This is a genomic window from Rhodoflexus sp. (assembly GCF_053489755.1).
Genome location: NZ_JBRCHD010000010.1, coordinates 1 through 56,721, shown reverse-complemented (window position 1 = coordinate 56,721; position 56,721 = coordinate 1). Strand labels below are relative to the sequence as shown.

Annotated in this window: 36 protein-coding genes and 1 tRNA gene; 15 read left to right on the top strand and 22 right to left on the bottom strand. The window is 47.6% G+C overall.

Going from position 1 to position 56,721, the window contains the following annotated elements; all coding sequences use genetic code 11:
* A partial coding sequence (locus ACWIP2_RS02000) for a hypothetical protein (protein WP_448518220.1) occupies positions 1–317 on the top strand: 317 nt, incomplete at its 5' end.
* Between the two features lie 11 nt (positions 318–328).
* On the opposite strand, the gene ACWIP2_RS01995 is transcribed toward ACWIP2_RS02000, so the two are convergent.
* From ACWIP2_RS01995 to ACWIP2_RS01980, 4 genes are all read right to left on the bottom strand, one after another.
* Entirely contained in the window at positions 329–1,291 is a 963-nt protein-coding gene (locus tag ACWIP2_RS01995) for an alpha/beta fold hydrolase (RefSeq protein ID WP_448518219.1), read from the bottom strand.
* 8 nt (positions 1,292–1,299) lie between these two features.
* On the bottom strand, positions 1,300–2,181 hold the full coding sequence (locus tag ACWIP2_RS01990) for an alpha/beta fold hydrolase (RefSeq protein ID WP_448518218.1): 882 nt from the start codon (positions 2,179–2,181) through the stop codon (positions 1,300–1,302).
* A 90-nt stretch (positions 2,182–2,271) separates the two neighbouring features.
* The gene (locus tag ACWIP2_RS01985) at positions 2,272–3,084 is read right to left on the bottom strand and encodes an energy transducer TonB (RefSeq protein WP_448518217.1); all 813 of its coding nucleotides are present in this window, start codon (positions 3,082–3,084) and stop codon (positions 2,272–2,274) included.
* Between the two features lie 82 nt (positions 3,085–3,166).
* Entirely contained in the window at positions 3,167–5,074 is a 1,908-nt protein-coding gene (locus ACWIP2_RS01980) for a T9SS type B sorting domain-containing protein (protein WP_448518216.1), read from the bottom strand.
* Positions 5,075–5,212: 138 nt separating this feature from the next.
* On the opposite strand from ACWIP2_RS01980, the gene gcvP reads away from it, so the two are divergent.
* Positions 5,213–8,101: an aminomethyl-transferring glycine dehydrogenase gene (gcvP, locus tag ACWIP2_RS01975; protein ID WP_448518215.1), complete on the top strand. Its 2,889-nt coding sequence runs from the start codon at positions 5,213–5,215 to the stop codon at positions 8,099–8,101.
* A gap of 490 nt (positions 8,102–8,591) precedes the next feature.
* Positions 8,592–18,677, top strand: coding sequence for a hypothetical protein (locus tag ACWIP2_RS01970; RefSeq protein ID WP_448518214.1), 10,086 nt, complete (start codon positions 8,592–8,594; stop codon positions 18,675–18,677).
* 72 nt (positions 18,678–18,749) lie between these two features.
* Here ACWIP2_RS01970 and ACWIP2_RS01965 read toward each other — a convergent pair whose 3' ends face one another.
* The 3 genes from ACWIP2_RS01965 to ACWIP2_RS01955 all read right to left on the bottom strand — a co-directional run bounded on the left by ACWIP2_RS01965 (position 18,750) and on the right by ACWIP2_RS01955 (position 23,453).
* Positions 18,750–20,093: a tetratricopeptide repeat protein gene (locus ACWIP2_RS01965; RefSeq protein WP_448518213.1), complete on the bottom strand. Its 1,344-nt coding sequence runs from the start codon at positions 20,091–20,093 to the stop codon at positions 18,750–18,752.
* A 185-nt stretch (positions 20,094–20,278) separates the two neighbouring features.
* Complete coding sequence (gene uvrA, locus ACWIP2_RS01960; protein WP_448518212.1) at positions 20,279–23,089, bottom strand: excinuclease ABC subunit UvrA; 2,811 nt, start codon at positions 23,087–23,089, stop codon at positions 20,279–20,281.
* A 61-nt stretch (positions 23,090–23,150) separates the two neighbouring features.
* On the bottom strand, positions 23,151–23,453 hold the full coding sequence (locus ACWIP2_RS01955; RefSeq protein ID WP_448518211.1) for a T9SS type A sorting domain-containing protein: 303 nt from the start codon (positions 23,451–23,453) through the stop codon (positions 23,151–23,153).
* A 304-nt stretch (positions 23,454–23,757) separates the two neighbouring features.
* Here ACWIP2_RS01955 and ACWIP2_RS01950 point away from each other — a divergent pair, with 304 nt between their 5' ends.
* Both ACWIP2_RS01950 and ACWIP2_RS01945 read left to right on the top strand, forming a co-directional pair.
* Positions 23,758–25,260: a peptide MFS transporter gene (locus tag ACWIP2_RS01950; protein WP_448518210.1), complete on the top strand. Its 1,503-nt coding sequence runs from the start codon at positions 23,758–23,760 to the stop codon at positions 25,258–25,260.
* A 9-nt stretch (positions 25,261–25,269) separates the two neighbouring features.
* Positions 25,270–26,565, top strand: a complete 1,296-nt coding sequence (locus ACWIP2_RS01945) for a C40 family peptidase (RefSeq protein ID WP_448518209.1) — start codon at positions 25,270–25,272, stop codon at positions 26,563–26,565.
* Between the two features lie 7 nt (positions 26,566–26,572).
* Here ACWIP2_RS01945 and ACWIP2_RS01940 read toward each other — a convergent pair whose 3' ends face one another.
* Together ACWIP2_RS01940 and ACWIP2_RS01935 are read right to left on the bottom strand one after the other, a co-directional pair.
* Positions 26,573–28,060 (bottom strand): tetratricopeptide repeat protein, encoded by a 1,488-nt coding sequence (locus ACWIP2_RS01940; protein ID WP_448518208.1) that lies wholly within the window; start codon positions 28,058–28,060, stop codon positions 26,573–26,575.
* Between the two features lie 51 nt (positions 28,061–28,111).
* Entirely contained in the window at positions 28,112–28,774 is a 663-nt protein-coding gene (locus ACWIP2_RS01935) for a ParA family protein (protein ID WP_448518207.1), read from the bottom strand.
* Positions 28,775–28,870: 96 nt separating this feature from the next.
* On the opposite strand from ACWIP2_RS01935, the gene ACWIP2_RS01930 reads away from it, so the two are divergent.
* A complete protein-coding gene (locus tag ACWIP2_RS01930) occupies positions 28,871–30,265 on the top strand; it encodes a transglutaminase domain-containing protein (protein ID WP_448518206.1) in 1,395 nt (464 codons plus the stop codon).
* A 60-nt stretch (positions 30,266–30,325) separates the two neighbouring features.
* On the opposite strand, the gene ACWIP2_RS01925 is transcribed toward ACWIP2_RS01930, so the two are convergent.
* Positions 30,326–30,408 (bottom strand) — tRNA-Leu (locus ACWIP2_RS01925).
* 243 nt (positions 30,409–30,651) lie between these two features.
* Here ACWIP2_RS01925 and ACWIP2_RS01920 point away from each other — a divergent pair.
* From ACWIP2_RS01920 to ACWIP2_RS01910, 3 genes are read left to right on the top strand one after another with little or no spacing between them, the layout of a single operon-like run.
* Positions 30,652–31,584 (top strand): phosphoglycerate dehydrogenase, encoded by a 933-nt coding sequence (locus tag ACWIP2_RS01920; protein ID WP_448518205.1) that lies wholly within the window; start codon positions 30,652–30,654, stop codon positions 31,582–31,584.
* Positions 31,585–31,591: 7 nt separating this feature from the next.
* Positions 31,592–32,413: an FkbM family methyltransferase gene (locus ACWIP2_RS01915; RefSeq protein ID WP_448518204.1), complete on the top strand. Its 822-nt coding sequence runs from the start codon at positions 31,592–31,594 to the stop codon at positions 32,411–32,413.
* A gap of 27 nt (positions 32,414–32,440) precedes the next feature.
* Entirely contained in the window at positions 32,441–33,511 is a 1,071-nt protein-coding gene (locus ACWIP2_RS01910) for a M20/M25/M40 family metallo-hydrolase (protein WP_448518203.1), read from the top strand.
* Positions 33,512–33,659: 148 nt separating this feature from the next.
* On the opposite strand, the gene ACWIP2_RS01905 is transcribed toward ACWIP2_RS01910, so the two are convergent.
* From ACWIP2_RS01905 to bioB, 10 genes are all read right to left on the bottom strand, one after another.
* On the bottom strand, positions 33,660–34,091 hold the full coding sequence (locus ACWIP2_RS01905) for a hypothetical protein (RefSeq protein ID WP_448518202.1): 432 nt from the start codon (positions 34,089–34,091) through the stop codon (positions 33,660–33,662).
* Positions 34,092–34,114: 23 nt separating this feature from the next.
* A complete protein-coding gene (locus ACWIP2_RS01900; protein ID WP_448518201.1) occupies positions 34,115–35,020 on the bottom strand; it encodes a hypothetical protein in 906 nt (301 codons plus the stop codon).
* Between the two features lie 93 nt (positions 35,021–35,113).
* Positions 35,114–38,218 carry an ATP-binding cassette domain-containing protein gene (locus ACWIP2_RS01895; protein ID WP_448518200.1) on the bottom strand — a complete coding sequence of 1,035 codons (3,105 nt, stop codon included), beginning with the start codon at positions 38,216–38,218 and terminating at the stop codon, positions 35,114–35,116.
* A 97-nt stretch (positions 38,219–38,315) separates the two neighbouring features.
* Entirely contained in the window at positions 38,316–38,681 is a 366-nt protein-coding gene (locus ACWIP2_RS01890) for a DUF1987 domain-containing protein (protein WP_448518199.1), read from the bottom strand.
* 11 nt (positions 38,682–38,692) lie between these two features.
* Positions 38,693–39,241: a SiaB family protein kinase gene (locus ACWIP2_RS01885; protein ID WP_448518198.1), complete on the bottom strand. Its 549-nt coding sequence runs from the start codon at positions 39,239–39,241 to the stop codon at positions 38,693–38,695.
* A gap of 120 nt (positions 39,242–39,361) precedes the next feature.
* Entirely contained in the window at positions 39,362–42,796 is a 3,435-nt protein-coding gene (locus ACWIP2_RS01880) for a PAS domain S-box protein (RefSeq protein ID WP_448518197.1), read from the bottom strand.
* A gap of 27 nt (positions 42,797–42,823) precedes the next feature.
* Entirely contained in the window at positions 42,824–43,672 is an 849-nt protein-coding gene (locus ACWIP2_RS01875; protein ID WP_448518196.1) for a GAF domain-containing protein, read from the bottom strand.
* A gap of 12 nt (positions 43,673–43,684) precedes the next feature.
* The gene (locus ACWIP2_RS01870) at positions 43,685–44,293 is read right to left on the bottom strand and encodes a chemotaxis protein CheB (protein WP_448518195.1); all 609 of its coding nucleotides are present in this window, start codon (positions 44,291–44,293) and stop codon (positions 43,685–43,687) included.
* 26 nt (positions 44,294–44,319) lie between these two features.
* Complete coding sequence (locus ACWIP2_RS01865; protein ID WP_448518194.1) at positions 44,320–45,168, bottom strand: CheR family methyltransferase; 849 nt, start codon at positions 45,166–45,168, stop codon at positions 44,320–44,322.
* 52 nt (positions 45,169–45,220) lie between these two features.
* The gene (gene bioB, locus ACWIP2_RS01860) at positions 45,221–46,255 is read right to left on the bottom strand and encodes a biotin synthase BioB (RefSeq protein ID WP_448518193.1); all 1,035 of its coding nucleotides are present in this window, start codon (positions 46,253–46,255) and stop codon (positions 45,221–45,223) included.
* Between the two features lie 183 nt (positions 46,256–46,438).
* On the opposite strand from bioB, the gene ACWIP2_RS01855 reads away from it, so the two are divergent.
* From ACWIP2_RS01855 to ACWIP2_RS01835, 5 genes are read left to right on the top strand one after another with little or no spacing between them, the layout of a single operon-like run.
* Positions 46,439–47,707: a GAF domain-containing protein gene (locus ACWIP2_RS01855; RefSeq protein ID WP_448518192.1), complete on the top strand. Its 1,269-nt coding sequence runs from the start codon at positions 46,439–46,441 to the stop codon at positions 47,705–47,707.
* A gap of 9 nt (positions 47,708–47,716) precedes the next feature.
* On the top strand, positions 47,717–47,968 hold the full coding sequence (locus tag ACWIP2_RS01850) for a CcmD family protein (RefSeq protein WP_448518191.1): 252 nt from the start codon (positions 47,717–47,719) through the stop codon (positions 47,966–47,968).
* On the top strand, positions 47,965–48,381 hold the full coding sequence (locus ACWIP2_RS01845; protein WP_448518190.1) for a cytochrome c maturation protein CcmE domain-containing protein: 417 nt from the start codon (positions 47,965–47,967) through the stop codon (positions 48,379–48,381). The genes ACWIP2_RS01850 and ACWIP2_RS01845 overlap by 4 nt, the downstream gene beginning before the upstream one ends.
* 17 nt (positions 48,382–48,398) lie before the next feature.
* The gene (gene mutL, locus ACWIP2_RS01840; protein WP_448518189.1) at positions 48,399–50,249 is read left to right on the top strand and encodes a DNA mismatch repair endonuclease MutL; all 1,851 of its coding nucleotides are present in this window, start codon (positions 48,399–48,401) and stop codon (positions 50,247–50,249) included.
* Complete coding sequence (locus tag ACWIP2_RS01835) at positions 50,246–51,388, top strand: carboxypeptidase regulatory-like domain-containing protein (RefSeq protein ID WP_448518188.1); 1,143 nt, start codon at positions 50,246–50,248, stop codon at positions 51,386–51,388. Before mutL ends, ACWIP2_RS01835 begins: the two co-directional genes overlap by 4 nt.
* A gap of 192 nt (positions 51,389–51,580) precedes the next feature.
* On the opposite strand, the gene ACWIP2_RS01830 is transcribed toward ACWIP2_RS01835, so the two are convergent.
* Positions 51,581–53,041: a SusD/RagB family nutrient-binding outer membrane lipoprotein gene (locus tag ACWIP2_RS01830; protein WP_448518187.1), complete on the bottom strand. Its 1,461-nt coding sequence runs from the start codon at positions 53,039–53,041 to the stop codon at positions 51,581–51,583.
* Between the two features lie 32 nt (positions 53,042–53,073).
* Positions 53,074–56,298 (bottom strand): SusC/RagA family TonB-linked outer membrane protein, encoded by a 3,225-nt coding sequence (locus ACWIP2_RS01825; RefSeq protein WP_448518186.1) that lies wholly within the window; start codon positions 56,296–56,298, stop codon positions 53,074–53,076.
* Positions 56,299–56,445: 147 nt separating this feature from the next.
* Between ACWIP2_RS01825 and ACWIP2_RS01820 the strand changes: the two genes are divergently transcribed.
* Positions 56,446–56,721: AAA family ATPase (locus ACWIP2_RS01820; protein ID WP_448518185.1), on the top strand; the 276-nt coding region annotated here is incomplete at its 3' end.

Sequence of the window (56,721 nt, the reverse complement as noted above, 5' to 3'; positions counted from 1 at the left end):
TTCTTTCGTGCAGCATTTTGGAAGATACCGCTTCGGAAGCTGTGATTACAGGCGAAAAAGGCAAAATTCACATGGCCAAACCTTGGCACAGTTGGGGAACAGCAACGCTTCAACTTGCTGATAGAGAGGCTGTTGTATTTTCACCTGAAAAAATCGGCAATGGGCTTTGGTTAGAAACGCGCGCCGCAGGAAATGCTTTATTGTCAGGTAAGACAGAAGAACCGCTGATGCCACATCAGGTCAGCCTGCAAATTGCGCGGACATTAGATGCCGTCCGCCGCATCATTGGTCTGACTTATCCACAAGATGTGGCATAAGAATTAATTACCTACTCGATTTGTCGCAGAAATTGCTGTACTGCCTGCACTGTCAGTGCGGGATTTTCTTCCATCGGCATATGCCCCAATCCTTCAAATATAGCGAGCGTACTGTTAGGTAAGTCTCGCTGAAACTTATACGCGCACTCCACAGGTATAAGTAGATCCCGATCGCCCCACATAACCAATGTTGGCATTTGCAGGGTCTTGATGAGTAGTGTATCGGTTGGCTTGTTTCGCGCCCCCATGCGGTCTATAAATGCGCGTCGGTTGCCGGGATGCAAACTCAGTTCATAATAACGGTCAATCAACTCATCAGTAACCAGCGAAGGATCGCCATATACATTGGTAACGCTTCTTTCAATTACCGAGCGCGGCAAGACATAGCGAAATAAATCTTTGATCACAGGCATTGTTGCAAGCCTGAAAGCCACAGGCGATTCGCGGCGGGTTGTACTACTTGCAGGATAACCGCCTGCATCTACAAGCACTAGCCCTGCCACGCGATCGGGATGTTGCAGCGCGTAGTTCCAAGCAATACTGCCACCAAGCGAGTTACCTCCCAACACACAGCGCTGAATATTCAGTTTGTCCAGAAACTCGTTTACAAAAGACACATAAGCCGCAATGGAGTAGTCGCCGCTTGGGTGCGGCCCTGTGAGTCCGTAGGCAGGCAGATCCATACGCACTACGCGGCGCGCAGGTATGAGGGCCGATGTCCAGCCATCCCATGTGTGCAGACTCGCACCTGTGCCATGTAGCAACACAATCGGCAGGCTATCCGAAATTTCGCCTTCGGAGCGATAGTGCACTTCCATTCCCTGTACGTCTATAAAAGCAGAAGGCGCTTGTGAATATTTTTTGCGCAGTTGTTCCTGTGGTAAATCATTTTTCCAAAATACAACCACCAGCGTTACCACGAACGTTAGTAAGCCGCCTATCAAAAAAAGCAGGTATCTGAAGATCTTACTCATCGCCATTATCAAAACATAAAAGATTGTGCACGGAAGAAGCTCGCCATGTGCAAACCAATTTCCATGGGCAGCTCTTCGTGTATAAAATGTCCCGCATCGAGGCTGACGCATTCAAAAGATTGGAAACACTGCTCCGCTCCTTTCAGGTAGTCTGCAATGATGACAATATCGCGGCTGCCGTGGATGTAAAGGCAATCCACAGGGCTGACCACGCGATCCTGCATCAGTTGTTGCCAGCGCGGCAGGTCATATTGGTACATTGCGCGGTAGTAGTTTGAGCTGGTGGCCGCTGTTCCCTGTATCTTAAAAGTGCGTACATACTCCTGTAAAACTTCTTCGGGAAAAGGCTTGCGGCGCGCTAACCGAAGGAAATGTCGCAGCCAGATCTCCTCGTTACCCGTGATCATTGCTTCGGGCAAATCGGGCTGCTGCATAAAGCTCTGGTACCAGTAGAAGGTCATTCCCTTTTCCTTGATAGTCTCGCGTGCAGCCGCATTGCCAATAGAATTATTGATCATGTTAATATTCATCAGGCAGAGTGCCTCCACACGATCGGGGGCTGCAAAAACCATCTCCTGCGCTACTACTCCGCCCCAGTCGTGTCCGGCAAGGTAAAAATTGCCGATATCCATTGTATCTGCTATGCAAAGAATATCCTGTGCAAGATTTTGTTTGGCATAAGGTTCTATGCCGGGCGTGCGTTCGGAATCGCCCATGCCGCGCAGATCGGGGCGCACTACGCGGTAGCTGCTCAGCCATGGCAAAACTGCCTCCCAGGTGTAAGATGTTTCAGGCCAGCCGTGCAGCAATACCAGCACCGGCTTATTTGTCTCGGCGGTATCGCGTACAAAGAAACTGCCTCTGGCAGTGTGTAAAATTTGGTTGTTCATTGTTTGCGCTCATTTTCACAGATAGCAAGGATACAAAAAAGCGCCGATGAGACCACATCATCGGCGCTTTTCTTTAAGGAAGGCTTTAGCTTATCCCAATTTGAAAGAGATCGGGAGAACAATACGCTGCTTTACAGGACGACCGCGCTGCTTACCCGGCTTCCATTTAGGTGCATTTTCGATTACGCGAACAGCTTCTTCGTCGCAACCTGCACCGATGCCTTTTACAACTTTTACGTCGGTGATGCTACCGTCTCTATCAACAACGAATTGTACGAATACTTTGCCCTCTACACCCATGCGACGTGCTTGCGCAGGGTATTTCAGGTTTTTAGATACATACTTCAGGAAGGCTTCCATACCACCAATAGGTTCTGCACCTTCTTCTACGATTGTGAAGATTTCCTCTACTTCTTCCTCTTTCACAGGCGGGGCTTCAACTTTCACCACCTCCTGCTTCTGAACAACCGTATTTTGGTTCACTTCTACGCTCAGATCTACTTCTAAATCTTGCTTGATGTCTTCTTCATCGGGAACTTCTACGATTTCAGGTGCAATAATTTTGGGCGGTGGGGGTGGCTTTTGTTCGGTTGGAGGAATTTCCATTACTTCTTCTGCTACGTCCTGTAGAGATCCAAGGCTGGTAACTTTGCCTTCGTCATAGGTTTTCCACTCAAAGGCGGTCAGAACAATGCCAAGGCTGATTGCCAGGCCAATGGAAAAAATAGGACCTGCGTAAGATTTGTGGATATCCACATCTTCGTACTTTTTGGTGATGCCATCATGCACAACATTGGAAGTGAGCAAACGCTTCCGATTGTTTTCCATGATCTTGTCGAACGCGAAGATTAGCCCTACAATAAGTAAAACGACTAATCCACCGATAATAAATAATACGGACATGTTTTTTGGTGTTAAACAGTAAATAATAGCCTTCGATTTCAAAACTAAGGATGCGAAAAAGAAGTTCCAAATTTTCGGGCGACTATTTTGCAATTAATAGCATGGCTTTTCGCTCTATCTTCCGTCCTGAATTGTCTTCTGCCTGAATTACAAGGGCATAAGTTCCCGTTGGCACGGTTGTGCCCTTAAAGTTGCCGTCCCAGCGATCGTTGGGATTTTCCGAAAAGTAAACCAATTCGCCCCAGCGATTGAATATTTGCAGCACAAAACGATTGACAAAACGCGCCTGCACGCCGAAAGTATCGTTCAGTCCATCGCCATTGGGACTAAATGCGGTTGGAAAGGTCAGTGTTGCTTCAACGCGCAGCCTGATCAGGTTGCTGTACAGGGCAACTGTTCCGCCGCTACCGATATTAACAAGTGCCATGAGGCGAAGGCGAAGCACCTGCTCAGTCAGGTCTCCGACAGGTATGAACATTGACGTCCGCTGGCTGGGGCGTAAAACATTTATTGTTCTGCCCTGACTGTCCAACTGCTCTACCACGTAACCTGCAACCCTATAACCTACAAGTTCCTGCCAGTTGAGCAGCACACTGTCGCCACTGACGCTACCACTAAGTACGGTGGTACAAAAAGGCGCCGTCCATGGAGATTGGTTGCCGCAATTATCTATGTAAGCCAACTGGTAGCAGTACGCATCTCCCGAAGTGAACACATTGCTGTCTATAAAAGGCGGACGGGTATTGGGAAGGGTCATTTGCTGTACCGACTGACCGGGCGCAGTTTTGCGCAGCAATACACGGGCTATTTGTGTGCGCTCGGGCTGCCGCCATGTAATTTGTACCTGCTCGTTGATAACGGTTGCAAGCGTTTCGGTCAGCGGCTGCGGGTCTGAGTCGCGGCTGGTAGTGATGCAGACTTCCTGTGCGGTTGAAACAGCAGCGCCGTTGTAGTAACGCACCTCCAACCTGTAGCAATACTGCTGCCTACAGGTAATATCGCGATCTTCAAATTGCAATATATTCTGGCTTGTCCACTCTCCTATTCGCGTACCGTTGCGGAAAAGTGTGTACGATGTAAATCCGATATGCAGCGGTGCGTTCCAGTTGATCCGAATAAATTCGCGAAAAGGCAGCACGCGCAACGTGTGCGTTCCTAACTGATTAAAATAGGTTACGGGTACATTGGGCGTACAAGGATTAAGCGCTTCGATGCTGTACACATAGCGATCAAAAACTGACGTAACATCGGGTGAGGTAAAAGAAGAACTACCCGCAGCAAGATCAAATAATCGGGTAGTATTATTTGAGGTATTCACTTGCCGTAGCCGATAGTTGAAGCCCGTAGGTAGCGTATAACTAAGGCGTGCGCGTCCATCAGTGCCAATGTTCACGGCTCGCAATGCAGGCGCAGGGATTTGCGCAACTGCATTTATGCGCTGCGACGTACTTCCACATACTGTATTTTGTCCGGTGATACCACTAACGGTAATTGTAAACTCACCGGCTGCGCTGTATGTATGGGCGATGTTACCTCCGCTTTGGGCGCGCGCCGTTGTACCGTCGCCCCATGCTATTTCATAGGCAGGAAAGCCCGTATCGGTAATTTCTACGGACACCCGAAGATCGTTGCAAGTTTGTACGCGAAAAGTAGGATTTCGCGGAGCAATAACCGTCAGCTCGATCGGCTGGGAAAGGTTGCCACCCGCGCCGAGTGTATTAATGCCTTGCCGGATCAGGTATCTGCCCGGACGGGTGAAGGTAAAACTCTTGTCGAGCCGAAGTTGTCCGTCGCCATAATCATACACGACCAGATTGGGTGGTGCGCCCGAGCAGTCGGTCGGAGTAATAGTTGCCGGCGCACAGACTACCTCAGCCGGCAGTCTGAAACAGGGCTGCACAGGGCTTTGCGCATGTGCAACTACAACCAACAGGCACAAATACGCTGCTGTCCATAGTGAAAGCGAACAAAAATAATTTCTTAAGGACATAATAGGTTAATCAACTGGTATAGTTTCCGCAAAAATAATGCGGACGGTCAGGCTTTGTGAAAACAAAATACCTGCATAGCAAATTATTAGATGTACTATAATTTTGTGTGTACTCCTCCTTTTTCCATACGTTTTTCAATGAAACTCAATTTACAACACAAAGAGTCGTTCAGGAGCCGCCACATTGGTCCTGATGCGGCACAGATTGACCGTATGCTTCGCACCATCAAGGCTTCGTCTTTAGAAGCGCTGATTGCAGAAACGATACCCAGCGCGATTCGAAGTCTGAAAGCGATGAATCTACCACAACCACAAAGCGAAGCAGAGTTTCTTGCTTCATTTAAAAGTATCGCCTCCAAAAATCAGATTTTCAAATCTTACATTGGGCTTGGTTATCATCCTTGCACCACACCTCATGTGATTTTGCGGAATATCCTTGAAAATCCGGCATGGTACACTGCCTACACTCCCTATCAAGCAGAAATTGCACAAGGACGCTTAGAGATGCTGATCAATTACCAGACGATGGTTATTGATCTGACCGGAATGGAGATTGCTAATGCTTCACTGCTGGATGAAGCTACCGCCGCTGCTGAGGCAATGAGCCTGCTGTACGCCGTTCGTCCGAAGGAAAAGAAAGATGCCAATAAATTTTTTGTGTCGGACAATTGTCTGCCGCAAACCATTGACGTACTGAAAACACGCGCTTATCCGCAAGGCATCGAGTTGGTGATAGGCGACCACAACAGCTACGATATTACTGACCCGCAACTTTTCGGCGTACTTTTGCAGTATCCGGGCGCTAACGGCAAGGTAGAAGACTACACCCACCTGATTGCTGCCCTGCGCGAACAACATGTAAGCACAGCAGTAGCCTGCGACCTGATGGCGCTGACGCTGCTCAAGCCGCCCGGCGAAATGGGTGCAGACGTAGTAGTAGGTTCGGCGCAGCGCTTTGGCGTTCCTATGGGCTATGGCGGCCCTCACGCAGCCTTCTTCGCTACCAGAGAAGCCTATAAACGACAGATTCCGGGGCGCATTATTGGTATTTCTAAGGATGCGCAGGGCAAAGTCGCTTACCGCATGGCTTTGCAAACCCGCGAGCAGCATATTCGCCGCGAAAAGGCAACATCTAACATTTGTACCGCACAGGTATTGCTGGCGGTAATGTCGGCGGCCTATGCGATCTATCACGGCCCTGAAGGACTTAAAGCTATTGCAGGACGCATCCATGGTCTGACCGTATCACTTGCCGATGCCCTGCGCAAACTCGGCTTTACCCTTGTGCATGAGCAGTTCTTCGATACGCTACAGATTAGCAGCACTGCCGAAATGACGCAGCAAATCCGTCAGGCTGCCGAGCAAATGCACATTAACTTGCAATACGATCTTACACCGCCACACATCGGCATTGCCCTCAACGAAAATACCACACTGGCAGATGTTGCCGAACTGGTACAACTCTTCGCAGATGTTAAGGGCACGGAGGCAGTAAATCTCACAACTGAAGATGTTTACTCGCCTGTGCAAGAATCGCTACACCGCACTTCGCCTTACATGACACATCCTGTGTTCAATACCCATCATTCCGAACACGAAATGCTGCGCTATTTGAAGATGCTGGAGAACAAGGACTTGTCGTTGGTGCATGCTATGATTCCGCTCGGCTCGTGTACCATGAAGCTAAACGCGACCGCAGAAATGATTCCAGTAACTTGGCCGGAACTTAGTCAATTACATCCTTTCGCACCTCTCAATCAGGCGCAGGGATATGCACAAATCTTCAGCGACTTAGAGCAGTGGCTATGTGAAATAACAGGCTTCGACGCTGTTTCGCTGCAACCCAATTCAGGCGCACAAGGCGAATATGCGGGCCTGATGGTGATCCGTGCCTACCACCACGATCGCGGCGACTTCCATCGCAACATTGCACTTATTCCTACTTCGGCACACGGAACCAACCCCGCCAGCGCTGTTATGGCAGGTATGAAAGTAGTACTGGTAAAATGCGACCAAGACGGCAATATTGACCTGGCAGATCTGAAAGAAAAAGCTGAGACACATAGCAAAAATCTGTCCTGCCTGATGGTAACTTATCCTTCTACACACGGAGTATTTGAGGAAGCCATTACAGAGATCTGTGATATTATCCACCAAAACGGCGGGCAGGTGTACATGGACGGCGCAAACATGAATGCACAGGTAGGTCTGACAAGTCCTGCCAATATTGGTGCAGATGTTTGCCACCTGAACCTGCACAAAACTTTCTGCATCCCACACGGCGGCGGCGGCCCCGGCATGGGCCCAATCGGCGTAGCTAAACACCTTGCGCCTTACCTGCCCGGTCATGTCTTTGTAAAAACGGGCGGCGACAAAGCAATCACTGCTATTTCGGCAGCGCCCTATGGCAGCGCCAGCATCTTAGCAATTTCCTATGCCTATATTGCAATGATGGGAGCAGCAGGCATTACCCATTCTACTCAAATAGCTATTCTGAATGCAAACTACATTAAAGAGCGCCTCGAAGGGCATTATCCAATCTTGTATCTGGGCAAAAACGGTCGCTGCGCTCACGAAATGATCATTGACTGCCGTCCGTTCAAGCAGGTGGGCATAGAAGTAGAGGACATCGCCAAGCGCCTGATGGACTACGGTTTCCATGCACCGACAGTATCCTTCCCTGTGGCAGGCACCATGATGATAGAGCCAACAGAAAGCGAAACGCAGGAAGAATTAGACCGCTTCTGCGATGCAATGATAGCTATCCGTGCTGAAATCGCAGAAATAGAGCAAGGCAAAGCAGACCGCGATAATAACGTGTTGCACCATGCCCCGCATACTGCAGATGTAATCATGGCAAATAACTGGGATAGACCCTACTCGCGCGAAAAAGCAGCTTATCCGCTGCCCTATGTGCGGGCGGCTAAGTTCTGGCCAACTGTCAGCAGAATTGACAATGCCTTTGGCGACCGCAACTTAGTGTGCAGCTGCCAACCTGTAGAAATGTACGAAACGCAGGAAGCATAAGAAACATAATAAAATTAAAAAAACTCATATTTAGCACCGGCCGTATGTAAAAATCGTATGGTCGATGCTTTTTTATGGGATATTCATCCAATTTAAAAGCTGTACAATGTAATGAAAAGTGCTTGTAAACGGCATATCTTAAAGATTTTACGAACCGTAAAAATACTTCAATCTTTCACGTAAGTTTATGTCATAAAATAAAACTTAACAACGTGCAAATGCTTTTTTAGTTACTTATAAGCAGATTAGATACTTACCATCAGCAATTACAAATCATCCAAGATTTCAACTTTTTGCCTGAAAAATGATTTATCACTTTTTAAGTTACACGCGTACTTTTAATGGCTTTATTAGCGTTAAATGTATGTATCTAATTGCATATTTTTACGTTAGTCTTGTACAGTGTGCTACTGTGATGATAACTCTGCGGTAATGATGTTTGACTTCATATTTCACTTTGCATTTGATTACATTTTTACTACTTGATACCATGAAACGTACAGCGTTTGCAAGTATGCTGTTATCTGCTTTATTACTATTTGCAGACAGTCTTTCAGCAGCAAATTATTATTGGGTTCATCCCGGCACAGCCTTGGCTAACTGGTCTGACGCGGCTAACTGGCGCACGACCTCCGGCGGTGCAACCGCGCACGCAACGCCACCCACATCGGCGGATAACGTATTCTTTGACGCCAACTCTTTTGCTACAACAGGTAGAACGGTTGTTGTGGACGTATCGGCGGTTTGCGCCAACATGGTTTGGACAGGGGCAACCAACGCGCCCACTTTTGCCATCAATAACTCGCTGACCATTCACGGTAACCTGACCTTTATTGCAGGGATGACCGTTAGCGGCGCTGGAACGGTAACGTTTGCGGGCGGAAGCAATGTCAATATTACTTCGGCAGGCAAAGTCTTCGGCGGGAATGTTAGTTGGGAAAAAGACCCTGGCGCTTCGGCTGCTCTTGTAGATGCTTTTGCAACTTCTGGCGCATTTATTCTTAACCAAGACGGAGATTTTAACTCTGCCAACCAAAACATCACCTGTCAGCGTTTTGAAATGGTCAATGTGGGTACCGCCAATATGGGCGCAAGTACCATCGACATTACAGGGGCTTCCAATACGCCGCCGAGTCTTGACTTATCAGGCGGCGGCACAATTAATCTGGCTACCGCTACTTTGAATTTCTCTAACACGGCTGCCAGCGCTACTACGCGCCTTGTGCTTGGCGACAATTCACGTAACAACGGTAATATTACTGTTGCGGGCGCCGCTGCCTTGAAAAACGTACTCATGGAAGGCTCTGTCGATCATCAGATAGGCGCATTAACTATCGGAGGCAACGTCAATTTTTCCCAAAGCACAGGCGGATTTGATTATACGTATGGCAGCGTTACTGTTGCGGCTTCTACCGTCGCCGGCGCTGGCGTTAATTTTGAATCCACAACTATCGTAACGGGAACAACTACCATCGGCGCGCTGAACGCCGTTACTTTCAAAGGCGTTAATACGCAACTGACAGGGGCGGTTTCTTTTGGCAACGGCAATACGGTATCTTTTCAAAACACGGGTACGGTAACTTTTGGCAACACCTTAACGCTGACCGCTACGGCGGCAACCACGCCTGTTTCCTCAATAACTTTTACTAACAGCGTTACCAACGTAACCCATACGGGAGGCGTAACGCTTGGCGGCGTGGCGGGAAGCAATGTCAATTACAACAATACGGGAACGGTAACTTTTAGCAACACAATGAGCGTCAGCGCCGCTAATGCGCCTAACTTTAACACCGTTACGTTTGGCAATACCGTTACTAACGTATCGCACAATCATAACGTTACGCTCAACGGCAGAGCTGTTCTCAATTACAACAATACGGGTTTTGTACATATTGGCAACTCGCCAACTAACAGAAACCTTACCATCAACGGTTCTAACAACACTTTAACCTTAGGAGCGACGGTTACTACCTTTTCGGTAACAGGCAATACCAATTTGGGCGCAAGCAACAACATTACTTTAAACAACAGCGGCAATATCAACTTTGGGGATGCGGCGGGCGATACTTTTACGGCGGGTAACAATACCGTTCTCAACGTCGGCGCGGGCGGCGCAGGCAAGAACTTTACTATCAGCGGCAGCGCTACGTTTGGTACAGGCAATAGCGTTTCTATCAACAACAGCGGCAACACGTCTATCAATGGCGCTGTAACCTACAACGGCGGCGGCAATTTCCAATACGGCAACGGCGGAACGGCAACGTTTGGCAGTACAATAACCGCTAACAACATCAGCGGCGCATTGGCGATTAATTTTACCAATGGAGGCGCAACCACCTACAACGGCGCGGTAAGCCTAACCACCGCCGCCGGGCCGACCAACAACATCACGTATAACTTCGCCGGCGGTCAAACCGCTAACATCAATGCCAACTTTGCCGTAGCAGGCGCTTGCAACAACCTGATTACCATTGGAAGAACAGGCTCCGGCAGCGCAACGCTCAACCTTTCGGCTACGCCTGCCAACCGCAACTGGGTGCGCGTCAATGTGTCAAACATAGACGCTTCCTCATTGGCCAACAACATCCGCGCCTATGCCTATACTGACGGCGGCGGCAACAGCGGCATTGATTTTAGAAACAACAGCACATCAGCCAACCGCACGCTCTACTGGGTGGCAGGCGGACCTCAAACAGGGACTAATACCCTCTGGAGCAATCCTAACAACTGGTCGTTTGAGCCGGATGAATTTGTTCCGGCAGTTTGTATTCCTACCGTAGCCGATTCGGTCGTATTTGGTCATCACGATATTTCCTTTTCTGCTACCAACGCTACTGTTGATGTAAACGGCAACTACGCCGTAGCAGGCATGCGCTGGTCGGCTACCGATGTTACGCCTGTTAACCCTATCCTCCGCAGTGTGGGCGGAGCAACCCGCACATTGACCATAGCCGGCGCGTTTGATTGTTACCGCGCGGCAGGTGAAATTACCTTTGCCAATGAAAACGCCGCCAACCGCCTGAATTTTACCTTTACAGGGGCAAGACGTACGCCTGCCAACGGCTGGAACGATATCCGCAGCGGCGGGGTAAACTTCCCGCGTGAGGTTATTTTCAACGGCAACGCCAACAATACCCGCTGGCGGCTGTTAGACGCTTTCAGCGCCCGTATAGATGCCGGCGCCAATCCAATTAACAACGGTTCGGTTTATTTGCAACGCGGCGTGTTTGACACCAACGGTCAAAACGCGATTATGGGCAGGTTTAATGCCCATCGCTACGCTAACGCCAATTTTACCTCTCCACGCGAACTGATTATCAGCGGCGCTTCCCACTGGACTATTCAGGGGCGCACGGGTAATTTAACAGCCGGTTCTGTACCCGATACCGAAGCGATGGACCTGCGCGGAACGGATTTTACATTTAATATGCCTAGCGCGGCGTCTTATTGGTATTTTTCAGGCGCTAATATAGATAGCACCGCCAATACGGAAGGCGTTTGGGTAGGCATCAATTTAGGACGAAGCGCGAATGTGCCGCGCGAAGTGCCAAGCATAGGCATAGGTTATCGGCATACGGATATAGATATCAGCGTAGATGCGTGGGGAACGCCTTTCCACTTCCGAGAACTTCGCCTGACCAACCTCCCCGCGCCTCTGGCGAATCGTCAGATATATATTCAAACATGGAATAACGCCGCTTCTCAACTCATATTTAAAGGTTTGGTGGATTTTGGAAACCGTACCAATGTAAACCCCAACAATGGCGCCGGCACGGTTATTAGAGGACCGCACGCAGCGCCGGCTGATGCTGCATGGAGCAACATCAGCCGCTTTGAAAAGCAAGTGATTATCGGCAATAATTCCCAAGTTCCTTTTTGGGGCAATTTTCGCTTCGATGCGCCTATCACCGTAGGCGACCTTTCGCGCGTATGGTTTTCCAGAGAGGGCGGTAGCGAACTTACCGCTCCAATCGGCAATCGCTATCGTTTCAACGACAACGTTACGCTCGGAAAAGCCTCTATCGCTTACTTCTACGGACAAGTAGAGTGGCCAGTAAGCGGAAAAACGCTCTTATTAGGCGATGAATCGGTCGCTTATGTGGGCGACGTACCTTCTACGATTAATCCTCCCTCAGAATTTGGCGCCAATACATGGCAAAATATTGTTTTGGGCAGTCAAGCTCGCCTGATTTTGAACAACGGAGAGGGAACAGGCACATCAGACAGAAACACCATCGTCAATTTGACCTTTGGCGAATTCTCGGTAGTGGAACTCAACACGGAAATTAATACGCTCAACGCAAGCGCAACTCCTCAAACGCGCATTACTGGAAATATGACCGCCAGTTTTTCAGGTACATGCACCTCTTGGGCTACCTTGCGCTCTATTTTAGATGGCAAGCAAGCCGATTTAAACCTCAACATCGCCCAAACAATCAATGCGCTGGTGGTCAAAGATGTAAATGTGATTGACAATTTGCCCGGTTTTGACTTAACCGTCAATGTAGGCGCCGACGCGGGCAACAATTCTAATCCTGCCAATAGCCTAACCTTTACTAATGTACGCCAAGGGCGCAATTTCTACTGGGTAGGCGGCACGAATAAAGACAAGACGCTCAATCCGTTTCGCAAGGCGGCAGACACCAATTACGACGGCATACCCGATGACAACGGCGATAACATATTGTGGAGCAATCCGGTGAACTGGTATTCGGAAGACGCTTCGCTGCCGCTGAAAACCTCTTTGACAGCCGCCGAAATTACAGCGCATAACCAATGCGTTCCCACTATTGTAGATAATGTTTACTTTTTGAACGACTCGTTCAGGGGGGGCAATAATTCAGGCAACATTTTTACCAATCGGCGCAATGTGCTGGTAGATATTCCGCAAGGGCAAGCGCGCAATTTTGAGTGGCATATTACCGCCGCCGCTTTTTCCACCTCGCCGCATACGGGAACAGGCTTTATTGCTAATTGTACCAATTGCAACGGCCCGGCGCGTTTTACTAACGAACAACAGCCCATACTGCCTACCACCGAGATGCAAATTGCCGGCAACTTGCGCTGGGCGCCTCCCGGAGGCACAGGACTTAGCACATCACACTTGCCTGTAACCGAAGCTATCCTGCGCAACGATTTTATCGCTCGATTCAGTTTTATCGGTACAGGTACGCCACAAACCGGACCCGGTACAGGCCCTACTGTACATACTATCGAGTCTAACGGACAGCGCTTTGCAGGTGAGGTAATGTTCGATAACCGCTACAGCACATGGATGCCAATTGATTCGCTCACGTTGAGAAGTCATAGACATGCGACTTCTTACCCAATTCCCCCTGCAATGACGCCTGGAGGCGTTACCGCTTGGTCGCGGGCAAGCATTAACATCAGTCAGGGTGCATTGGATATGAGCAGCGCTTCTTACAAGGCCGGTCAGCCTCGCCGCATTAGCTTAGAAGGCGATTGGACCATCAGCGGCTTGTTTGACTGGGCGCACTTTGACGCTTCTACCAGTGAAGTTATTTTCAGCGGCTCGGCGGACGGCAGCGCTAACGCCAACAACGCCAACATCGTTATGAACGAAAATTTAATCGTTCCGGCTCCTGCGCAGCCCGTCGCTCAACCTGCCAACGACCCTAACGGCAACTATGACCCCGCTCGCCGTCGCTTTTATGATTTAATCATCAATAAACGCCAAAATACGTGGGATGTGCGCGTGTTGAACTCGCCGGTCTCCGCCCTGCGGAACATTCATATCCAAAGAGGGCGTTTGTGGGATAATGATGAAGTGGGCGCCGTTCCCATGCAAATTAAGGGCAACTTAAACGGCAATGGAACGTTTGTCATGAACAACGGAACAAGCCTGTTTTTAGGAACCAACGCTGTTCCTATTACCGACAACGCCAATGCGGACGTGAACCGCTACATGAACGGCGGCAATCCCGTTTATAATTTAGGTACAGATTTTCCCGCTGCGCTGAACGGTTATCCCACAACTTTCCCGATGGGCTACGCGCGCAATCAAATTACTTTGCATGAAAACAGCACGGTCGTTTATTGGGCGCGCGCCCAGCAAAATGTTTCCGCAACGCCTGTTTACGGCAATTTGCGTTTGGAAAACCCTAACCGCGCACATCTCATTTTTAATGATGCCCAACTGACCGTTGTTCGCAAACGACATGTCATTAATGAAGATGTAACCGGCGGAGTAACTTACAACTTAACCACGCTTAACCATAGTTTAGCGCTGCCGACCAACATGTCCGGCACACAGCAACTTCGCGTTGCCGGCATACTGGATTTGTGCTATAACGGCTACGCATCAGATATGGTAAACAATGGTCTGAATGCGTCGCCACGCACCAACGGCGGAGTGGATTTGTTAGACCATGGCAACCAGATTGCGTTTGTCGGCAGCCGAACCGACAAGACCCTATTTATTGGTCCGGGCAGCTACTTAACGCTGGGCGCGGCGCGCGATATTAACCTCCGGGATGCCTACAACCGCACTTTTAACCTTACCAACGTGGCTACCTCTTTCCCAACGGGATACGACGCGGTAACGCTACATCCTTTGAGCGTTGTTAATTACAATGCGGGCGTGGCTCAAACCGTGCGCGGCTTGAACGGCGCAGGCAATGCGTCCTACGGGCATCTGATGATAGCCAACCGCGACAGAGGCACAGCCTCTAGCCCTGCTCCGCTTAACTCCAATCCTGTGTTGGCAACTAAGACCTTAGATGGTGCGGCTACTATTCGTGGACGCTTGCGCATCTACCCCAACGCCCATTTGATGGATAATGGCTACCAAATCACCATGACAGATACAAGCTATCTGCACATGACTTCTACCTTGCCTGCCATAGGCGGACTGGCGACAAGCGGCGGCAGAACGCAAAACGCCAACGATTTGCACGACTTACGCCTGACTTGGACCAATATGCCTAATATCGCTGCTCCTAACCCGCCTTTCAACGGCGAGAGCCGGCTCACGCTGGGCAGCGCTACCACGGCAACCCTGTTCCCTACCAACATTCCCAATGATCGCGTGCTGTTGCAAAGTAGAACGACCATCGTCTATAACGCAGGAGTGCCGCAGGATGTGCGCACCTTTACCAATGCGACCGATACTACGCAGATATACGCCAACTTGGCTTTTGTCAATCCTTCGGCTTCCGCTACCGCGCCGGTGAACAAAACCGCCATTAATCAGGCGGGCTCGGGTGCGGCGGCGCAGGCTGCCAACGCAGCAGGCGATGCTACCAGCAACAATACACTTGGCTTCCAAATCAAGGGAGACCTTATCATTGCTCCCAACAACAGTTTTGTAGATAATGGCTACCAAGTGCGCAATCCGAACAATAACAGCGGCGATGGTTATTTTCACATGCCGGTATTGAAAACAACCGCCGATGCGATTACTCCAACAGGCGGACGCGCTACGCTCGCAGGCGGCGACAACCCCACAGGCGCTAACGGGGTCAGCCGAATTGTGCTTGGCACGGCAGCCATCGCTACGGATTTTCCCGTGAGTTTTAGCGGAAATAATGATTTGGAAATTAACTTTGAGGTTTCCTCTGCCGATAATTTATACGGCAATGTGGTCTATAACAGCGGGCGGCGACAAACCATCAGAGCTTTAAACAATACCTCAGGTGGCGGCGTTCGCACATATGCTAATTTGACGCTGACCAATCCAAGTGCCACGCCTAATGGGCCTGTGCCTAAACGCTCTAACGGTGATTTTCGTGTGAGAGGCACGGTTACCATTAATCCAAATAACAATTTGCGCTTGCGAGGCGGGCATACGCTAACGCCTTATGTCGTTTCGGGGAGCGTGCCGCGCTTGCACATGTTTTCCAATGTCGCAACGGCTACCAGCCCTACGGCGATAGCTCACAACGACCAAAACATCGGGGGGGCGGGAGCCGTCAATGGACCGGCTATCATGACCATCGGCACACGCGACAACGGCAACAACTCCTTCCCTGCATTTGCCAACTTCAATGCTACACATCTGTTCTTAGAATTGGGAACTACCGTAGTTTACAACTTTGGCGATAACACAAGTACGGTAGCTACGCCCAGTAACCAGAATGTCCAAGCGCTTGGACATGCGACCGACGCGCAAGCTACTTATGCCAACTTGTGGTTTACCGCTCCGCAGGCAACCGCCAATCGCCCCGATGAGGTGATTCATAAAACGATTACAGCCGGCACATCAGGCTTTACACAAAATCGGGTACGCGGCTCATTGCTTATTGGCCCTATTGTCAATTTGGTAGATAACGGCATTCAAATTGTAGGCGCAGGGGCAACTCCACAAGATTTCCGCATGTTTGCCGAAATTGCCCCTATGCAAGCCTACATGAACACACCCGCCGCTCATGGGCTTCCTTCGCTTCCCGGCAGCTATGCGACAAACGCCGTTTTTGAGTCTATCGCTTATGGACAAAACAGTACCTTGTACGGCGCAGGCAGCGCCCCCCCAGCGGCAACCAATGGCGCATCGGCGCTGACGTTAGGCAACGCGACAACAGCCACGCAATTTCCAACCTTTACAGGCGCCAACGGCTTTGTGGATGCCAATATCCAAATGGATGCCGATACTTACGTGCGCTACAATGCCGGCGTTAATCAAACCATCAGGGGCTTGTTTGGCGCAACGCTAACGGCTTTGAATAACTACGCCAACGTAGAACTGGTAAATCCTGCCGGCGCAGGAACGGCGGTTAAAACCTTAAACGGCAATGCACGCATTCGCGGCAACCTGATGATAGGCGGCAGAGTGGCCGGCAACCGCTTCTTGGCTACCATCAATTACGCCTCTTTTGGACAAGCTAATGAGTTGAGCGCCAGCAATCACAACATCCATATTCAAGGCAACTGGATAGCGTTTAGCAGCGGCAACCGCAACACGCTGAACAGCGCGTTTGCTTTTTCAGGCGCTGCCAACACCATTAACAATTTGTTCAATGCAGGAACAGGCGGCGTAACTTTTGAAGGCAACGGCAAGGCGCAAATTCTCGCTTCGGGCAGCGTGGTTAGCGGCACGGGAGCCGGATTTACCCAAACGGTTTCCAACCGATTCTACAACGTAACTATTGACAAAGGAACGGCAGGAACCGTACACGGACGCACCGTCTATCTTCGCGAAGACCCTATGCTCATTCAGCAGTCGGTTACATTCACCAACGGTTATTTTTGGAGCAATGCTGATGGTTCGGAAAATAACGGCACAGTAAACCGCCAAGATGATGACAATCAAATGACTTTCCTCAATAATCCGGGCGTTACGCAAGTGTTGGGCGCAGGTACGTTTCCCGGCGCGCCTGGTCCGCACAACAACAGCTATGTGGTAGGCGCGGTGCGCAAAATCGGCACATCGGCAACTCCTGCCAGCGCCGTAGGCGGAGCTAATACCTTTGACTTCCCCATCGGTCATACGCCTTTTGTGGCAGGCAATCTGCCCGATACGTGGATTGGCAGAGGCTATTATTATGCGCCCTCAGGCGTATTAGACCTTACTGCTAATCACGACTTTGTGGCGCGCTATTACGGCACTAACGCCAACTTAGCGGGAACTACTATTCCCGCAGGCATTCGTCCACAGGATATTACCACACCCGGCGCAGGTTCGCACTATCCGACCAACGTCAAGCAGGCTTCCCTTCGCTTCATCAATGAAAGCGAGTTCTGGACAATTGATTACAGCAACAAGATAGGGCCTACTACCACCAGCGGGCTTGCTTTCCGCGCCAAACTAAGCTGGGACAGCAACCCTAACCGAACAGCAATTAATACATCTTTCTCAACGCCGCCGCTTAAAGTCGCTCACTGGACGAACAAAGGCAGCGGGCTGATGTGGTATGATGAAGGAAAAAGCGCTTCTCTCGGCACAAGTTTTTCCGGCGTGCAAGTCTCCAACTCAACTTCTCACAACGGACCGTTCAACAACGCCGACGACGCTATTTCAATCCTGCCTATTGAACTCGTACAATTCAACGCTCGCGCTGTAGAAGGCGACCGCGAAAAGGTAGAAATCACTTGGCAGACCGCTTGGGAACGCGATAACGACTACTTCGAGGTTGAAAAGAGCCGCGATGGTATCAATTTCCAAAGCATTGCCCGCGTGGAACCTAAAGGCAGAAACGGCTTCAGCAATAGCATCCAGAACTATGTTCACTACGACGAGCAACCTTGGTTAGGCAAAAACTACTACCGCCTCAAGCAGGTGGACTTCGACGGAACAACAACCTTCTCAAAAATAGAAGTGGTTGTATTTGAAAGAAATGCTCTCGCACCTACGGCAGGAAACATGGAGGTTTACCCAAATCCTTTCAACAATACCAGCCAGACACTAAACGTTGTATTACCGGAAGGGGGTGTAGGTGAAGGCTGGTTAGTGATCTGGGATATGGCGGGCAGGGAGATGTACCGCGAACGCATTGCCGACGCTCAAACCCGCTTTGAGATCACTCCTGAAGAGTCTCAAGGTAAATTTGCCAAGGGTACCTATATCATCAAGGCTGTTGGCAGGGACAAAGCATTTACTGCTAAGGTAGTTATAGAATAAACTCAAATGCATAAATAATAAAAGACCTGTCGGATGATGTCTGACAGGTCTTTTTTATGGCAGTGTAGCAGTTTAGTCTTTGATGATCGCGTCTTCTTCGGCTTCGTCTTCCATCGCTTTGAGTTCGCGCATTGCCCGAAGCTCTAACTCGGCTGCATCTTTTAGCGGGCTGCGCATCGCCGTCGCAAAGCCTTGACGAGCAATAGCAACATCTCCCATTTTCTTACCGATCAGCCCAAGTAGGAAGTTCATTTCAGCTACTGTGTTAGCGTCAAACCGCTGATTGGCTAACATCTGCTGGATGAAATCAGCGGCTGCTTTGTACTCGCCTTTCTTGTAAAGCGCGATTCCTTTAAACATAACACTTTTAGGCTCTGCAGCACTGATCTTCAGCGCCTCATCAACTGCCCTGAGCGCATTATCGTAGTTCTGCTCATTAAGTTCCAACTCTGCCAGCTGAATGTAAAGCGGCAACTGTTTTGTTCTGTCGGTAGTAGCCTTCACTGCGCTTTGCAGATTTTCAACAGCGCTCGCATTGCCTGTGTTGCGCTTTGCTAACTGCGCCAAAAGGACATAGGCAGTAGAGTTTCCTTGTTCTACTTTACCTGCCTTCTCTGCATACTGCTTGGCAATATCATTCTCGTAAACCTTGAAATAGGTATGGCTGACATTACAAAAATATCTGGCCGAAAACTTCTCCAAACGGGCTTTATATATCCCGAAATCTGCTTTTTTCCATGCTTGTCCGGCTTTGTCAAACTGATCTAAATGGTAGTAAGCGTAACCGAGTTCATAGTAAAATTTTGCATTCTGATCGGGCTTCATGCCTTGAATCTTTGGTTCTACTCTCAGCACCGCGTCAATCGCATCTTGATACTTGCCGTTTTGATTACCTAAACGCGCTACATAATATGCTACCATCTCATTGTCAGGCGCTATCTGATGCGCATCCAGTATCTTTTGATAGGCTTCTGCCCGATTCCCTTCCTTAATGGCCTTCTGTACAGCAAACATCTTGTACTGCACTTTCTTATTCACATCGCTTTCATAGTTAAAAGCCTGCTCGTAAAAGAATACAGCTTTGTCCAAGTCGTTTTTGCTGCGATAGATGTTCGCCATTAGTACATAAGCAGGTACAAAATCATTTTTCAACCTCAGCGCACTTTGCAGCGAGTTAAGTGCTGCATCGGTGCGCTTGATCTGAAACTCACTCTGCGCACGCGCAAATAAATAATTGTAATTATTTGGCTCGCGCTGCAATGCTTTATTGAACTCATTGATGGCTTTTTCATGCTGACCGGAGCGACGCAGATTTTCACCATCCACATAGTGTACGAGGCCTTCCTGCTGGGCGTATCCACTCAAACATATCAACCACAGGGCGAAGGCATAAATCGGGAATAAAAAATTTTTCATAATGTAGGTAACGCATAGCAAAATAGATATAGATGTAAATGCTTGACCATAGGTATTGCTGTTTCAAGGCGATACATTACTCAAGTAATGTTTATACAATTTTAACACATTTATCGCAAAAAAGCAAATGTAATTTTAAGCAAAAATTAAATTTTGCCATGAAAAAGTAGCATATAATTGATTATTTAGAGCTTTTGTGCTAAAAATGCCGCAGTGTAACCTTTAGAACTTTTGACCATTTCTTCGGGTGTACCTGAAAAAACAAGGTCGCCACCTTGCAGACCACCTTCTGGGCCAAGATCTATAATCCAGTCTGCTGATTTGATCACTTCCATGTTATGCTCGATAATGAGTACTGTGTTGCCCGACTCTACCAGAGCATTAATCGCGTGGAGGAGTTTATGAATATCGTGAAAGTGCAAACCTGTTGTAGGTTCGTCGAAGATAAAAAATATATGCTCGTTGGTCGCTCGCCCCTTGCCAAGAAAAGATGCAAGTTTGACGCGCTGTGCCTCGCCCCCACTCAAAGTACTGGAAGACTGCCCCAGCCGCACGTAGCCCAGCCCTACATCGTTCAGCGGGCGCAGTTTTTCAGCTATCTTAGGCTGCAAACGGAAAAATTCGAGCGCTTCGACAACTGTCATATTTAACACATCGAATATGTTTTTACCTTGGTACTCAACGTCTAAAACCTCTTGCTTGAATCGTTTGCCGTGACAAGCTTCGCACGTCAGGTAGATATCTGCCATGAACTGCATTTCTATTCTGACGACACCCTCACCCTCGCAGGCTTCGCAGCGTCCGCCATCTACGTTAAAAGAAAAGGTTGCCGGCTTGTAGCCGCGCTGTTTGGCAATAGGCTGCTCGCTGTACAGCTGCCGGATACCGTCGTAAGCCTTTATATAAGTAACAGGATTAGATCGGCTCGACTTACCGATCGGGTTCTGATCAACAAACTCGACTTGCGTAATCAGATCGAGATCGCCCGAAAGCCCGTCCATTTTACCTGTTTCTTCGCCCGAATTGCTACCCATGTACTTCATAAGTGCCGGATGTAAAATCTTGCGGATCAGCGTAGACTTGCCTGAACCACTTACACCTGTTACAACCGTCAGTGTATTCAGCGGAAACCGCACCGTGATATTTTTCAGGTTATGCTCCCGCGCTCCTGTCACCTGTATAAAGTGCCTCCAAGGGCGGCGCCTCGCAGGTGTAACTATCTGCTCTAATCCCAGCAGATAGCGGGCCGTGAGGCTGTGTGTAGCTGTTTTCAAGTCCTCGTGATTGCCTTGAAACACTAGCTCCCCCCCCTCGATACCTGCACCGGGGCCAATATCTACAATCTGGTCTGCCTGACGGATAACCTCCTCTTCGTGTTCAACAACGATAACAGTATTGCCCACGTCGCGCAGCATTTTTATTACTTCCACTAAATTTTGCGTATCGCGAGGGTGCAGCCCGATGCTTGGTTCGTCCAGAATATACATACTGCCCACCAATGAACTGCCCAGCGAAGTGGCCAACTTGATGCGCTGAAATTCACCGCCCGAAAGCGTAGAAGTCAGTCGGTTGAGTGTCAGATAGCCCAGCCCTACTTTAACTAAGTACTCTAACCTATTTTGTATCTCTATCAGGATGCGACGTGCAACCTGCATATCGTGCGGATCTAGCACAATATCGCGGAAAAACGCATCTACCTCTCCAATGGGCATCAGCACGAGGTCGGCTATCGAAACTCCATTGATCTTCACATATTGCGCATCTTTGCGCAGGCGCGTACCACGGCAGTCGGGACAAATGGTGCGTCCGCGATAGCGCGAAAGCATCACACGGTACTTGATCTGGTGCGATTGCGACTCCAGATAAGCAAAGAAATCGTTCAGTCCTGAAAAATATTTATTGCCCGTCCAGAGGAGCTCTTGCTCGGCAGCAGTCAGCTCGTTGTAAGGGCGGTGAATCGGAAAGTCGAAGCGGATGCCGTTTTTGAGCAGCGGCTCTAACCACTCGCTCATGCGCTCGGTGCGCCAAGGGGCAATTGCGCCTTCAAAAACCGATAAGCGCTTGTTGGGAATGACTAAATCCGGATCTATACCAATGACAGTTCCGAAACCCTCGCAAGTTTTGCAGGCCCCATAAGGATTGTTGAAACTGAACAGATTGACACTCGGCTCTTCGAATAATATGCCGTCTGCCTCAAACTTATCGGAAAAGGTGCGCCATGTACCGTCAGAAGTGATTACTTTGCAAATGCCATCGCCTTCAAAAAAGGCAGTCTGGATAGAATCTGCAATACGGTACTGGTTATCAGGATCGTCCTTGCGAACAGCATTCCGATCAATCAGGATGTGCCATTGTTGCTGCTCATCCTTTTCGGTAATGGTATTCACCCATTCTTCTATGAATACGACCTCATTAGTTGCAGAGTAGAGGCGCGTAAAGCCTTTTTGCAATAATATTTTACATTCTTCTGCCAGCGTTCTGCCTTCTTTGCGCAGCAGCGGACAAACAATCGTGAACCGCTCGCCGTCGGGCATAGACAGAATGCTATCTACAATATCGGTAACGGTATCTTTGCGCACCAAACTGCCTGAAACAGGCGAGTAGGTTTTCCCGATGCGGGCAAAAAGCAACTTGAGATAGTCGTAAATTTCGGTAGTTGTGCCGACTGTACTGCGCGGATTGCGGGTGTTGACCTTTTGTTCAACCGCGATTGCGGGGGAAACGCCTTTGATATATTCCACTTCGGGTTTTTCCATCCGCCCCAGAAACTGACGGGCATAGGAACTCAGACTCTCTACGTACATGCGCTGCCCTTCGGCAAAGAGTGTGTCGAAGGCAAGTGAAGATTTACCCGAACCCGAAAGCCCCGTAATAACGACTAACTTGTTGCGGGGAATAGCAACACTCAAGTTGCGTAGGTTATTCACCTTCGCACCTTTAATGATAATAAATTCGCGTGGGTCTAATTCTTCCAGAGGAATATTGTTGGCTGACATAGCGGCAGAAAATAAGATCCGCAAGTTAGCCTACTTCGGGCAGATTGAAAAGGTTAGCTTTTCAGCGCTTTACGATCAACTTTTTGGTAGCTATACTTTTATCATTGACCCAAAGTGTGTAAAAGTAAACTCCCGGAATAAACCTATCTACGGGAATTGTCAGCTGGAGCTCCTGAGGCGACAAGGTGTATTCTCCTACCACGCTTCCCAACACGTTGCGAATCACCACTTTCACATTGGTTTGTGAGTCATAGAAAACATAATTGAACGAAGCTACATCAGAAGCCGGATTTGGAAAAATATTGGAAACTTTAACTTGGTTGCTCACATAAAGCCAGTTATCATCCGACTTCTCGGATAGCATAGGTTTGGTAGTTAATAGATAAACTGATAGATTTAGGCGCGCAAATGAATAATGATTAAATATAGGCAGTTTGTCCAGGGCAAAAACACATCTGCCTGAAAAAAGGAAGAGACAAAATAAAAACAAAAATACGTGTAATGTTCTATTCATATGCGTCGCAAAGGAGTCTAAAAATTAAACTTACATCAAATATACGTCAAAAAAGAGCAAACAGTTACCGCCTGACGCTATTGATTTTGAACTTTTACATCTATTTAACAAACAAAACGGAAAAATATTGTAACCCGAAACTTTTTTATTGGAAATGAATCAACAAAACCCTTCTCAAAGGCATCCTAATGCGCTTTATCTGCTGTTTGCAAGCGAAATGTGGGAGCGCTTCAGCTACTACGGTATGCGTGCCGTGCTGGTGCTTTACCTGACCAAAGCACTGGCTTTTGACAAAGTAATAGCCTCCAATCTTTACGGTGGCTATGTCGGGCTAGTTTATCTGACCCCGCTCATTGGTGGCTTTGTAGCCGACCGCTACTGGGGCAATCGCCGTTCTATCCTTGTCGGCGGTATTCTGATGGCATTGGGGCAGTTTTCACTCTTCACCTCTGCCATGTTTAGAGATGTAGAAGGTTTTGGTGTCATCTCTCTCTTCATAGGTCTTGGGCTGATGATTGTTGGCAATGGCTTTTTCAAACCCAATATCTCCTCGATGGTAGGCTCGCTGTATGCGCCCAATGATTCCCGACGCGATTCAGCTTATACGATTTTCTATCTGGGTATCAACATCGGTGCTTTCCTCGGCAACCTGATTACCAGTACGGTAGGCGATACGGGCAATCCCGACGACTTTAAGTGGGCATTTCTTGCTGTGGGTATTGCTATGACGCTCGGCACTGTTATTTTCCAGTGGGGTAAAGATAGATACCTGTACGCATGGAACGGCACACCTGTAGGGATGACTCCTGAAGACTCGCCGGGTGTAAAACAGGTTTATATCTGGCTGCCGGTCTTATTGCTGGCATGCCTTGGCGTACTTTATATTGATGCTTTTGTTTACAATATCGTGTTCCCGATTCTAATTGTCTCGGCGCTCGTTATTGCCTACGTCGTATTCGCCGATAAGTCGCTCACAAGTGTAGATAGGGAAAAGGTCGCTGTGATCTTTATTGTGTCGTTTTTTGTGATTTTCTTCTGGGCAACTTTTGAGCAAGCGCCTGCCTCGCTGACTTTCTTTGCCGACGAGCAAACCGATCGCGAGGCCTTTGGCTTGACTATTCCGCCAAGTTTGTTCCAAAACCTCAACTCGCTTTATATCATGATTTTCTCCCTGCCAATGGCTGTCTTCTGGGGCTTCTTAAACCGCCACAAACTAGAGCCGAGTTCACCTGTGAAGATGGCTTGGGGACTTGTACTGGTAGCACTGGGCTACGTCGTGATTCTTTTTGCTGTAAAAGATCTCACCCCTGAAGTCAAGGTAAGCATGTTCTACCTCATTGGCTTGTACTTGCTGCACACATTGGGCGAACTTTGCCTCTCCCCGATCGGGCTTTCATTGGTAAATAAACTATCGCCGCCCAAGTTCATTTCGCTGCTGATGGCAGTTTGGTTCCTTGCCCCTGCGATTGCTAACAAAGCAGCCGGTATGATCTCAGCACTCTATCCCGAAGAAGGCAGGAGTACCTTCTTCCTCGGCATCGAGATTACGAACCTATACGAGTTTTTCATCATCAACGTAGCCCTTTCGGGCGCAGCAGCAGTCTTGCTGTTCATCATTGCGAAGCGTTTAGACAAAATGATGCACGGTATCAAATAAGTTCTTAACATGAATCAATATTGGTTTTTAATGTACTCGGCAGTGGTGCAAAGCCCTGCCGAACGTTTTTTAAGGGCTGCTTTTGCAGGCGTTTTGATATTTTTTCAGGTGAGTTGCTCACAGACACAGCAACCCGATCGGGTAGATACACCGCCACCAGCTACACCTGTACAGGCGATCGCAGCGCCTGTACCGCATTCGGAAGTGAAAGCGGCAATAGATGCCTTACAAAAACGATTTGCGCCCGACAAACGCACAGAACTGTTTCTGACAGAGATGCAAGAGGCGGGCGATTCACTGCTGATTACTGTTGAGGTCGGGCAAACGGCTGCTAAAAAGGCTTTGGACAGCCTCAATGCTACACTGACGGCTCCTGTTCGCATACAAACGCTGCTATTACCCGATGCCTCGGTTGGCAACAAGGGCAATGCAGTTGTCAATATTTCGGTTTGCAACATCCGCAGCCGCCCTGAACACGCGGCAGAATTGGCGACACAGGCGCTACTGGGTGTGCCGCTCAAGATCTGGAAAAAGAAAGGCAGTTGGTATCTTGTCCAAACCCCCGACCGTTATCTGGGATGGGTAGATGGCGGCGGCATCGAACGCATGACTGACAAAGAAGCAGACCGTTGGCAGGCACAGACCAAAGCTATTTTCACTCCGATTTTCGGCATGGCCTACGAAAAACCAGACCCGACAGCCGCCACTATTACCGACCTGACAGCAGGAAACATAGTAGCCACACTCGAGCAAAATGCAGGATTTACAAAAATTGGATTGCCCGATGGCAGGCAGGGATATGTACCTGATAATCAATTACAAAATTGGGCTGATTGGTTGGCAACTACCAAACCTTCCGAAGCTGCCTTAGTCAGTACGGCGCGACGCATGATGGGCATTCCCTACCTCTGGGGCGGCACTTCTGCCAAAGGAATGGATTGCAGCGGCTTTACCAAGACTATCTACTGGCTCAACGGGCTGATTATTCCCCGCGATGCTTCGCAACAAGTCTGGGCGGGTGATGAAATAGACAGCAAACGGGACTTTAGCAAACTACGCCCCGGCGACTTGCTATTTTTCGGCAGACCTGCCACCGACAGCACGGAAGAGAAAGTCATCCACGTCGGCATGTGGATCGGCAATGGCGAATTTATCCACGCCTCAGGCATGATCCGCATTGGCAGCATGAACCCTAAGGCAGCCAACTTTGATAAATACGAATACGACCGCTATTTGCGTACAAAAAGATTGATAAATGCGCAAAATGAAAAGTATTTGATTGCTCCTGCCGCTGTGATCAAATAAACACAACTTATTTCCGCGCTTCTGCCAGTGTTGCTATAAACTCTTGGTTGTCAGGTCGTAAGCGAACCGCATTTTCCAATGCTTGTGCGGCTTCCTGCTTTTTGCCCTCCTTGAGCAATATCAGCCCGAGTGTATGGTAAGCAGAGGCATTTTCAGCATCTAATGCCAACGATTTGCGCACATCTTCCTGCGCTTGGGGCAATTGGCCAAGATGATAGCGAGCAATCGCACGGTTGTTATACGCATAGGCAAAATTTGGTTCTAAGCTAATCGCCTTGTCGAAATCTTTTACAGCATCTATGTATTTTTTCTGTTGGCTGTATAAAAAGCCCCGATTGTTAAAAAAATCAGCTTGTGTTTCGTCTAAGGCAATGGCTTTGTTATAATCTTCGAGAGCTTCTTCAAATTTGCCAAGCGCCCGCAAGGTTCGCCCGCGCAGGTCGTAGGCATATGCATTGGAGGTATTTACTTCCAGTACCTTATTCAAGTCGGCAAGGGCTTCGTTGAGTTTACCTGTATTGCGATAGAGCAAAGCGCGATCCAGCATTGCCTGATAATTGTTGGGCTGCTGGGTCAGCGCAGTCGTGTAGTCGGCTATAGCAGCCTCAAAGTTCCGATCTGCCTTGTGCGCCTTTGCTCGTGCGATGATGATATTAGTTGCCTTAGGCTGCAAACTGATTACCTTATTGTAGTCTTTGATTGCATCCTTGTACTGTTCTAAACTGACCAAAATAGCAGCACGTGCTTGCAGTGCAGTCGGATCGTTGGGAGCTAATTTGAGGTAGGAATTATAATCCAAAAGCGCATCGGAAGGGCCTTTGGTATTGAATTTAAGTTCGGCGCGGTAGATATAGGCCATCTTTTCGTTCGGATCGAGTGCGATTGCCTTGTCAAAATCCTGCATGGCAGCATCATAATCGCTTTGTGAACTGAAAATAACCCCTCTGCGTACATAAGCAGGCGCAAAACGTGGCGAAATACTAATCAGCCGGGTATAGTTTTGTTTAGCTGCCTCAAAATCTTTAGCTGCTTCTAAGCAGATGCCGCGATTGATATAGGCGCGCTGTAGCGCCTCAGTATCGCGCTGCGAGGCAGCAATGGAAATAAACGAGTTGTAATGCTTCACTGCCTCTTTATAGCGCTTCAGCCCCATATTGGCATTGCCTGCATTAAAATGGTAGGTAGGAGTATAATCCGTCTCTATTTTGCGCTTGCTGCGTTCCTCTTCAAAAGAGGCAAGTGCCTTGTTGTAATCCGCCAGTGCCTCTTCAAACTTGCCCAGCCGCTCGTAAGCCATGCCGCGACTGTTGTAAACTACAAAAGTCTCTTTTAATTTCAATGACTGCGTATAGTTGGCAATAGCAGCCTCGTATTTGCCCCCACGCATCATGCGTTCGCCCTCGTCAAAAAAGAACTTAGTTTTGGGTTGGGCAATAGCTACAAGGCTCATCAGCAAAAAGCCTGTGAACAGTATGAGAACAGCATTTTTCTTCATCGGGGTAAACAGGTTAAAATCCGATAGGCTTACTGAAAATATTGTTCCAAATCAGATAAAACATTTGAGACGAAACTCGTCTAAATAGCGATTGAACTCGTCGCCCGCGTCAGCAGGATTAGCAATATCTTTGAAAGTAGATACGCCGCGTTTGTAGCGCACCAGATTTGAAAGCGTAGAATAAAAAATTTCCAGACCACCAATGCCTGCCAGCTTGGAAAGATGTTTGTACTCTATGCTCTGATCTTGCTTATTGATCACCCCAAATACCTCGAGCGGTTTCAACGGGCGCTCTCGTTTGAGTTCGGGCAGTTGCTCCAAAAATGCAGTAGTTGCATTAATATCCAACTGACTGGCAACCACCGGAACAATCAGGATATCGGAAGCCATAATACTGTAATAGATAGTCGGATCGGAAATCCTGCCCGGAGGTAAGTCCATAAAAATCAGGTCATATTTGCGCTTGGCAAGCGTGAGTACCTTGTCAAAATAATCTTGCGGATTGGGCTGCGCCCAGTTGATGGCAAAAACATCGAAGGATTTAGGATTGTTTTCCTGAAGAAAAATCTGCTTCACGGACAGTTGCGGATCCGAATCAATAACGAGCAACTTTTTGTCTGTGCGATTATGAATGGCGGCAGCAGTCAGCATCAATAAAGTAGTTTTGCCCGAACCGCCCTTCAGGGTTACAAATGAGATAACTTTAGTACTCATGCAGTCTTTTTCTTTAGTTTGCAAGGTTACTAAAAAGATTTGATCTTGTACATAAGCACATCAGTTTAGCACGATTTCGGCAATGTATTTCACCGTATGGCAACACAAAAACGCAGGTGGTTTTTTATCTGGATCTGTTTCCTGAGCATCAGTGCGGGCTTTAGCCAAACAGTAACTCCACAGGAATGGGGCAGGCAGTTGCAACGTGAGCTGCCCAATGAACAAGAACGGGCGTATGCTATCTATCACTGGCTTACGCGAAACATCAGCTATGACTGGGATGCCTATTATGCACCGCGCAACCCCGACCAGAGCCCTGAAGCAGTGCTGCAACGCAGAAAAGCCGTCTGTGAAGGTTTTGCAGCGCTGTATCAGTTATTGGCCAGAGCAGCAGGACTGGAATGCTTTCAAGTGCGTGGCATCGTCAAAGGGGTACATTTTGAAATAGGCGACGAGATTGATCGTCCTAACCACGTTTGGAATGCAGTACGCATCAACGGCAAGTGGGAGCTGGTAGATGCAACATGGGGCGCAGGCGACGGCAAACAGCAAATGCCTAATGATACGTATTTTATGCTGTCGCCCGAAGAGTTTATCTTTACGCACTTCCCCGAAGAAGAACGCTGGCAACTCTTAGATCAACCGATTAGCCTTCATGCCTTTGAGCGCAAACCGATCGTTTACCCAATCTTCAGCGAATTGCAGCCGCAGTTGCTACACAATGCTGATGAACTAATCATAGAAACAAAGCGCGACAGTTTTCACATTCACCTACGGACACTTCCCACCGCAGTACTCATGGCAATAGTAGCCGATGCAAAAGGCAACCAGCGCGAAATCAGCGAAAACTACCGCGATAGGATCGGCAATATCCGCATCCCGATCGGTAATTTGCGCAAGGGCGAGTCTTACAGGCTCGATATTTTTGCCGCAGCAAGCGATACTGCCAACGAATTGCGACAGATGCTCACCTATTTCATCAACTATGGCGGCAATGCCCGATACACAACCCAAGCCAATAGCCGCGTGCGCATGGATAGCACAACAGCCATGCCGACAGGTTTTGTACAGGACTACGTCGAATTGCAAAGAAAAAAAGACTATCAAGGGGCTTTGGCACTACTGTACGACTATGCCACACGCTACAATACTAATGTTTGGTTACACACAGCCATCGGAGAGAACCTCGAGCAAACAGGGAAAGCAGAAGCTGCGGAAGCGAGCTACCTAAAGGCGCTCGGCTTGCAAAAAGACTACTACCGCGCCAACTATAATCTCGGAGTGTTGTATTACAACCGCGCCGTCAGGCTGAACGAGTCGCTGCGGCAGATGAAACCCGATGAAAGACAGGCAAAAAGCGATGCGATCAATGAGCAAGTCCGCGATTGGTTTGCCAAAGCAAGACCCTACTTACAAACAGCCCTGCAAAAGCGCCCCGACAACCAGCAGATCCAACAAGCGCTCCAACAGATCCAGCGAGTGCTCAAGTAAGATTTTGAACATCAAAAAACCCTCTCAGAAGTGCTTCTAAGAGGGTTTTTAGCGAAAAAGTGCCCAGAAGAGGATTCGAACCTCCATGCCATTACAGCGCCGCCACCTGAAGACGGTGCGTCTACCAATTTCGCCATCTGGGCTTTTTGTGGACACAAAGATGTTGTCCTTTGTTTGTATTTGCAATACCTTGCTTTAAAAAATTAGCCGACTTTTTCACTCACAGATGACCTTTACATGCTTTTGCAATTGACTACTATGAAACAGTTCATAAAAATGCCTGCTACAAATCGGGTTAAGTTTATTAACGGCTGCTGTTATGTAATTTTCGTCTCTGCATAAAATCAGATACTTTTGTCCGACCGAATCAGATTTCCTGCCTTTCTATGAAAGTACTGCTTAGCTGTCCGCCCATGATTGGGCAAATCCATGAATTTAGACACCTGTTTGAAGCCGAAGGTATCGAGCTGGTAATTCCCGATTTTGTCCAGACACTGACAGAACAGCAACTCATCGAGCTACTTCCACAGTTTGATGGCTGGATCATAGGCGATGACCCTGCCAACGAACGCGTACTGACCGCAGGCAAGGTAGGCAAGCTCAAAGCCTGCGTAAAATGGGGTATTGGCATAGACAATGTGGACTTCAAAGCCTGTGAAAAACTTGGCATTCCGGTTTCAAACACGCCTTATATGTTTGGAAATGAGGTAGCTGATCTGGCTGTTTCTTACGTGTTAGCGCTGGCTCGCCATACCTTCCTTATCCACAAGGGCGTTGTTGAAGGACGCTGGCCCAAGCCTCCCGGGATGAGCCTGCAAGGCAAAACCGTAGCTATCCTCGGCTATGGAGATATTGGCATGCATGTTGCCAAGCGCTTAACTGCCTTCGATATGCACCTGATCGCTTACGATCCTTACACCCGCTTTCGCGATAAAATTAAAGGTGTTGAGTTTCAGGCATTCCCTAACGGACTTTCCTATGCCGATTTCCTAATTATCACCTGTGCGCTTACGCCCGAAACCCGGCACTTAGTCAATGCCGGCACGATTGGCACTGCCAAAGACGGGATGCGAATCGTTAACGTATCGCGCGGGCCTGTGATAGAAGAAAAAGCATTGATTGACGCACTCAAAACGGGGAAGATAGCTGCTGCTGCCTTAGATGTTTTTGAGGAAGAACCCTTACCACTGGATTCGCCGCTGCGCAATTTTGAACAGTGCATCTTCGGTACGCACAATGGTTCTAATACTGTCGAAGCCGTCCATCGAGCAAGTATGCGTGCCATAGAAATTCTTTTCAAATTCTTAGGTATTGGGTAAAGTTATTATGATTAAACCGCTCATCTACAAGCTCTTAGGGCGACGCAACACCAAAAAGTTGTTCTACAAGTTGCGTCCTGCGAGGCAACCACATTTCTCAGAGGCAGAGATCATTGCTGACTTTTTCTTCGATTTTTTAAAGCCGACTCAACAGTGTGTGATGATAGATGTAGGTGTGCATTACGGAGAGTCGTGTGCAGAATATGCCGCTGCAGGCTGGCAGGTAATCGGCTTTGAACCTGATCCAAAAAACCGTGCTAAAATCCCCCCCATCAAGGGCTTGAAATTGTTTGATATGGCTGTCAGTAATCAGGACGACCAAGTGGTCAGTTTCTATACCAGCCGCGTATCGTCCGGCATCTCCTCTCTTTCTGCCTTTCATTCTTCTCATCTACCTGCCACACAGGTAAAAACTATTACGCTGCGTACCATCATACAAAAAGAGCAACTCAACCGTGTAGATTTTCTTAAAATTGACATCGAAGGACACGACCTCTTCGCACTCAAAGGATTTCCATTTGAAAGCATGACCCCTTCGGTAATTTTATGTGAATTTGAAGACTACAAAACCGTTTCCAATGGCTATACCTATACTACACTTGGCGACTTCCTACTGGACAAAGGCTATCTGGTTTATCTGTCAGAATGGCAACCAATTGTACAATACGGCACGCAACATCAATGGGACAGCATACGCCCCTACCCTACTCGACTCAACAATGCACAAGGATGGGGAAATTTTATCGCTGTCCTTCCCGCATTCAAAAGCCAATTTGAACAAGCGATGAATCGCTACTTAAACTTTATCCAGCAACACCAAACCCCCTGATTTCCCACCGTAAAATCATCATATATCATGGACAACACCAGCAAAGAGTTTCTTTACCGTTATCTGAACAACGCCTCGCCAACAGGATTTGAAACGCCCGGACAGCAAATCTGGTTAGACTATCTGAAGCCCTATACCCACAGCTATTTTACAGATACTTACGGAACGGCAGTAGCTGTCATCAATCCCGACCAGCCCTACAAGGTCGTAATTGAGGCACATGCCGACGAAATTGCATGGTTTGTAAACTACATTTCACCTGAGGGCTATATCTACATCATTCGCAACGGTGGATCGGATTATGTCATCGCACCTTCTATGCGCGTAAATATCCACACGGAAAAAGGCATAGTCAAAGGAGTTTTTGGTTGGCCTGCTATCCACGTTCGCGACGAAAAAGACGATCCAAAACCTTCACAGAAAACAGTTGTAATAGACTGCGGCTGCGAGTCGCGAGAAGAGGTGGAAGCGCTTGGCATTCATGTAGGCTGCGTTGTAACCTACGAAGACGGCTTGACCGAACTTAACAACAAGTATTTGGTCGGCAGAGCATTAGATAACCGGATAGGCGGCTTTATGATTGCTGAAACTGCGCGCCGTCTATATGAGAACGGTATCCAATTACCTTATACACTTTACATTGTCAACTCTGTACAGGAAGAAATCGGATTGCGCGGCGCTGAAATGATCGCACGCCGATTACAAGCAGACGTAGCCATATGCACCGACGTTTGCCATGATACAAAGTCGCCTTTGTATGACAAGATCAAAAGCGGTGAACAGGCTTGCGGAAAAGGCCCTGTGCTTACCTACGGGCCTGCAGTACAAAACAACCTGCTAAAAAATCTGATTGAGATTGCACAAAAGGAGAACATTCCATTCCAGCGGGCGGCGGTTTCGCGCAGCACGGGAACTGATACGGATGCCTTTGCCTACTCGACTGTAGGAACAGCTTCTGCACTCATCTCATTACCGCTCAAATACATGCATACTACTGTTGAGATGGCGCACAAAGATGACATAGAGAACATTATCCAACTAATGTATCATTTTCTAATCAATCTCCCTGCTGCCACCGATTTCCGCTATATCAAATAGCCAAATACAAAGAGGCTGTTCAAAAAGTAACACAAACTTTGGTCTGTAATTTGTTAATCAGTTGATAATCAAATAGATACAGACTGAAGTCTGTGCTACATTCATCCTTTTCGGACAGCCTCTTTTCTTTTAGTATTAAAATCAATTTTTATCGCTTAAAGCCGAGTACGGCAGCGCCGCAATAGCTTTCAGAGTCCTTAAATGTGAAGAGTATGTAATAAATCCCCGTTGAGCGACAGCGATACGTCCAGCCGGGGTAAGATTTTCCGTTGAGGTTATTGGTTGTCAATTCCTGACGCTGGTTGTCGAGCAGTGTAGCTATAATACCGTTAGCACCGCCGTCTTTACCCTCAATTCTAAGCATATAATTAGTGTCTTTACTAAAGACACAAGTGTACTCAATATTCTTACGAACGCCATTTTTTCCATCCACTCTGTAGCTTTTGACAAAGGTGTAACCCTGTTGCAATGCTTTCAGTGCTTTTTGGCTATACCCTTCAGCGTCGCATTGAGCAAAAGCACCCACCGAGAGGAAAAGTAGAGGCAGTAGTGAAGCTATCTTAGTTAGTATATTTCGCATATTAACAAAGGAAATTAAAAGAATTAAGGCTTGATAATTTTGTTGCGGATAGACCTAATCATACTGGTAATAGCCTGAACGTCAGCATCTTGAATGATGATTGTGCTAACTGTGTTATCTTCAGTAATGATTTCGCCGTTTACCACTTTTTGGGTTGGCTTGCCAACGACAGTCTTAATCTGGACTTTACTGTAAATCTTGTTAAGCTCTTTGAGATCCGCAATAAGCGTTGGGAAATTAGGCTTAGTTTTGTAAACATCCAGAATGGTCAAAATCTGCTCAAGTGCAATTTTTTGTTCACCAATGCGATCTTTCAACTCTTTGTTGTTGGTTTTCTGATGTACCAGCGTTGTTAGGTAAAGTGCTTCTATCCATCCTCCGGTCAAAATGAGAATCGTGAGATTTTCGCGTTTCTGATCGTTGAGATGGTTATGAATCTTCTCTAAGTTTTGCTGCGTAAGTTGTAAAAGCTCCTCCACATTACCACTGCTGGAGGCCAGCTCCTTGATTGTTTTATAGTCAAAATACTGCCCGATACCGAGATTATCTGCCAATTTCTTGACTGCATTGAGGTAATTGAGAACATCTTGGTTTTTGTCGTAGAGGTTTGCAAAGCCCAAATCTGTACTGTACACACCCAAGTTCAGCGCCTGACTGTAATTTGTGTTGTAGTTAGTAACCAGATTGTAGTCGTTCAGATTAGAGACGTTGTAGGGCGCTCCTATCCCCTTAATCAAAAATGAGGTTTCTATCGGCGAGGGGATGGCTTGCATGATGTTGGCCACAAGGTCATCCGATACTTGTGGTAATGCCTCGCTATCTGCTGATACTTTGCCACTTATGTTGTTGCCCTGCTGACCACTTTCGGGTGTATTGGCACTACAAGCAAGAATAAGTACCAGTGAGAATGACAAATATAATCTTTTCATAATAAAAACGAGTCTTGTAGTTATAGTAGCATTCACGGTTATCTTAGTTTTAACTGATCAAAAAAAAAGCCAAAAATAAGTGCGTACTTAAATTCACTTGGGAAGAGACGAGAGTTTACCAAATAGTTTAATCAATTTTCGCAACCACTCAAAGTAGAGTGTAATATACAAAAGCAAGGTCATTAGCCAAATAGCTATCAAGTTAAAATAGTAAGTGTCAATAAACTTACCACCCAGATTTTTAACAGGAGCGAAAAAGTGTGCGCGATAATCCCACCATCCGGCTGGAGTAGGAACTGCAAAAACAGGATCTGTGTTTTGAATGATGCTATTTCCCTCAATAAAGGTTTTGTCGAGTACGTTGTCGTTCTTGACAAACTCTGCGAGTTTATCATTGTGGTAAAGATCTTTCAACTTATTGATCGTCAGTCCACTGCCTTTACTTGCAGCCTGCTCCTCAAGCACCGCGATAATAGAATCGCGCTTATCTGCCATTTGTGCCTGTATCTGACCGTATGTAACATTCAACTGCCGAATGTAAGGTCTTACTTGTTCAATGGTTTCCTCGCTAAACAGAGAAACATCTTCAATCAGTGCTATCGCTTCCTCTTTTCCCAGCACAGGGGATTGATCTTTCCGCAACTCATTGGCTACGATCATTAGTTTTTTGCGCTTTTGTTCTTGCTCAGAGGGGATTTTACTTTCGCTCAGCTCACCGGCTTCTGTCAGTAGCTTCTCTATTTTGGGCAGCCAGAATGAAGTCTTATAGTTAGCTGCACTTTCGCGCTGATCTATCTCATAGAATATGCGCTCGTAGGGATTAGACTTGAATTGCTCTACGCAAATCGCCTCGTATGCCCATCGGGATGCCCATATATCTGTTATTAGCGGGGTTTTGCCCTTAGACGCAATTGCGTTGTTGAGTTTATCGAAACTGAAGATACCACCGCTCAGAATCATCTGCGGAATCAGCAATAAGGGAATCAACACATAAACCGTAACGGCGCTATCAAATGCCGAAGAAATATTCAACCCTAAAACATTGGCAAAGCACGAAACAGAAAATAACACTAACCAATAAGTCATGTACTGTTCGCTGATCCCCAAAATCAAATTGCCGATCACAACAAAGGACAGCGTTTGAATAGCAGATAAACTAAACAGTATGATCAACTTTGAAAACAAGTAGCTCGTACGGCTCAGATTGAGGAAAGACTCTCGCTTTAAAATTTTGCGATCGCTGATAATTTCTTCTGCACTAACAGTCAAACCCATGAAAAGAGCAATAATAATACATATGAGGATATAGGCAGGTATGTTATCGTTGTAGCGAAATACGTACTCACCCTTTCCAAGACTGTCTTTGTAGCGAATTACGAGCGACATTAGCAAGGCAAGTGCCGGTGCTTCTATAAGATTGACAGTCAGATACTGCTTATTGCTGATTTTTGCAATTGCATCTCTGGTCGTAAATATCGCGGTCTGTATCAACTTGGATGGAATCTGTAAACTTTTAGGTGGTTTTTCGCGAACTTCTTCTACCCGCTCCACTCTAAAGTTGTTGTGATACATCTCGCTCCACTCTTCAGGTGTAATCTTCCTTTTGTTTGTAAATTCACCGTATTCGTCTACTACACGCGCTTCGATAATATTAAAAATCTGCTCCGGATTAACATTACCGCAGGTCATGCACTGACCACGCTCACTACCAACCTGCCGCGTTGCCTTCTTGAAGTATGTAATAGCCTCTATCGGATTGCCATAGAAAACCGGATAGCCGCCTGTATCGAGAATGTACATCTTATCGAACATCTTGTAGATGTCGGAAGAAGGCTGGTGGATAACCGTAAAAACGAGTGTGCCTCGCAGGGAAAGTTCCTTGAGCAAGTCAATTACATTTTCTGAATCGCGCGAGGAAAGCCCCGAAGTAGGCTCATCTAAGAACAGGATGCCCGGCTCGCGAATGAGCTCCAATGCAATATTAAGTCGCTTTCGTTGGCCACCACTGATCTTCTTGTTGAGTGGATTGCCTACTTTCAAATGCATGATCCGATCCAGTCCGAGGCTCTCTAATACAGCAACCACTTTGGTGGTAATCTCATCGTTGTTTAAGTCCTTAAAGCATAGCTTTGCATTGTAGAAAAGGTTTTGGAATACTGTCAGCTCTTCAATGAGCAGATCGTCCTGCGATACGTATCCGATCACTCCCTCAACATTTTGTTTTTCTAGTGGATCGTGGATATTAAAGCCATTGATCGTTACTTTTCCTTTGTAGGGGGTCTCGAGCGCAGCCATTACGTTGAGCAGGGTTGTCTTACCTGCACCACTGGCACCCATAATGCCAATTAGCTTACCTGCACCTTCTGATATGTTAATGTCGCGCAAGCCAATTACATCATTGGGAAATTTAAACCAAACGCCGTCTACGTTGAATGAGATATTATTTTTGACCGTATCAGCTTTGTATTTACTGACCAGATCGCTGTAATATAACGGTGTACCCTTAGGAGTTTTGATAATGCTGCCATTGGAAAACAACACGATGCTGTTGCGTTTTACCAACTGTCCGTTCAGATAGATCTCATCGTGTCCGGTATATTTAATGAAATACAACTCTACACTTTTTACACGGATAAAAATGATTTCGCCGTCCAACTTTCCACTGTCTATAAAGCGCTTCTTGCTGCCTTTAGCAGGTGGCTCATCATCAAAAACAAGGATATCTTCCGAATCTAATGCTGAAGAATGCTCTTCTATGGCAAAAGACTCCATGAGTCTATACTCTTCCTTAGGAATGTTGAAAACAGAGGCAACTGTCTGAATAATTTCCATCCGCTGGGCTGTGAAACTGCGATTAGCCCCAACCATTTCCAGCAGTTTAAACAGCACAATGACTTTCTGTTTCTGGGTAAGTGTTTTATTGATTCGGCGACACAGGGAGAGTACGCGAACAGCTTCATTAACGCGGGTTACTCTTTTTTTGCGCTCAACTTTGGTGTCGCCGTCGTCTGAATCGTCTTCAATACCATACTCGGCATACTTATCGTACAGCGCCAAATATTCCGACATTGTTTCCGAGTCAAGATCCTGCTGATAGAAACTGATAATAAAATTTCGCTCAGCTTCGCTCACACCAGTATCTTGCTTGGAGATAATGGCAAAAAGTTGGGTTAGTGCTTTAAGTATTTCCTCACTCATGGTAAGTCAGACTTTCTTGCTCTTTTAAGCAAAACACTGCAAAGTTTTCGCATTCCTAATTCAAACCTTGCAGTGCTATCGTTGTTGCAAAAGGTAATTAATAGGATTTAAACTCAAACGGGACATTTTCGACCAATTCTGAAAATTCTTCGCCGGCCTCTTCCATGTCTTCGTCGTCTTCGTGGTAATACCAGATGACGCGTGCGCCAGGGATGCCATCCAGTTTGGAAAGTATATCTAAAATCAGCTTAGAGGAGGCTGTATTGAAGTATTCAAGTTTAAACAAAAAATTTGTCTCCGGATTGGGTACAGTCTGATACCTGTCAAGCCATTCTAATATGGGTGCGTAAAATTCCGCAGCATCTTCCGGCAAAGACCTTCCAGAGATCTCAAATAACGCCTTTTCTTTGTCTAAAATGATTTTAGGCGTATCTTCAGTACCTTCTAAATTGATGATTTCCATTGATTTGTGAATTAGCCGTTTGATCGTGAAATAGTGGTTCTGAGAGAAAAAAAGGAAAGTGTATCGTTGATCGGCTCAAAGTCGTAGCGCAGTTTATGTCCTGACTTTCGCGCCATGTCTATAAAGCCAAGACCTGCCCCGCCCTTAGCAGAAAGTTCGCCGTTTTTGATAATTTCTTTGTATAGGTCTTTCAGTCCGTCTTTGTCTAAGCTATTGATGTGCGCCAACCGTGCCGAAAGATCATCCACACGATCCTTAGGAACAGCATTACCTGAAGTAATGACATATTCATTGTTATGCTTTCCAATCATAAATATAGCGCTATTTTTACCGTAGCTCTCTGTATCGTATGATTCGGCGTGCTTACAAATGTTCTGCAAGCACTCTACCATTACATTGAATACTTTTCTCTTAATGGATGCTTCTTCTCCAAAGGCATCCATATTACGCTCAGCCATAGCTAAAACCGATTTTGTTATTTCTTGCGTAAACTCGCCTTCATACACTAAAATCAGATTTTGCCTGAGCATTATCTTGTGCAAATCATAAATATATTTCATTGCATGATCAGATTTGAATTGCAAAGTAACATTATAACAACGATATTAGTTGAAAAAAGTAGCGCTCGTTGATTTGGTGGTTCAATTTAGCACTTTTTAAATATTTCGCATCCGGTTGCTTTAAAATTTAATTCCGATCAGCAGCACGTCGTCTGTTTGCGCATGTCCACCGCGCCATTTCTCGAACGACTGATCGAATATTTTACGTATCTCATTCATCGGCTTTTCGTGATGCTCCGCAATGATTTCTCTGATCTGACGCGGTGAAAACTTCTTGTTATCAGCACCGCCGAACTGATCGGGTAAACCATCGGAGAACATATACAGCGAGTCGCCTTTGCCTACAGTAAATTCATGGCTGGTAAAGCCTGTACGGTTGCGGATCTGCCCGCCACCGATCGGGAACTTATCGCCTTTGATGATTTTCAGTTCGCGGTCTTGTACCACATACAGCGGACGATGCGCACCGGCATATTGCACCCTACGAGAAACCATATTGATTTTACAAAGGGCAATATCCATCCCATCGCGGGTAGTGGCATTGACATCCTGACGGAGCGTGCGGGTTACGCCTTCGTTGAGCAGGTCGAGGATATGTCCAACATTGGAAGCATTCTGCGCCGTAACTACGTCGTTCAAAATAAAATAGCCAATCAAAGATATCAAAGCACCCGGCACGCCATGCCCTGTACAATCCACAACGGCAATAAAAATGTCATTACCTTTTTGAAGGAACCACGGGAAGTCTCCGCTTACTACATCGCGCGGGCGGTAATAGATAAATGAGTTAGGCAATACTTTCTGAATGGTAGCTGTATCGGGCAGAATGGCGCTCTGGATTCGCCGCGCGTAGTTGATACTTTCTGTGATCTTACGGTTAATGGAAAGAATTTCCATCTCTGCCTCTTTGTTTTCGGTAATATCGTGCGATACGATGAGTACAGATTCTATTTCATTGTTCTCATTTTGCTCGGGAATGGCGTTCACCTGCATGATCCGATTGCCGGTTAGTGCAGGGAATGGCATTTCCGTTTTGATGATCTTATTGGCAGATATGGCGTTGTGCAGCAGTTGCGCCCACTGTTGGATGAGTGTTTCCTGAAGTCCTGTTTCCTGAATTCGTTTGCCAACCAGTTCTGCAGGCGCTTTACCGGTGTAGGAAGTAATGACAGGATTGATGTAAAAAATGCGTCCCTCAGCGTTGATCCTAGTAATGAGATCAGGTGAATTCTCGGAAAGCGCCTGCATTTGTCCGCGCATACGAGCTTCGCGTTCTGCCAACAAACGTTCGGTGATGTCGCGATAGTTGACCACAATGCCCTGAATCGCCGGATCTGAAAGCAGATTGTTACCTGTAGCTTCCAACCATATGGTTTCACCGTTTTTACGGAGATACTCGAACTGCACCATTACTTTCTCATCCGGATCTTCCAATAGGTCGCGGAACATCTGGCGGGCAATGTGGACGCTGCCGGGATGTACATATACAATGTCATTGATGCCAATCATCTCTTCCTGCGTGTATCCAAGGATACGCTCTACCGAAGGACTGATATAGCGGATGTAGCCGTCTTCTTCATAAATAGTAATTACTTCGGATGCGTTCTCTAAGAGCAGTTGCATCCGCTTTTGCGAACGGTTTACTTCTTGTATTTGATCTTCCAACTGAGCATTGGTGCGGCGTAGTTCTTCCTGCGTAGCCTCCATAATGATGGCGTTTTCGCGCAGGGTTTTCTGACGGGCTTGCAGTTCATCGCCCATTTGCTGGGCTTCTGCCAACAGCCGCAGCGTGCGTTCGTTGATCTTAATGTTAAAAATAGTACGCGCTGTAATGGTGCTAATTTCTTCTACAAACTTTATTTCCACCTCGCTAAAGCGTTCAAAACCGGCAAGTTCGATCACGCCGTAGGCTTTTTCATCGGTGATCAGCGGCACAAAAAGCAAACACCCCGGCTTGCGATCACCCAAAATACCCGACGAAATAGTCATATAGTGCGATGGTATTTCTGTGCGGAGAATGGTATCTGCTTCGATCACTGCCTGCCCTACAAGCCCTTCTCCGATGCGAAAACTACTTTTGAGGTATTTGCGCTTGGCATAGGCAAAAGAAGCTGTTAGTTCTATCAGTTGCTCGCCGTCGGGTTGTTCGTTTATTACGTAAAAAGCTCCCTGAACAGCCCCAATTTTCTTAACCACATATGCAATTACTTCATAGCCAACTTCTTCTAATTGGTTGCTGGAACGCAGGATTTGGCCTATTTCGGCTACACCTGAAACGATCCAGTTGTGCTCGTTGTCGCGCTGTTCTGCCCGCTGAATATTGTCGCGCATAGTGATCAGCGCGTTGCCAAGCATATCATCGCTGCTAGCAGGCTGAAACGCCACGTCGTATCGTCCTTCGCCTATTTGACGGGCAAAATTGGCGTTATTCTTCAATATGTTTACCAGATTGCCAACCGCACTTGCCATTTCGCCAATTTCATCTTGGCTTTGAATAGCTACCTTTTCGGGGAGAATGCCCTGCGCCACCAGCCTAAGCGTCGCTTTGAGCGACTGGAGCGGCGTGGTCAGATAACTGGAAAAGATCAGTGAAATAGCAAAAGCTACCAGTAAAATAAAAACTCCGGCAAATAGAAACGACAACAGCAGTATATTCAGCTGTTTGTCTAACTCCTCCTGATCCATTTTGACGACCAGCCCCCACTCAACCCTTGGCAGATGTCGCCAAACGGCTAGGGCTTTCTTATCGCGGTAGTCTTGCAAAATGCCAAAGCCGGACTCTCCCAAAGCTGCCAGGTAAACAGGATCGGGATCGCTTTCATCTATGATAAACGACTGGGTAAGCAATGGAAACGAAGAAAGACGCGGCTTGTTGATATAGTCCAACTTATTACCTGAAAGTTTGCTCAGGATAATTTCGCCTGTATTGCCCAGCCCGAGTGTATCGTTTGTAAAGTGATAAACTTTAGACATATCAAACTCGGCTACCACATGCCCTATGACCTGCTCATTGAAATCGAGCACGGGTATGGCTACACTCAACAAGGCCCGCTTTTCGGAAATCTTATTGATTGAACCGTAGTATATTTTTTTGCTTGCATTGAGTTTAATCTGATCGTAGTCAGGGAAGTTTTCACCCACCAGCAAGTTGTCCACACTTTTATTGGTTTTGTAAATAATTAGCCCTTGCGAGTTGAGCAGTAGAATATTGTTGTAACCATAAATTTCTTGGATAGGCACCAGATAATCGTTCAAGCGGCGTTCGATGATGAAGTAAGCACTATCTAGATTGTTGATTGCGCTTGCCTGCAAGAGGCTTTGAAGTACTCTGTTCGAGCTTTGGATCACTCGCATATTGTACTCCAGTTGTTCGAACATGTCATTCAACTGCGAACTTACAACGGAGCTTTTTAGGTTGAGCGATTGTAAAAAGCCCTGTTCAAAGGCATCTTTCCCAAAACGATAAGACAGAAAGGTTACAGCAAAAATAACGATCATTACTACGCCGAGTAACAATATGGATATCTTACTTCCTATCTTGATTTCGTTGAACATAGATGGTTTACTGTAGTATCAGTAGGTTTATGCGTCCTGTGTACCTTTTTCCTGTGTGTGAGTATTACTGAACAAGGGACTCGACAAATGTATATTTTTTTGCAGGGTTTCTAAAAAGTTTTCTGAAAGTTGTTTGAACATTCCCAGTTCGATTACACCAACAACATTGCCTTGTTTGTCTGAAACAGGCAGGATCAGCAACGATACGGGCGAGGAAGCACCCAGCCCTGTTTTAACAGGCAGATAATTTTCAGGCACGGGATGTATGTAGAGTAATTTGCCTGACCGCGCCACTTGTCCCGTGAACCCCTCCCCATATGCCAGCGGCTCGGCAGGCAATGGTTGAGAAAGTGCATAGCCGGCAACCCCGCAGAGTGTTTGCGAGTAGCTGTCGCAAATAAAACATGCACCGGCAACGGCTTCTGTTGTGCGGCAAACTGCTGTCAGGAGCTTGTGCAGACGCTCATTAGTTGTATCTTTTTGTAGATCTGACTGTTCTAAAATTGCTTCTATTTGCGCTCTGACCTGTTCGGCAATGAGGCGCTCAGCCTGCTCAGCTGTTGGCGCTGCGTCGGTGCTACGCTGCTGCTGGCCGTTGTCAGTTGTGCGTTCTACATATATAACATTGGACTGGTTGGTCTTATTGGCGTAAACGGACAGCATAATTACTAAAAGTAGCGCAGTAATAAGTTCCAACGATACATAAACGAAAACATTTTTCACAACTGCATTAGCCGCCTCTAATCGTTGTGCAGGGCTTCCTTTGATGCTGAGCGCATCGGACAAGTCCTGCGGCACTACATAGCCGATGTGATACAGCGTGTACAGCAAACCAACAGCAAAGGCAAGAGCAAGTATGGTCAAGATGATCCTCATAGTAGGTTGCGTTTAATATTGCGCCATTTTGCTGGCACGGTCAAGTTCGAGTAAAAATTCGATAATCTCATCTATTTTCAAAATCAAATCTATTTTGGTCTGCGCCAGAGCAGCGTTGGGCATAGCATTGATCGTACTTTCATTAGGATCCTGAACGATTGTCATGCCGCCTTTTTGTTTGATACATGCCATGCCGTATGCGCCATCTTTATTGGCACCGGAAAGCAATATGCCCACCAGTTTGTCGCGAAACACATAGGCTGCGGTCTCAAAAGTATAGTCAATGGCAGGGCGGGAGTTATTTTCCATCTCTTCGGTAGAAAGCGCGATACTGTTGCCCAGTTCAAGCGACATATGATAATTGGCAGGCGCTAAGTAAATATGCCCCCGCTTGATAGATTCCTTGTCGTAAGGCTCTGTAACGGGCTTAGAACTTTTGATAGAAAGCGCTTCAACAAAACCATTGCGAACGTGTTTTAGCCGGTGCAGGCAAAGAAATATAGGCAGGGGGAAATCTTTGGGCAACTCTGCAAGGATTTTATTAATCCCCTGAAAGCTACCTGCCGATCCGCCTATTACTACTGCTCTATATTTGTTGCTTACCTTGTATCTCCCAAACATGGCTCTGTGAAACCTTGTTCCAACCGTTAGTCCTTGATTTTCTTGTAAATTTTTTCCTCGTTATTAATCACAATGAACTTACTTGCTATGTCGCACCAAATCAGCGATTCTTTAGAACCGATTGCCAAATAGCTGTATTTGAACATACTCTCATGCAGTTTAGTAAGCACTGCATTTTGTAGGGTTTGGTTGAAGTAGATCATTACATTGCGGCAAAGCACCAAATCGAACTTGGAAAAAACGGCACCTTGTACCAAGTCGTGCTTCCGATAGGTTACATTCTGGAGCAGCGACTTCTCAAAAACAGCCTCCTGACCCACCTCGCGGAAGTATTTCTTCAGATTCAGCGGCGAGCCATTTTCCGAACCAAATGCGGTTGTATAGTTTTTGTTATTCAGATCCATGTTTTTCAAAGCAATCGAAGCTGTCTTTGCTTTATTAATAATAGCAGTATCAATATCGGTAGCTGTTATTTTTGCCTTGTCCAGAAATCCCATTTCATGCAGCATAATCACCATAGAGAGTACTTCTTCGCCCGAAGAACAGCCTGCGTGCCAAATGCTGATGCGGTCGTGGTTCAGGATGATGTTGGGGATAATCTGCTCTTTGAGTACTTTCCAAAAAGTAGGATCGCGGAACATTTCCGTAACGTTTACTGTGATCTCGGAAATGAATTCCTCAAAGAATGATGGTGTAGTATCCAGTATTTGAATTAGTTTATCAACCGTTTTGAACTTGTAAAGATCTAATACGCGCTTGATGCGTCTGCGAAAGGACGACATTGCATAATCTTTAAAGTCATAGCCGTATTTGTCCTTGATCAAGTCGGTCAGTCGCCGAATATCGGTTATTTCAATATCCAATTCAGTGGACATAAGCAAGCAGTTAGTAAAAGAGGTTAGAAATTCTTAGTTTGTTTGCTAACGCTTAGCTGTTGGTATTATTGTCTTTAAAAGCCTTGCGCGGCTTGAGATTCAATAACTGGAACAGTTCTCTGTCAGCATCTACCTCAGGGTTGGGTGTAGTGAGCAATTTATCACCTGCAAAAATTGAGTTTGCACCTGCCATAAAGCAAAGCGCCTGCTCCTCTTGGCTCATGCTTATCCTGCCTGCCGAAAGGCGTATCATTGCACGCGGCATAATGATACGAGCAGTAGCAATCATACGCACCATGTCCCATACAGGAACGCGCTCCTGATTTTCCAGCGGCGTACCTTCTACCGCAACCAGTGCATTAACCGGAACCGACTCAGGATGCTCGGGTAAATTAGACAGCGTAAACAACATACCAATGCGGTCGTCGTGGGTTTCTCCCATGCCGATAATACCGCCCGAACACACCGAAATTTTGGCTTGACGCACATTTTCCAGCGTCTTTAGTCGGTCTTCGTAGGTTCTTGTAGTGATAATGTTATTGTAGTAGCCTTCGCTGGTGTCTAAGTTGTGGTTATAGGCATACAAACCTGCTTCCTTGAGGCGAAGCGCCTGCTCGTGGGTGAGCATACCCAGCGTGCAGCAAACTTCCATACCTAACTCATTGACACCTTTTACCATTTCAATGACTTTGTCGAAGTCGCGGTTGTTGCGTACCTCGCGCCAGGCAGCGCCCATGCAGAAACGCGTGCTGCCGCTGTTGTATGCTTGGCGCGCTCGCTCTAATACCGTTTCTACATCAAGGAGCTTGTGGGTATTGACACCCGTAGAGTAGCGGGCTGCCTGCGGACAATAGGCGCAATCTTCGGGGCAGCCTCCCGTTTTCACGGACAGCAGCGTGCAGACCTGCACCTCCTGAGGATCGTTATAAATGCGGTGTACAGTTGCCGCACGATAGATTAGGTCTAACAGCGGCGAAAAGTATATGTCTCTGATCTCTTCGATTGTCCAGTCGTTGCGGATCGCTCCTTGTAGGGTATCCTGTAAAAGCGTGTCTGATGTAGCAGTAGCTGCGGCTGTATTCATCATTCAAAAATTTGATTAGTGAGCAAAAATAGCATTATATCGCATATAAATTGTACAGACATACAAAATCGTAGTACAGATGCGTTTTTAAGGTAAAAAGTCATTTCTTTGTACCCTGTGCGAAGGCAGAACTCCTCTGTTAGTTCGTTCAAGTTTTGCATTTGACCTCATACAACCTCGTTTACTATGCAAAAACAGTCCGTTAACCATTTTTCTGTTCGCGGTTTGGCTGACCTTGCAGCAGTAGTTCTCCAACTTACTGTCGTATTGTGCTATATCTTCACCAATAATCAAACTACGCTGAAAGATGAAATACTCTACGGCGGGCTATCGGTTGTTATATTGCTGATTTATCTGATACTGGTTTATGGTTTGATTAATCCGCTAATTAAACTTTCCAACGCTATAGAAGCGATTGCTAAGGGAGCTTACCACACAGAAGTGCCTTACTATAATAGTCGCCTGTTTATCAAATTCCACCGAACTGTTACCAACATCCGCGATAATCTTAGCGCAGCCCATGCGCTGGTTATGGATATGATTCAACTCAAGGTTGATAATCAGGCAGACTATTTTCGCTTTCTGCAAACGCAAGATAATCCCTTAGCTAAGGCACTGGCACAATTGCACGAACAAGATGTTGCATTTGCTATCAAAGAGTCGGAGCGCTCGTGGGCAACGCAGGGCGTAGCCAAATTTGTGGAAATCCTCCGCTCTAGCAATCAAACCATAGAAGAGTTAAGCCATCAGATCATTTCCAACCTCGTTAAATACATTGGCGCTCATCAGGGCGGTATTTACGTAGTCGAAGCTGACGAAGTAGGTTTGGACATCTTGCGTCTGACAGGAATTTATGCAGGTGATCAGGAATTGCTGGGAACGACTTACAACCTCGGAGAAGGTTTGGTCGGTCAGGCTTTTGAAGACAAAAGGACAATCCTTATCAACGACCTCTCGGCAGGCCAACTGATTGTGCGCTCGGGCATCGGCGAGGCGCCACCCAAATCCCTGCTGATTGTACCGGCAATCGTTAACGACAATGCCTTTGCCATCATAGAAATTGCCTCCTTTTCCCATTTTAAGCCTTATCAAGTGGAGTTTGTCGAGCGGCTTGGTGAAAGCATTGCTGCAGCGATTTCAAGTTCTATTGCTGCGATGCGCAACCGACGGCTGCTGGAGGAGTTAAGCATCCAGACCGAACAAATGCGCGCGCAGGAGAATCTCATGCGCCAAAATGTAGAGCAAGCCTTCCAGATGCAGGCAGCATTGGAAAAGCAGTTGAGCGAAATGAGTAGAATGAAAGAAGAAGAGCAAAAACGCATGAATGCCCTCCGTGCTACCCAGCAAAAAATGCTCGAGCGAATCCTGCAAAAACACAAAGAACAACTGGCACAGAAAGACGCTGAAATAGCAGCTTTGAAACAACAGATTGAACAATCCGATACTACTGCGTAAATTTGTGTTATGAAAAAGTTCATCTTGTTGCTCAGCCTCTATGCAAGCCTCGCAATCTTTGCTTACGGACAAGACCAAAATAAAATCGCCGTTACAGAAAACGATTATGCCAACAATTCCGTAGAAATGGCTGATACCTTTCGCAAAGAAGGTAAGATATATGTAGTTGTAGGCACGCTCGGAACCGTACTTGCGGGTATCATTGTTTATCTAATAATATTAGATCGTAAAATCACCAAACTCGAAAAGTCAGAACAATGAAAAAATCACACATATTCGGATTAGTTGTTATCGCCATTGCTGTTTCTATTATCATATCCTCTGCGGGCGAGGCGAGTCAGTATGTTTCTTTCAAAGAAGCCTTTGCCATGGCAGCAGATGGCAACGATGCTAAGGTGCATGTAGTAGGTCAGTTGCAGCGCAATCCGTCCGGTGATGTAGTGGGCATTATTTACGATCCGCATAAAGACCCTAACTACCTCGCATTTACGATGGTAGATAATAATAACGAGGTGCATCAGGTCGTGTGCTACAACCCGCCGCCCTCTATGCAGGATTTTAAACGCTCCGAACAGGTGGTAGTTATCGGGCGCGTTCGCGAAGGGCAATTTATTGCCAGTGAAATCCTGATGAAATGCCCTTCTAAATACGAAGACGGAGAAATTAAAGGATAAGCCTTTCGGTTGTTCAGATGCCTGATATTATCCGACTGCTGCCGGACAGCCTTGCCAACCAGATTGCAGCCGGAGAGGTGGTGCAACGCCCCGCCTCTGTAGTTAAAGAACTGCTCGAAAATGCCTTAGATGCTGGTGCAACACAGATCCAAATAGCTGTGAAAGAGGCAGGTAAGGCACTTATACAGGTTACGGACAACGGAAGTGGCATGAGCCAAACCGATGCGCGTATGTGCTTCGAGCGACATGCCACTTCCAAAATTCGACAGGTGGACGATCTTTTCAAGATCCGAAGTTTTGGCTTTCGCGGCGAGGCAATGGCTTCTATTGCTGCTGTTGCGCAGGTAGATCTGAAAACCTGCCATGCTGAAAACGGGCTTGGCACACAAATCATTATAGAAGGCTCAAAAGTTGTATTACAAGAGCCTTGCGCACATCCAAAAGGCACGCAAATCAGTGTCAAAAATCTTTTTTTCAACGTTCCGGCAAGACGCAACTTCCTCAAATCCAATCAGGTAGAGTGGAAACACATCGTCGAGGAGTTTACGCGCATCGCACTGGCACATCCGGAGGTCAGCTTTGAACTCTGGCACAACGGTACGGAGGTTATGCAACTCCGACCGGGCAAACTCGCACAGCGCATTGTTGCTCTGTTTGGCAAAACGTGGAAGGAAAACCTGCTGCCCTGCCGCGAAGAACTGAGCGACACGTCGCTGTATGGCTACGTAGGCAAGCCTGAAGCAGCCCGCAAGACACGCGGCGAACAGTTTTTCTTTATCAACAATCGCTTCATCAGGCATCCCTACCTGCACCATGCCGTTATGACCGCCTTCGAGCGACTGATCCCTGAAGGCAGCTACCCGTTTTATGTGATCAAACTCAGTGCAGATCCTGCTACGATTGATGTAAACGTGCATCCTACTAAAACTGAGGTTAAGTTTGAAAATGAGCGCAGCATGTATGCGCTCGTGCAGGCTGCCGTGCGGCAAGCACTGGGTGTGCATCACCTCAGCCCTGCAATAGATTTTGAACTGGATGCCAATTTCGACCAACCCGGCCGCATGACTGACCAGCAGGATGACACACCGCTTTCGCCTGCCGAATATGAGCTTTTTCGTTCGCATACGGTATCTAATAAAAAGCAGCAAGGATGGGAACAACTCTATCCTACCCCTAAACGTCCGTTGGCACAGCCGGAAACCTACAGAGAGCCAATGCCGCCGCTTGCAGAAGTGCCGGGATTGCCTGAACTGACAACACACACAGCGCCGCAGTTATTCTCCGCAGATACCGGCACCCTACTCAAACCCGGGCTTCAGTTGCTGCATGGGCGCTATATTCTTAGCCAGGTCAAGTCGGGGCTGATGCTGCTGGATATACGCGCCGCCTATGAACGGATTTTCTACGAAGACCAACTCCGCAGATACGGCAGCGCTACCAAAGAAGATGCGCAGCCACTGCTTTTTCCCCAGCCGATTGAACTTGCCCCTACCGATCTGGCACAGGTGAGTGCATTTAGCGAGGAACTGGTGCGTCTGGGTTTGCAAATAGAACTATTGGACAGCAACAGGCTGCTTTGCAAAACCGTTCCGGCAGGCTGGGAAACAATAGACCCTGTGGCAGTAATTACCGACCTGATCCAACAGGCCGCGCATTTTACCGATCGCCTGCGTTTGGGCAAGCGGGAGAGCATTGCCGCAATCGTAGCAGGCAGGCAGGCAGCCCGCGCACCCCTACCCTACTCCGACGACGCTATGCAGGCACTCATCAATCGCCTGTTTACTTGCCAGCAACCCAACTACACGCCCGATGGAAGAAAAACGACCTCCATTATCAATCTGGATACCTTAGAAAGTCTTTTCATATGAACCATGCTTTACGCTACTGTCTGTTTTTGCTTCTCAACTTATCTGCCGTACTGCAAGCGCACGCCGGTTCACTCGTTCAGGACAGTACCCTACTGCCCGAATTCTTTGGCATAAAGGGCATCATTGCAGACAGCCTAAGTCAGCGACCAATAGCAGCAGCATGGATTTTCGTGAATCAAACCTCATTAGATACCATTAGCCTGCGCAATGGTAGGTATCAGCTCAGCCGCATTCCTATGGGCGCACATGAAATTATCGTTACAGCAGCCGGCTATGCTCCGCGCCGCCTCTTGGCTTGCGGTACATCACAGCTGCCCCTGCCCGATACCATCCGCCTGTTGCCCATACAACCTACGCCTGTCAACGAACTCATGGCGCGTACCTCAGATAAACGCTGGCAGTTATTTTATCAGCGCTTCAAAGAGCATTTCATTGGCACTTCGCCCTTTGCAGGCGAGGTTAAAGTACTCAATCCGTGGGTATTATACTTTGAAGAAACCAGCAAAAACGAGTGGCGGGCACTCACCGACGAGCTGCTCATCGTTGAAAATATGGCGCTGGGCTATCGGCTCAAGTGCTACATCGAACAATTAGCTGTTGCAGGCAAAATTTCAGTTTTTGACGGTGGCATTTTCTATGAGCCTATCAAAACCTTAGACAACCGCATAGCTGACCGATGGAAGGCCAATAGGCAATTTGCCTATCGCGGATCGCTGATGGAGTTCCTGCGCCGCCTGACTGTAACTGACAGCGACTCGCTCTACAAAGCCTTTCGTCTCCGTGGGACAGAGAATTTTTACCACACGGCAATACCTGCCCCGCAATTTGCAACAACTTTTCAGGCAATCAAAAAAGTTGAAACGCCCCCCTACGAATTCCGCCTGTATTTCAACCGCGATCATTTGCAGATTAACTACATGGGTTTAGGTGAGGATATGGCCTATCGGCGCTTTGTCAATCGCATCACCAAAATTCAGCGAATGCCCGAAAAGTTCAGGGCATCGTGGCTGGCTTCCCGCAGCGAGGAGGTGGTTTTTAATCGCCTCGGTTATTTTAATAATGCCCTTGAAGTTGAGTTATACGGTTATTGGGAATACCTCCGCCTTGCCGACCGCCTGCCCATCACTTATTTCCCGTAGCGTATTTCCCAAATTCTTTTACGCGACGAATTAATGCTGAAATGAATCATACGCCATGCAGTTTTTATCCCGTAGGGATTGGTATTATGCGCAAAAAAGCGCAACGTCAAAACAAAAAAGTCTGTCAGGCTTCGAGAAACCTGACAGACTTTTTGCTAAAAAGGCAATAGGTATAATTTCTTATCTATGCGCCTATCTGTCCCAAAACACCAGATCGGTGATAGCAGCAGGCCCCGCAGCAGCTACAGAAGCAGCATTGGTCTGTGTTTCTGTGATTGGGTATGGCCAGCGGCGCGGGAAGCGACCCTGCGTGAAAGTCTGTGAATTGTTGGCAATGGTCAGCGCAGGAATGCCGCCCGGAGTCTGTGGAGTTACCATTCGCCTCCAGTCTGTCCATGCTTCAGGATCGAGGAACAGGGCAATGTACTTTTCGGTCATAATTTTTTCAAGCGTGATACTGGCAGCCGTCTCGCTGGCATGAGCGGCGATGTAAGCGTTGTTTGCTGCTGTATTGGTGGTCAGTCCGACAGTAGCAATTGGCGCGGTCATCTTAGCAATAGAAGCACGAACAGCCTCGTTGTGCGCAGCTGCAGCGCGTTCGCGGTTGCCAAGGCGAAGCGCAGCCTCTGCCTCAATGAATTTCACCTCTACGTAGGTAATCAGATTGGCAGGCGTTTCAGGGCGATTGAAGTATGGGCCGGGTAACGAAGCCTGTAAGTTTTGCGGGCCTCCCGCAGGCGAGCCTACAAAAGTCCCTGCTGCAGTAGTACGAGCATAGAAGGGCAATCGTGGATCCTGACGGCTTTGCATCAGATTGACCATAAAGGTGGATAAACGAAAACCGTTGCCAAAGCTACTGTTGAGCGCTGCAAACCAAGGCGAGGGCGTATTGACTGCTGTACCGAATACGATGCGGGCATCCTGTGCGTTGGAAGTAATTGCGCCCGCGTCAATTGCAGCCAGTGCGCGCTGTGCAGAACCTTGCGGATCTACTTTGCTGAGGTGATTGGCATAACGCGCCTGCAAGGAACGCGCTGCACGCACCCAGTTCGGGCGGTTGCCGCTGTAAACTAAGTCATCGCGCCCCGGCGAGCGGAAACTCGTTGCACTGTTCAAGTCATTGATCGCATTATTCAGCATTGCATTTACCGAATCATACAACACAGCGCCGGGCTGATAGCGCGGAGTAAAGATTGGGTTAGTAGGATCATTACCGCGAAATGCTTCGTCGAAGGGAGCGTTGTTCCACAAGTCCACTACCTGCCCCAACGCATTTGCCATCAGGATGCGGGCTATACCGCGATAATGCGGCGAGTTTTCCTGAAACGATTTGCGGATGACCACGCTCAGATCTTGCATAGCGCCCGGATAGAGGTTGCCATTCCATACGCGGGCAGCTACGTTAGCGTTCAGGTCATACTGACCGATACTGATGTAGATATTTTCAACACCCGACAAATGCTGCACCAGTAGGCTGTTGAACTGTGAAATATCCCCGTGGAGACCGTACACCAAATTCGCCTGTGCAGCAGGTAGCACCACATTCATTGGTGCATCAGTGGCAGCGTTAGGATTAACGTTAGTGTTGCCAAAATCGCAACCGCCAACGGCAAGCGCCGTTGCGGCAATCAAACCAAATATTTTGCGTTTCATGTTAGTTTTCAAAATTGTAACGGTTAGAATTGTTAAAAAGATGCGTTTAGGCTGATACCTACGCTGCGCGTGTTGGGGTTGCCAAAATAGTCCAAACCTTGTGCAGCACTGACACCGTACAGGTTGTTTTCAGGATCTACACCGCTGTAGTTGGTCAGCAGCAACAGATTCCGGCCAAACACAGATACATCTAAAGACTTCATTTTCAACTTTTGTGCAAATGCTTTGGGCAGCGTGTAGCCCAGTGTCAGATCGCGGAGGCGAACCCAGCTTGCATCTTCTACAAACTGCTCGTGTACACCTGCTGCACCCGTAGCACGGCCGTCTTGCTGAAACCAGTTCTGTTGCGTGAGCGTTACTGCCTGCGTATTCGGTGTACCATCGCGGCGCACACCTTCGAATACGACCTGCTCGCCGCGCTGCAAAGTACGCATCGTTGCGCCGATGTTGGTCAATACAGCCTCTGTACCGTTCCATACGTCGCCACCTTTGCGGATATCGAACAGGAAGGAAAGCGTCAGACCTTTCCAGCTAACGGTATTGCGAATGCCTAACAGATAATCAGGGTTCGGATTGCCAATCAGCAGGTTGTCCTGGCGAATCGGAAAGCCATTGTCGCCGATGATGCGGCGGCCTTGGTCATCGCGCAGCCAGCCCGACCCGTAGAACACACCAAACTGCTGTCCGGGAACCAGACGCGGGGTGAAGATTGTACCGAAGCCCGGCAGGTTAATAAATGCCAGCCCTTCAGGTAAGGTTTCTACGATATTGCGGTTGCGCGTAAAGTTAAAAGTCATATCCCAGCGCAAGTCGTCCTTCTTGAAAGGTGTCATCGTTACAACAGCCTCAATACCGCGGTTACGAACCTCACCCGCATTTACATTGCGCGTGGTAAAGCCTGAAGAGGCTGCAATCTGCAAGGGAGTGAGTAGGTTGCGGCTCAAAGAGTTATAATAGGTAAAATCAACCGTGATGCGGTCGCTGAGGAAGTGCAGGTTTGTGCCTAATTCAAGGGTGTTGTTGGTCTCGGGCTTCAAGTTTGGATTGCCCAAAGTATTGCCCAGCGTTACACCGCCGATATTGCTGCCCTGTATAGGGAAGCTGATACCGCTGCCAAAACCATTGACCGCACTGGCGCGGAAGAAGAAAGTCTCGGTAGCATACGCAGCAGGAATCTGTGCGGCACTCGCATAAGAAACGCGCACCTTGCCTAATGAGAAGGTCTTGTTATCCTGCAAACCAAACATATCAGTCAGCGAAGCGCTCAAACTTGCTGAGGGGAAAAAGAATGAGTTATTGTCCTTTGGCAGGGTAGAAGCCCACTCATTACGACCTGTCAGTTCTAAGAAAATCATATCCTTATAGTCCGCTTTCAGACTGGCAAAAGCTGCGTAAGTAGCACGGCGCACCAGCGACTGCTGCGGGTTGGCATAGATCGTAGCATTAGAAATGTTGAAAAAATCAGGCTGGTTGAAGGTATTGCCGTCAATCCGACGGAAAGTTGACCGCGTAGCAAAATGGTTATGCCCCAAGAGAGCTGCCAGATTAAAATCGCCTACCTTTTTCTCTGCTGTCAATACGAAATCCGAGTTGAAGGTCTGATCTAAATACGTTTCTTCAAAAATACGACCATAGCGACCATCGCCACCGAATGAACCGATGTTAAAAGTATGCTTGCGATTGTCCGAGAAAAGATCCACACCACCGCGCCAGAGCGCCTTCAGCCAAGGCAATACCTGTCCATTGAGTTGCACATAGCCATTTAGGCGGTGAACATCGTCAACGAATGGGTTCTGATTAACCGTCCACAGGGGGCTATCAGGTCCTAAACCCAGATCGGAAGGGTTCATGCCATCAATCTGGTTGCGGTTGCGGAAGTTGCGCTGAGAGCCATTTGGAAACCGGTAAGCAATCGGATTGCGCGGATCGCGTTGCCCGTTGAAAATGTCAAAGTGTGCAGGCGTGCGATACAAGCCTTGCACAACCCCTGTAAAGTTATCGCCGCGACCTACGCGATTACCGCCCGAACGTGTGTAAGTCGCCGAAGACGACAGGCGAAACTTATCACTCAGCGCCGTTTCACCCGAAAGTTTGGCTGTTGTACGGCTGAACGTATTGTTCGGGATAATACCTGTCTGATCCAAATGACCGATAGAGAAGTACAAATTACCATCCTTATTACCACTCATAATGCTTACGTGGTTGTTCCAGGTTGTTCCTGTTTGCCAGAAATTGCCTTGATTGTCAAAAGGACGCACCAGCTGATCTTGACGTGCAGAAGGGTCTGTAGCAGGCACAATTCTGCCCAGCGGGCTAAGCACATCGGGAATGCCGTTGTAGCGCAGATCGCTCAGGCGCGGACCAAAGAGGAATGTCTGCGTAGGTGCATCAGAAAATACGCCGCCACTGCCTTGCGCAAACTCTTGTTGCAAAGGGAACACTTTGTTGATATTATCTACTGCATAAGAAGTGCTGAAGTTGATCGTTGTTGTGCGCCTATCGCTCCTTGTGCCTTTTTTGGTCGTAATCAGCACAACGCCGTTGCCGCCCTGAATGCCGTACAGCGCTGCCGCCGCAGGGCCTTTCAGTACTGAAATGGTCTCAATATCGTCGGGGTTAATATCCACTGCACGGTTAGGCACATCTACACCCGAGCCACCTCCACCACGGAACGAGTTGTTTATTGGGATACCATCTACTACAAACAGCGGCTGGCTGGCTCCTGTAAACGAGTTTTTGCCGCGAATATTGATAGACGCACCTGCGCCCGGAGTACCGCCGTTGCTAATTACCTGTACGCCTGCAACCTTACTGTTGAGCGCATTGACAATATTGGCTTCCCGCGATTGCAATAGTTCTGTGCCTTTTACCTCTTGCACCGAGTAGGTCAGCGCTTTTTTCTGCTGCGTCAGACCGAGCGCCGTAACAACGACCTCCTCCAACTGGCGCGTATCTACTTGTAAGACAACATCTACGGAAGTTCTATTGCCAATTTCCACCTCCTGACGAATATAGCCCACAGAAGAAAAAACCAATACTTTACCTTCTTCGCCAACCGACAGGCGATAAGCGCCTGTAGCATCGGTAACGGTGCCTTGCGTGGAGCCTTTGACTACCACATTTACACCCGGAATGCCCGATCCGTCGTCGGAAGAAGTAACGCGCCCGCTAATGACGCGATCTTGCGCCCAAAGCGTCTGTGCGCACAGCAAAAGGACGAGCGTAAGCATCCTTTTCAGATAGTTTAGTTGCTTCATAAAAAAGAAGTGGTTTAAGTTTTCTTTCTAAAGCTACAAATGCGAAGCTGGTTTTGCAATTTTTAACTTAAAAAATGAAAAGAGCGCCTTTTAGCTCGTAAATCCGTATAATTGCACAGTACCGCAAGAATCTGTCTCATACTACCCATGGCACAACTCAAAGGCATCGCAATCAACAACTTCCGCGTCTTCAAAGAACACACGCAGTTCGAATTTGCTCCCATCACCATCCTGACCGGCCCGAACAGCAGCGGCAAAAGCAGCCTGTTCAAAGCCCTGCTCATGCTGGCCGACAGCGCCAAAAAATACCAACTCACCGAACTGGACTTCACCGGCGAAAGCCACTACCTCGGCAACTTCGAGGACGTACTCAACTCCGAAACCGGCAGCGATACCCTCACCTTCGACCTTGATTTCAGCGGC

Bases quoted from the DNA above. Each gene is read 5' to 3' on its own strand.
- ACWIP2_RS01995 (WP_448518219.1), bottom strand. From the start codon at position 1,291: ATGAGTAAGATCTTCAGATACCTGCTTTTTTTGATAGGCGGCTTACTA.
- ACWIP2_RS01990 (WP_448518218.1), bottom strand. From the start codon at position 2,181: ATGAACAACCAAATTTTACACACTGCCAGAGGCAGTTTCTTTGTACGC.
- ACWIP2_RS01985 (WP_448518217.1), bottom strand. From the start codon at position 3,084: ATGTCCGTATTATTTATTATCGGTGGATTAGTCGTTTTACTTATTGTA.
- ACWIP2_RS01980 (WP_448518216.1), bottom strand. From the start codon at position 5,074: ATGTCCTTAAGAAATTATTTTTGTTCGCTTTCACTATGGACAGCAGCG.
- gcvP (WP_448518215.1), top strand. From the start codon at position 5,213: ATGAAACTCAATTTACAACACAAAGAGTCGTTCAGGAGCCGCCACATT.
- ACWIP2_RS01970 (WP_448518214.1), top strand. From the start codon at position 8,592: ATGAAACGTACAGCGTTTGCAAGTATGCTGTTATCTGCTTTATTACTA.
- ACWIP2_RS01965 (WP_448518213.1), bottom strand. From the start codon at position 20,093: ATGAAAAATTTTTTATTCCCGATTTATGCCTTCGCCCTGTGGTTGATA.
- uvrA (WP_448518212.1), bottom strand. From the start codon at position 23,089: ATGTCAGCCAACAATATTCCTCTGGAAGAATTAGACCCACGCGAATTT.
- ACWIP2_RS01955 (WP_448518211.1), bottom strand. From the start codon at position 23,453: ATGCTATCCGAGAAGTCGGATGATAACTGGCTTTATGTGAGCAACCAA.
- ACWIP2_RS01950 (WP_448518210.1), top strand. From the start codon at position 23,758: ATGAATCAACAAAACCCTTCTCAAAGGCATCCTAATGCGCTTTATCTG.
- ACWIP2_RS01945 (WP_448518209.1), top strand. From the start codon at position 25,270: ATGAATCAATATTGGTTTTTAATGTACTCGGCAGTGGTGCAAAGCCCT.
- ACWIP2_RS01940 (WP_448518208.1), bottom strand. From the start codon at position 28,060: ATGAAGAAAAATGCTGTTCTCATACTGTTCACAGGCTTTTTGCTGATG.
- ACWIP2_RS01935 (WP_448518207.1), bottom strand. From the start codon at position 28,774: ATGAGTACTAAAGTTATCTCATTTGTAACCCTGAAGGGCGGTTCGGGC.
- ACWIP2_RS01930 (WP_448518206.1), top strand. From the start codon at position 28,871: ATGGCAACACAAAAACGCAGGTGGTTTTTTATCTGGATCTGTTTCCTG.
- ACWIP2_RS01920 (WP_448518205.1), top strand. From the start codon at position 30,652: ATGAAAGTACTGCTTAGCTGTCCGCCCATGATTGGGCAAATCCATGAA.
- ACWIP2_RS01915 (WP_448518204.1), top strand. From the start codon at position 31,592: ATGATTAAACCGCTCATCTACAAGCTCTTAGGGCGACGCAACACCAAA.
- ACWIP2_RS01910 (WP_448518203.1), top strand. From the start codon at position 32,441: ATGGACAACACCAGCAAAGAGTTTCTTTACCGTTATCTGAACAACGCC.
- ACWIP2_RS01905 (WP_448518202.1), bottom strand. From the start codon at position 34,091: ATGCGAAATATACTAACTAAGATAGCTTCACTACTGCCTCTACTTTTC.
- ACWIP2_RS01900 (WP_448518201.1), bottom strand. From the start codon at position 35,020: ATGAAAAGATTATATTTGTCATTCTCACTGGTACTTATTCTTGCTTGT.
- ACWIP2_RS01895 (WP_448518200.1), bottom strand. From the start codon at position 38,218: ATGAGTGAGGAAATACTTAAAGCACTAACCCAACTTTTTGCCATTATC.
- ACWIP2_RS01890 (WP_448518199.1), bottom strand. From the start codon at position 38,681: ATGGAAATCATCAATTTAGAAGGTACTGAAGATACGCCTAAAATCATT.
- ACWIP2_RS01885 (WP_448518198.1), bottom strand. From the start codon at position 39,241: ATGAAATATATTTATGATTTGCACAAGATAATGCTCAGGCAAAATCTG.
- ACWIP2_RS01880 (WP_448518197.1), bottom strand. From the start codon at position 42,796: ATGTTCAACGAAATCAAGATAGGAAGTAAGATATCCATATTGTTACTC.
- ACWIP2_RS01875 (WP_448518196.1), bottom strand. From the start codon at position 43,672: ATGAGGATCATCTTGACCATACTTGCTCTTGCCTTTGCTGTTGGTTTG.
- ACWIP2_RS01870 (WP_448518195.1), bottom strand. From the start codon at position 44,293: ATGTTTGGGAGATACAAGGTAAGCAACAAATATAGAGCAGTAGTAATA.
- ACWIP2_RS01865 (WP_448518194.1), bottom strand. From the start codon at position 45,168: ATGTCCACTGAATTGGATATTGAAATAACCGATATTCGGCGACTGACC.
- bioB (WP_448518193.1), bottom strand. From the start codon at position 46,255: ATGATGAATACAGCCGCAGCTACTGCTACATCAGACACGCTTTTACAG.
- ACWIP2_RS01855 (WP_448518192.1), top strand. From the start codon at position 46,439: ATGCAAAAACAGTCCGTTAACCATTTTTCTGTTCGCGGTTTGGCTGAC.
- ACWIP2_RS01850 (WP_448518191.1), top strand. From the start codon at position 47,717: ATGAAAAAGTTCATCTTGTTGCTCAGCCTCTATGCAAGCCTCGCAATC.
- ACWIP2_RS01845 (WP_448518190.1), top strand. From the start codon at position 47,965: ATGAAAAAATCACACATATTCGGATTAGTTGTTATCGCCATTGCTGTT.
- mutL (WP_448518189.1), top strand. From the start codon at position 48,399: ATGCCTGATATTATCCGACTGCTGCCGGACAGCCTTGCCAACCAGATT.
- ACWIP2_RS01835 (WP_448518188.1), top strand. From the start codon at position 50,246: ATGAACCATGCTTTACGCTACTGTCTGTTTTTGCTTCTCAACTTATCT.
- ACWIP2_RS01830 (WP_448518187.1), bottom strand. From the start codon at position 53,041: ATGAAACGCAAAATATTTGGTTTGATTGCCGCAACGGCGCTTGCCGTT.
- ACWIP2_RS01825 (WP_448518186.1), bottom strand. From the start codon at position 56,298: ATGAAGCAACTAAACTATCTGAAAAGGATGCTTACGCTCGTCCTTTTG.